Source organism: Janthinobacterium sp. GW460-12-1-14-LB5 (assembly GCF_059423585.1).
On sequence record NZ_JBWKYD010000010.1, the window covers coordinates 111,981 to 169,651 of the forward strand.

General features: G+C 62.2%; 42 protein-coding genes and 1 tRNA gene (2 of these 43 cut by a window edge). 30 read left to right on the forward strand and 13 right to left on the reverse strand.

The window, feature by feature from the left end; genetic code table 11:
* The 4 genes from AC07X6_RS12445 to AC07X6_RS12460 all read right to left on the reverse strand — a co-directional run.
* Positions 1–997, reverse strand: the 5' portion of a protein-coding gene (locus AC07X6_RS12445; RefSeq protein ID WP_494791158.1) for an MFS transporter. Its footprint begins 461 nt before the window's first position; only the first 997 of its 1,458 coding nucleotides appear in the window; its start codon is at positions 995–997; its stop codon lies off the left edge, out of view.
* 122 nt (positions 998–1,119) lie between these two features.
* Positions 1,120–2,448 (reverse strand): hypothetical protein, encoded by a 1,329-nt coding sequence (locus AC07X6_RS12450; RefSeq protein WP_494791159.1) that lies wholly within the window; start codon positions 2,446–2,448, stop codon positions 1,120–1,122.
* 130 nt (positions 2,449–2,578) lie between these two features.
* Positions 2,579–4,708, reverse strand: a complete 2,130-nt coding sequence (locus AC07X6_RS12455) for a T6SS effector phospholipase Tle3 domain-containing protein (protein ID WP_494791160.1) — start codon at positions 4,706–4,708, stop codon at positions 2,579–2,581.
* Positions 4,709–4,851: 143 nt separating this feature from the next.
* Positions 4,852–5,709, reverse strand: coding sequence for an MBL fold metallo-hydrolase (locus AC07X6_RS12460; protein WP_494791161.1), 858 nt, complete (start codon positions 5,707–5,709; stop codon positions 4,852–4,854).
* Positions 5,710–5,886: 177 nt separating this feature from the next.
* Here AC07X6_RS12460 and AC07X6_RS12465 point away from each other — a divergent pair, with 177 nt between their 5' ends.
* The 12 genes from AC07X6_RS12465 to AC07X6_RS12520 all read left to right on the forward strand — a co-directional run bounded on the left by AC07X6_RS12465 (position 5,887) and on the right by AC07X6_RS12520 (position 21,629).
* Positions 5,887–6,123 (forward strand): hypothetical protein, encoded by a 237-nt coding sequence (locus AC07X6_RS12465; protein WP_494791162.1) that lies wholly within the window; start codon positions 5,887–5,889, stop codon positions 6,121–6,123.
* 111 nt (positions 6,124–6,234) lie between these two features.
* Positions 6,235–6,483, forward strand: coding sequence for a hypothetical protein (locus AC07X6_RS12470; RefSeq protein WP_086144807.1), 249 nt, complete (start codon positions 6,235–6,237; stop codon positions 6,481–6,483).
* Between the two features lie 329 nt (positions 6,484–6,812).
* Positions 6,813–7,700 carry a methylisocitrate lyase gene (gene prpB / locus AC07X6_RS12475; protein ID WP_034783951.1) on the forward strand — a complete coding sequence of 296 codons (888 nt, stop codon included), beginning with the start codon at positions 6,813–6,815 and terminating at the stop codon, positions 7,698–7,700.
* A gap of 79 nt (positions 7,701–7,779) precedes the next feature.
* Positions 7,780–8,934, forward strand: coding sequence for a bifunctional 2-methylcitrate synthase/citrate synthase (gene prpC, locus AC07X6_RS12480; RefSeq protein ID WP_494791163.1), 1,155 nt, complete (start codon positions 7,780–7,782; stop codon positions 8,932–8,934).
* An 11-nt stretch (positions 8,935–8,945) separates the two neighbouring features.
* Positions 8,946–11,540, forward strand: a complete 2,595-nt coding sequence (gene acnD, locus AC07X6_RS12485) for a Fe/S-dependent 2-methylisocitrate dehydratase AcnD (RefSeq protein WP_494791164.1) — start codon at positions 8,946–8,948, stop codon at positions 11,538–11,540.
* A 114-nt stretch (positions 11,541–11,654) separates the two neighbouring features.
* Positions 11,655–12,854, forward strand: a complete 1,200-nt coding sequence (gene prpF, locus AC07X6_RS12490) for a 2-methylaconitate cis-trans isomerase PrpF (protein WP_494791165.1) — start codon at positions 11,655–11,657, stop codon at positions 12,852–12,854.
* Positions 12,855–12,998: 144 nt separating this feature from the next.
* Complete coding sequence (locus AC07X6_RS12495) at positions 12,999–14,534, forward strand: MBOAT family O-acyltransferase (protein WP_494791166.1); 1,536 nt, start codon at positions 12,999–13,001, stop codon at positions 14,532–14,534.
* A gap of 12 nt (positions 14,535–14,546) precedes the next feature.
* A complete protein-coding gene (locus AC07X6_RS12500) occupies positions 14,547–15,773 on the forward strand; it encodes a hypothetical protein (protein WP_494791167.1) in 1,227 nt (408 codons plus the stop codon).
* Positions 15,774–15,788: 15 nt separating this feature from the next.
* Positions 15,789–17,723 carry a propionate--CoA ligase gene (locus tag AC07X6_RS12505; protein ID WP_494791168.1) on the forward strand — a complete coding sequence of 645 codons (1,935 nt, stop codon included), beginning with the start codon at positions 15,789–15,791 and terminating at the stop codon, positions 17,721–17,723.
* 234 nt (positions 17,724–17,957) lie between these two features.
* Positions 17,958–18,662, forward strand: a complete 705-nt coding sequence (locus tag AC07X6_RS12510; protein WP_494791169.1) for a M12 family metallopeptidase — start codon at positions 17,958–17,960, stop codon at positions 18,660–18,662.
* Positions 18,663–18,675: 13 nt separating this feature from the next.
* A complete protein-coding gene (locus tag AC07X6_RS12515) occupies positions 18,676–21,066 on the forward strand; it encodes a hypothetical protein (protein ID WP_494791170.1) in 2,391 nt (796 codons plus the stop codon).
* Between the two features lie 29 nt (positions 21,067–21,095).
* A complete protein-coding gene (locus tag AC07X6_RS12520; protein WP_494791171.1) occupies positions 21,096–21,629 on the forward strand; it encodes a hypothetical protein in 534 nt (177 codons plus the stop codon).
* Positions 21,630–21,647: 18 nt separating this feature from the next.
* On the opposite strand, the gene AC07X6_RS12525 is transcribed toward AC07X6_RS12520, so the two are convergent.
* Positions 21,648–22,361 carry a S24 family peptidase gene (locus AC07X6_RS12525; protein WP_230539376.1) on the reverse strand — a complete coding sequence of 238 codons (714 nt, stop codon included), beginning with the start codon at positions 22,359–22,361 and terminating at the stop codon, positions 21,648–21,650.
* Between the two features lie 149 nt (positions 22,362–22,510).
* On the opposite strand from AC07X6_RS12525, the gene AC07X6_RS12530 reads away from it, so the two are divergent.
* The 17 genes from AC07X6_RS12530 to AC07X6_RS12610 all read left to right on the forward strand — a co-directional run bounded on the left by AC07X6_RS12530 (position 22,511) and on the right by AC07X6_RS12610 (position 43,890).
* Positions 22,511–22,924, forward strand: a complete 414-nt coding sequence (locus tag AC07X6_RS12530) for a FeoC-like transcriptional regulator (RefSeq protein WP_230539377.1) — start codon at positions 22,511–22,513, stop codon at positions 22,922–22,924.
* Positions 22,925–22,949: 25 nt separating this feature from the next.
* The gene (locus tag AC07X6_RS12535) at positions 22,950–23,492 is read left to right on the forward strand and encodes a hypothetical protein (RefSeq protein ID WP_494791172.1); all 543 of its coding nucleotides are present in this window, start codon (positions 22,950–22,952) and stop codon (positions 23,490–23,492) included.
* A 331-nt stretch (positions 23,493–23,823) separates the two neighbouring features.
* On the forward strand, positions 23,824–25,029 hold the full coding sequence (locus tag AC07X6_RS12540; RefSeq protein ID WP_494791173.1) for a phage tail tube protein: 1,206 nt from the start codon (positions 23,824–23,826) through the stop codon (positions 25,027–25,029).
* A 75-nt stretch (positions 25,030–25,104) separates the two neighbouring features.
* Positions 25,105–25,557: a hypothetical protein gene (locus AC07X6_RS12545; protein ID WP_230539380.1), complete on the forward strand. Its 453-nt coding sequence runs from the start codon at positions 25,105–25,107 to the stop codon at positions 25,555–25,557.
* Positions 25,558–25,565: 8 nt separating this feature from the next.
* Entirely contained in the window at positions 25,566–25,901 is a 336-nt protein-coding gene (locus AC07X6_RS12550) for a phage tail assembly chaperone (protein ID WP_474291805.1), read from the forward strand.
* Between the two features lie 115 nt (positions 25,902–26,016).
* On the forward strand, positions 26,017–30,588 hold the full coding sequence (locus tag AC07X6_RS12555; RefSeq protein WP_494791174.1) for a tape measure protein: 4,572 nt from the start codon (positions 26,017–26,019) through the stop codon (positions 30,586–30,588).
* Positions 30,585–32,054 carry a hypothetical protein gene (locus tag AC07X6_RS12560; RefSeq protein WP_494791175.1) on the forward strand — a complete coding sequence of 490 codons (1,470 nt, stop codon included), beginning with the start codon at positions 30,585–30,587 and terminating at the stop codon, positions 32,052–32,054. The genes AC07X6_RS12555 and AC07X6_RS12560 overlap by 4 nt, the downstream gene beginning before the upstream one ends.
* On the forward strand, positions 32,051–34,630 hold the full coding sequence (locus AC07X6_RS12565; RefSeq protein ID WP_494791176.1) for a hypothetical protein: 2,580 nt from the start codon (positions 32,051–32,053) through the stop codon (positions 34,628–34,630). Before AC07X6_RS12560 ends, AC07X6_RS12565 begins: the two co-directional genes overlap by 4 nt.
* A complete protein-coding gene (locus AC07X6_RS12570; protein WP_494791177.1) occupies positions 34,630–35,460 on the forward strand; it encodes a hypothetical protein in 831 nt (276 codons plus the stop codon). The genes AC07X6_RS12565 and AC07X6_RS12570 overlap by 1 nt, the downstream gene beginning before the upstream one ends.
* A complete protein-coding gene (locus tag AC07X6_RS12575) occupies positions 35,460–37,343 on the forward strand; it encodes a hypothetical protein (RefSeq protein ID WP_494791178.1) in 1,884 nt (627 codons plus the stop codon). The genes AC07X6_RS12570 and AC07X6_RS12575 overlap by 1 nt, the downstream gene beginning before the upstream one ends.
* A gap of 183 nt (positions 37,344–37,526) precedes the next feature.
* Positions 37,527–38,381: a hypothetical protein gene (locus tag AC07X6_RS12580; protein ID WP_494791179.1), complete on the forward strand. Its 855-nt coding sequence runs from the start codon at positions 37,527–37,529 to the stop codon at positions 38,379–38,381.
* Positions 38,382–40,181, forward strand: coding sequence for a hypothetical protein (locus tag AC07X6_RS12585; protein ID WP_494791180.1), 1,800 nt, complete (start codon positions 38,382–38,384; stop codon positions 40,179–40,181). It begins immediately after the preceding gene.
* A 68-nt stretch (positions 40,182–40,249) separates the two neighbouring features.
* Positions 40,250–40,678, forward strand: a complete 429-nt coding sequence (locus AC07X6_RS12590) for a hypothetical protein (RefSeq protein ID WP_494791181.1) — start codon at positions 40,250–40,252, stop codon at positions 40,676–40,678.
* A gap of 14 nt (positions 40,679–40,692) precedes the next feature.
* Positions 40,693–41,190: a glycoside hydrolase family 19 protein gene (locus AC07X6_RS12595; protein WP_077406084.1), complete on the forward strand. Its 498-nt coding sequence runs from the start codon at positions 40,693–40,695 to the stop codon at positions 41,188–41,190.
* Positions 41,187–41,513, forward strand: coding sequence for a hypothetical protein (locus AC07X6_RS12600; protein ID WP_150130993.1), 327 nt, complete (start codon positions 41,187–41,189; stop codon positions 41,511–41,513). Before AC07X6_RS12595 ends, AC07X6_RS12600 begins: the two co-directional genes overlap by 4 nt.
* 71 nt (positions 41,514–41,584) lie before the next feature.
* On the forward strand, positions 41,585–41,809 hold the full coding sequence (locus AC07X6_RS12605; protein WP_494791182.1) for a hypothetical protein: 225 nt from the start codon (positions 41,585–41,587) through the stop codon (positions 41,807–41,809).
* Positions 41,810–42,390: 581 nt separating this feature from the next.
* The gene (locus tag AC07X6_RS12610) at positions 42,391–43,890 is read left to right on the forward strand and encodes a nucleobase:cation symporter-2 family protein (protein ID WP_494791183.1); all 1,500 of its coding nucleotides are present in this window, start codon (positions 42,391–42,393) and stop codon (positions 43,888–43,890) included.
* A 44-nt stretch (positions 43,891–43,934) separates the two neighbouring features.
* Here the strand turns inward: AC07X6_RS12610 and AC07X6_RS12615 are convergent, their stop codons facing one another.
* The 4 genes from AC07X6_RS12615 to AC07X6_RS12630 all read right to left on the reverse strand — a co-directional run bounded on the left by AC07X6_RS12615 (position 43,935) and on the right by AC07X6_RS12630 (position 51,048).
* Positions 43,935–48,977: a diguanylate cyclase domain-containing protein gene (locus tag AC07X6_RS12615; protein WP_494791184.1), complete on the reverse strand. Its 5,043-nt coding sequence runs from the start codon at positions 48,975–48,977 to the stop codon at positions 43,935–43,937.
* 614 nt (positions 48,978–49,591) lie between these two features.
* Entirely contained in the window at positions 49,592–50,005 is a 414-nt protein-coding gene (locus AC07X6_RS12620; RefSeq protein WP_494791185.1) for a hypothetical protein, read from the reverse strand.
* A 67-nt stretch (positions 50,006–50,072) separates the two neighbouring features.
* The gene (locus AC07X6_RS12625; RefSeq protein WP_494791186.1) at positions 50,073–50,807 is read right to left on the reverse strand and encodes a phage virion morphogenesis protein; all 735 of its coding nucleotides are present in this window, start codon (positions 50,805–50,807) and stop codon (positions 50,073–50,075) included.
* 154 nt (positions 50,808–50,961) lie between these two features.
* Positions 50,962–51,048: transfer RNA gene (locus AC07X6_RS12630), tRNA-Leu, on the reverse strand.
* Between the two features lie 353 nt (positions 51,049–51,401).
* Here AC07X6_RS12630 and AC07X6_RS12635 point away from each other — a divergent pair.
* Positions 51,402–52,154, forward strand: coding sequence for a hypothetical protein (locus AC07X6_RS12635; RefSeq protein ID WP_494791187.1), 753 nt, complete (start codon positions 51,402–51,404; stop codon positions 52,152–52,154).
* Positions 52,155–52,335: 181 nt separating this feature from the next.
* Here the strand turns inward: AC07X6_RS12635 and AC07X6_RS12640 are convergent, their stop codons facing one another.
* The 4 genes from AC07X6_RS12640 to AC07X6_RS12655 form a co-directional block, all read right to left on the reverse strand.
* On the reverse strand, positions 52,336–54,618 hold the full coding sequence (locus AC07X6_RS12640) for a TonB-dependent receptor (protein WP_230539639.1): 2,283 nt from the start codon (positions 54,616–54,618) through the stop codon (positions 52,336–52,338).
* A gap of 438 nt (positions 54,619–55,056) precedes the next feature.
* The gene (locus tag AC07X6_RS12645) at positions 55,057–56,781 is read right to left on the reverse strand and encodes a methyl-accepting chemotaxis protein (protein WP_230539400.1); all 1,725 of its coding nucleotides are present in this window, start codon (positions 56,779–56,781) and stop codon (positions 55,057–55,059) included.
* A gap of 290 nt (positions 56,782–57,071) precedes the next feature.
* The gene (locus tag AC07X6_RS12650) at positions 57,072–57,473 is read right to left on the reverse strand and encodes a nuclear transport factor 2 family protein (protein WP_494791188.1); all 402 of its coding nucleotides are present in this window, start codon (positions 57,471–57,473) and stop codon (positions 57,072–57,074) included.
* Positions 57,473–57,671: the 3' portion of a hypothetical protein gene (locus AC07X6_RS12655; RefSeq protein ID WP_010399127.1), read on the reverse strand. Its footprint extends 14 nt past the window's final position; the window shows 199 of its 213 coding nt (coding positions 15–213); the start codon falls outside the window, past its right edge; its stop codon occupies positions 57,473–57,475. Before AC07X6_RS12655 ends, AC07X6_RS12650 begins: the two co-directional genes overlap by 1 nt.

The window sequence follows — 57,671 nt, forward strand, 5'->3', positions numbered from 1 at the left end:
CGCCGCAGAACGCCGCCACCAGCGGCCCGGCCGCCAGCACCATGCCGGTGACGGCCGTGCCCAGGCCCAGGCCGCGCGCCAGGTAGAAGGGACCGACTACCAGGGTGGACATCATGACCGTCGACACGAGCATGCTGGTCGCCAGGCCGGCGCTGAGCACGGGCGCGCGCAGCATGGCCAGGCGTATCAGCGGCGCCGGCGCCTTCAGCTCAATGCGGACAAACAGGAAGGCGCCCGCGCAGGCGGCCAGCAGCAGCGCCGCGTTGCGCATGCCGAAATGGCCGCGGCCCAGGGTCATGGCCAGCGCATAGGCGGCCAGGGTCAACGCCAGCAGCACGGTGCCGCGGTGGTCGAACACGGGCCGCCTGGCGTGCGCGCCGCGCTGGTCAGCCGGCAGGTAGCGCCAGGCCAGCAGCAGCGCCACGCCGGCCAGCGGCACGTTGACGAGGAAAATGGCTTGCCAGCCGAAATGCGCGATCAGCAGGCCGCCCAGCGCGGGCCCCAGCGTGGTGCCGACGGCCGACATGGTGCCGAGCAGGCCCATGGCGCTGCCCGTCCTGGCCTTGGGCACGATGCTGCCGACGAAGGCCATGGTCAGCGCCATCATGACGGAGGCGCCCAGGCCTTGCAGGGCGCGCGCGGCAACCAGCAGCCACAAGGTGGGCGCCAGGGCGCACAGGATGGAGGCAAGGGCAAACAGCGCGATACCGGCCAGCAGCAGGCGGCGCCGGCCGAGCATGTCGCCGAGGCGGCCCACGCTGACGATCAGCGCGGTGATGGCCAGCAGGTAGGCCAGCACGATCCATTGCACATCCTGGAACGGTGCCTGCAGGGCCCTGGCCATGTCGGGCAAGCCCACGTTGGCGATGCTGGTGCCCAGCGCGGGCAGCAGCATCGCCAGGGACAGGCTGGCAAGCGCGCCGCGCACGGGCGGCCTGGCGCCAGCGGCCTCGGTGGCCTGCTGGCTGGATGGAGCGGTTTTGGATTGTGAAGGCATGGCGTGGCGGATCCTCGAATAGGGTCACCACATGGTACTGAGGGATATGGTATGGCGGAAGACGCATCATTTGCATTTTGTTATTGCGTTTGACGCCATGTGATGCGCGTCGCCTTCGGATTTCAATCTGAGTAGCCCTGCATATCGTCCGCCGCGTCGTGGCGGATGCCCCACCACGGCAGATACGCATGGTGTTCGCCGCGCGCGCGGAACCACGGCTGGTCGTGATTGATGGGGCGCACGATGGCCGGCGGCGAAACCAGCACGCCCGTGACGCTGTCGGGATCGCTGGTGCCCGCCACCAGCACGGGCTGGCCGACGTGGTTGGCATGGGCGATGCCCAGAGCGACATTGGTCAGCGCCGTGCCGGCGCCCATTTCGCCCAGCAGGGCAGGCGTATTGAAGGTCTGCGGCAGGAAGTCGAAGCCCGGCACTTCCAGGCTCAAGGCATGCGCCAGCAGGCCCAGGCTGTCGGAGGACGTGGGCAAGGTCTTGTTGGCGTCGTGGATGACGTAGCCGATGTCTTCTTCCGTCTTGCCGCCCTGGCGCGCCGCTTCGGCAAACACGGCCTGCCACGCCTGCACGGCGCGTGGCGGCTTGTCCTTGCCCGTTTCAAAATCGGCTACCTTGCGCGTGGCCGGATAGCCTATCCACGCCAGCGCCGCCCGCTCCGTTTTGTAATCAGGCCCGGCCAGCACCAGCAGCACCAGGTTTTCATTGATCTGCATGGTTTTCGGCCGGCTCGGCGCATCCCAGTTCAAGACCCATACGGTTTCCTTCGGATGCGCTTCCAGATAGGCCAGCGCCGCTTTCAGGGACACGAAGCCCGCATTGTTGCCACCCAGGGTGATGCGCACGTCGGGTGGCGTGGCGCGGGTCCAGAGGGTGGGGAAGTGAGTGTTGCCGATGCTGAAGGTGTCGGTGATGGTTTGCTGCGTGAATTGATGTACTTCTGCCAAATCGAATTTTCCTTCAGGCAGGGCATATTCCACGCGGATGCCTGCCAGTTCGCGCCAGTTCTGTTTTTTATCCTTGGGATAGACGTGGTAGAAGTAGGTGGGGCTGGAATAATAAATGTCGTGGAAATTGGTCATCAGCTCACGCAGATACTTATGGTGATAACCCTTGAACGTTTCCCTGCCATTGATATCGTGAGCAATGGGGGCGACGGCCTGCAAGGTGCTGAAGCCCCTGGGATCCGTCCTGAGCATATCGTCATTTTCGTTGGGCTTGGCCAATCCCAACGTCCATAGCAGCTGCCACTCGGTGGGATAGTCGAGCCGCTGCAGGGGATTGAGCCACTGCAGGCCCACCACTTGTGCCCGGAAGGGAGCATGGGTCGTGTTTTTTGGGAGATCGTCTTCCTTCTGCACAGGTTGCACGGCGCAGGCCGTCAATAGCGCAAACATGGTGAACGCAGCGAGCATGGGCAGCGCAAGGAACTGTTTCATGAGTTCTCCAGGTGAATGGATAGTCTGGTGACCTGCATAGCTTTGCCAGTTGAGCCAGAGCGCAAGGCAAATGACAATGAAAGATGTGGCGAGCGCCCAGGCCAGTCGCTGGCGTGGCGTGACAATGAACTTACGCACCGTCAGTCCTCAGTGCAAAGTTGGTGGAAGGGTCGGCAGGCCTGGCATTCTGGCGCTCGTCAACGATGCTTTTTGGTTTTCTGGCAGGGCTGTCTTTGTCATTTGCCCATGTAAATAAAGATATATTTTTAAATGTCCCATTGTCGTAGTATTCAAAGAACTCTCCAGACTCGAAAGATGAGCCTTTCAACAGGCTCCAATCCGCCGCGACCCTTAATTCGCGCAACGCCTCCTGCCTGATCGTGCACACCCCCACCGCCACGTCATAGGCCAGCGCCTTCTGCGCATGCTCGGGATTGGTCATGATGGTCGAGTGATCGGTGGCGTGGGTGTCGATGTTGGCGGCCAGGTAGCTCCGGATTTCGTTCTTGCGCCAGGCATTGAATTCTTTGGAAGCCTCCTCCGGCTTGTCCACGGGCGTCTCAGGCTTGCCTTTTTCGGTCCAGCCGTCGCGCCTGGCCTGCATGCGCAGCATGCCGTTCTGTTCGTAGCGCAGCGCCGCTTCGGTCTGCGCGTCGCCCTTGCCCTGGGAACGGTAAGGCGCATATGCCTCATCGGCTTCGGCGGCGCGGTCCTTGTGCAGGGAGTCGGCGGGGGCATCGCAGCCTTCGTCAAATTGTTCGCTCGTATCGGCAAAGCGCTTCGAGCGCGGCAGGAATGCCTCGGGCAGCCTGGGCGCCTTCATCGGCAGCCGCCAGGTCTTGGGCGGCAGGGCGTTGATGCGCGTGCCGGCCGTCCTGGCGAGCACGATGACGATGGGGGCGAAGAGGAAGGTCAGTATCTTGCGGCCGATGCCTTTGCTGGCTCGCATGCCCTTTTTGATCGAGTACTCGGCGACCAGTGAACGCGGGTGCCAGAAATCGAGGCTGTCCGGTGTCAAGGGCTGGCCATTGCGCTGCCAGATGTCGTAATCCTTTTCATTTTCTTGGCCGACAAGGTGGTTTTGCGCAAACACGCGCTGCGTGAAGACGCCTTCACCGCCCGCATCGGCAATTTCCTGTGCTGACATGCCGCGCCAGCCTATGCCCTGCACGGGCGTGGCCGAAATCACCTGGTCGTGCGGATTGAAATACAGGGTAACCCTGCCGTAGGTGGAGCCATGCAAGCCGTAGTCTGCGCGGTCGAACGCGGCCGTATAGCTGTCCTTGCGTTCAGGCTTGCGATTGGCGCTGCACTCGTCGACAAAGGCGGCATCCTGCTGCATTGCCGTGCGGGTGCGCAGGATGTTGAAAAACGCTTTCAAGGTTTGCGTGCGCGCCGCGTACTTTTGCCGGCCCGTATTGCCATGCTCATCCTTCAGATGGCCGCTGACCCAGTTTTCCGTGAAATTGCTATCGAGCAGACTGTAGGGCGGGTTGCATAGCACATAACTGTCGGCCACGGCGGACGGCCCCAGCGTTTCGCCGAGAAAGGCGGCCGCCATGGCCACCATATTGCCCTGGCTATGGCAGACGATGGTGACGGGCGCATCGTGCTGGCACGCCCTGATCGATTGCACCAGACGCGCCAGGCGCCAGGCGGCAAACACAAAATACGGGCGCGGCGGGCAGGCATACACTTGCCGGTCATTCGTCGGGTTCATGTGCTGGATATGCATCCACAGGAACAGTTCCTCCGACAAGCCCTGGCCCCACAGGTCAGGCAGGGCGCTGCAGCCGTTGGCGAACGGCCCGCCACCCCAGTAATTCTTTTCGTTGAGATAGATGCCGTCGCCAAATGCCTGCAACTCTTCGCCGTTGGCCTTGTAGCCCCAGCGAAAGCGGATCACGGGAGAGTTGGCGTCGTCCGCCAGCAGGAAGGTGGTGGCGTTGCGCTTGGGGTTGAGGAAGCCGTCATCCGTCAGTTCGCGTGCGTAAGTGGCGGCCCGCATCTGTCCGGCGGCCGGGCCAGGGATCGCCAGATCCTCGTCGCGGCGTTTCAGGCGGGCATTCAGGCCTTCGCACAGGCCTTGTTCCGCTTGCTCATACCATTCACCGTCGGAATTGACGCCGTGCACAAAGATGATGATGCCGGGACGCGGCAAGCGCGTGACGGCCTGGAGCAGCGCATGGCTGAACAAGGCCGTGCCTTCGGCTTCGGCGAGCAGGATGCAATGCGTATCGAGCGTAGGGTCGGGCGACATGCGGGCGCTCCATCCAGGATGGGAAGGCAGAAACAGCTGCGCCCAAGCAAACTCAGGCAATCTGCACTGTATGCGGAATGCCCGGGGTGGAACTTGCGTGATGTCAAGAAAGAAGGAGCGGCGGGGACGGGTACCCGCAGGGATCAGATCGCGTTCAGCGGTATCTTGAGATAGCGCACGCCGTTGTCTTCCGGCTCGGGCAGCTTGCCCGCGTTGATGTTGACCTGGATGGCGGGCAGGATCAGGGTCGGCATGTCCAGGGTGGCGTCGCGGCCCGTACGCATGGCCACGAATTGCTCTTCCGTGATGCCGTCGCGCAAGTGGATGTTGCTGGCGCGCTGTTCGGCCACCGTCACTTCCCAGCGCGGCGCGCGGCCGTTGGGCGGGTAGTCGTGGCACATGAACAGCCGCGTTTGCGGCGGCAGCGACAATAATCGCTGCACGGAGCGGTACAGCAGGGTAGCGGAACCGCCGGGGAAGTCGCAGCGGGCCGAGCCCACGTCCGGCATGAACAGGGTGTCGCCGACGAAGACGGCGTCGCCGATCTGGTACGCCAGGTCGGCCGGCGTGTGGCCGGGCACGTGCAGGGCGCGCACTTCCAACTTACCAATATGAAACACCTGGTCGGGCGCGAACAGCTGGTCGAACTGCGAGCCGTCGGCTTTGGCGCCGTCCTGGTGATAGACGGCGGCGAAGGCCTGCTGCACCGTCTGGATGGCGGCGCCGATGGCCACGTCGCCGCCCAGTTGCTGCTGCAGGTAGGGCGCGGCGGAAAGATGATCGGCATGCGCGTGGGTTTCCAGCAGCCAGCGGCACTGCAAGCCGTGTTCGCGCACGAAGGCAATGACCTTGTCGGCCGAGCCGGTGGACGTGCGGCCCGCCTTCGGGTCATAGTCGAGCACGGAATCGATGATGGCGCAGTCCTGCCCATCGGCCTCGTAGACAACATAGGTGACGGTGGCGGTGGCCGGGTCGAAGAAGGCTTGGATTTGTGGGGTCATCACGGCGAAAAAGTGCGGTCAGGGAATGGCATTATATCGCCAGAGTTCGCTAAAAAAATGCTGCAAATTGACATTTAACATGCGAAAAACAGATAAGCGGGCGCGCATGTGCCTGTCACAGTCGTGCGCACCCTGGCGCTTGCCGCATGGTAACCTCATTCTTCCAAGGAGGAATTCATGAACGATATACCTGCACGCAGCGAACAGTACCGGGGATTTACGATTTCCGTGACCCCGCAAAAGGATAACGACGATTTATGGGATTTTACCTACCGCCTGCAGCGCGAGGGTGAACCGGAAGCGCAGGCGATCGCGCGCAGCCGCACCCTGGGCGGTTACGCAGCGCCCGAGACCGCTTGCACGGCGGGCCTGGAAGTGGCCAAGACGGAAGTCGATAATCTGCTGCGTCCTTGAGCCAGCGTAAATCGTTTAGCCCGATTGCCTGCCGGCGCGTGAAACACATCGCTGCCGGCAGCGCTTCATGCTACGATTTCCACTATTGAGTCAGTCACCAAGGAGGCACCCATGGATAACAGTTCTAAAATTCACTATAAAGGCTGGGAAATCGTTCCCCTGGCCGTGCCCACCACCGACGGAAAATGGTCGGCCAGTTGCGACATCGAACGCGCCACCGCGGAAGGCCTGGAAGTATTCGAAGGTTCGACCATGCAGTTCGTGCGCGACGACGAGGAGGGCGCCATTGCCGCCGCCTGCGAAGAAGCCGTGCGCCAGATCGACAACATCATCGCCAATCCGCTGGTGCGGCTGGCTTAGCCCCTGAATTTCCAGCAAACCTGCAGCCGGCGCCCGCCGGCTGTTTTTTTATGCGCGCCCCCGGTGGCAGTCTCATATGTTTCATGTTTCAATGTTTCAAATGAAATGATTGAAACATATTTGAAACATCATTGACCTGAATCGTGACATCGCTGTTCCCTGGCGTGACAGCGCGTGCAGCGCCGCTGCGTGGCCATTTCCCTGGTTTTCACTGTGCCGTGGCACATTTTCCGCTCGGACGCATGGTGCTGGCACGGCATTTGCAATACCAATGCTCATAGCCACTCCATGAAACATTCGGGACCATCCGAAACCCATAAGGTGAACACATGACTCAATACTCAGCAGGTGCCGCATTCCGCAAGGCCGTCCAGGAAGAATCTCCGTTGCAAGTCGTCGGCGCCATCAACGCCAACCACGCCTTGCTGGCCAAGCGCGCCGGCTATAAAGCCATCTACCTGTCTGGCGGCGGCGTCGCGGCCGGCTCGCTGGGCTTGCCCGACCTGGGCATTTCCAGCCTGGACGACGTGCTGACCGATATCCGCCGCATCACCGACGTGTGCGACTTGCCGCTGCTGGTCGACGCCGACACGGGCTTCGGTTCGTCCGCCTTCAACGTGGCGCGCACGGTGAAATCGATGATCAAGTTCGGCGCTGCCGGCCTGCACATCGAAGATCAGGTGGGCGCCAAGCGCTGCGGCCACCGTCCGGGCAAGGAAATCGTCAGCAAGGAAGAGATGGTCGACCGCATCAAGGCGGCCGTCGATGCGCGCACGGATCCGAATTTCGTCATCATGGCGCGCACCGATGCGCTGGCCGTCGATGGCCTGGAAGCGGCACTGGAACGCGCCGTCGCCTGCGTCGAGGCGGGAGCCGACATGATCTTCCCGGAAGCCATCACGGACCTGGACATGTACGCCACGTTCGCCAAGGCCGTCAACGTGCCGATTTTGGCCAACATCACGGAATTCGGTTCCACGCCGCTGTTCACCCTGGACGAACTGCGCAGCGCCCACGTGGGCCTGGCCCTGTATCCGCTGTCGGCCTTCCGCGCCATGAACAAGGCGGCGGAAAACGTCTACCAGGCGCTGCGCCGCGATGGCACGCAAAAGAACGTCGTCGACACCATGCAGACGCGCATGGAACTGTATGAATCGATCAACTATCATGATTTTGAACAAAAACTGGACGCGCTGTTCGCCGCGCAAAAGAAATAAGCAGAAATAAGTAAAGAAGCAGGGACCGCATGCAGGTCCCGCAGTGACGCACCCGAGACTATTCAATCTGGAGAACACAATGACCGCACCGCAAGCCGCCACTTTCAAGCCTAAAAAATCCGTCGCCCTGTCCGGCGTCACCGCCGGCAATACGGCGCTGTGCTCGGTCGGCAAGACCGGCAACGATTTGCACTACCGCGGCTATGACATCCTGGACGTGGCCGACAGCTGCGAATTCGAGGAAATCGCCTATCTGCTGGTGCACGGCAAGCTGCCCACAAGCGCGGAACTGAAAGGCTACAAGGCCAAATTGAAGTCGCTGCGCGGCCTGCCGTCGGCCGTCAAGCTGGCGCTGGAAGCGCTGCCGGCCGCCGCCCACCCGATGGACGTGATGCGCACGGGCGTGTCAGTGCTGGGCTGCGCCTTGCCGGAAAAGGACGACCACAACGCGCCGGGCGCGCGCGACATCGCCGACCGCCTGATGGCGTCGTTCGGCTCCATGCTGCTGTACTGGTACCACTACAGTCATAACGGCAAGCGCATCGAGGTGGAAACGGACGACGACTCGATCGGCGGCCACTTCCTGCACCTGCTGCACGGCCAAAAACCGTCGGCGTCGTGGGAAAAAGCCATGCACACGTCGCTGATCCTGTACGCGGAACACGAATTCAACGCTTCGACCTTCACCAGCCGCGTCATCGCCGGCACGGGGTCGGACATTCACTCGGCCATCACGGGCGCCATCGGCGCGCTGCGCGGCCCGAAACACGGCGGCGCCAACGAAGTGGCGCTGGAGATCCAGAAACGCTACGACAACCCCGATGAAGCGGAAGCGGATATCCGCGAGCGCGTCGCCAACAAGGAAGTGGTGATCGGTTTCGGCCACCCCGTCTACACGATTTCCGACCCGCGCAACGTCGTCATCAAGGAAGTGGCGCGCAATCTGTCGCTGGAAGCGGGATCGACCAAGATGTTCGACATCGCCGAGCGCCTGGAATCGGTCATGTGGGAAATCAAGAACATGTTCCCGAACCTGGACTGGTTCTCGGCCGTGTCGTACCACATGATGGGCGTGCCGACGGCGATGTTTACGCCGCTGTTCGTCATTTCGCGCACCTCGGGCTGGGCCGCCCACATCATCGAACAGCGCATCGACAACAAGATCATCCGCCCGAGCGCCAATTACGTGGGCCCGGAAGACCTGGAATTCGTGCCGATCAAGGACCGCAAATAATGAACGCCAACATGAATACCCTGCACCGCAAATCCTTGCCGGGCACTCAGCTAGACTACTTCGACACGCGTGCCGCCGTCGATGCGATCCAGCCAGGCGCCTATGCCACCTTGCCCTACACCTCGCGCGTGCTGGCGGAAAACCTCGTGCGCCGCTGCGACCCGGCCACCCTGAACGCTTCGCTGAGCCAGTTCATCGAACGCCGCCGCGACCTCGATTTCCCCTGGTTTCCCGCGCGCGTCGTCTGCCATGACATCCTGGGCCAGACGGCCCTGGTCGACCTGGCCGGCCTGCGCGACGCCATCGCGGCCCAGGGCGGCGACCCGGCCCTGGTCAACCCCGTCGTGCCCACGCAGCTGGTGGTCGACCATTCGCTGGCCGTCGAATGCGGCGGTTTCGACCCCGACGCCTTCGCCAAGAACCGCGCCATCGAAGACCGCCGCAACGAAGACCGTTTCGACTTCATCGACTGGACGAAAAAAGCGTTCAAGAACGTCGATGTGATTCCACCAGGCAATGGCATCTTGCACCAGATCAATCTTGAGCGCATGTCGCCCGTGATCCAGGTGCAAAATGGTGTAGCCTATCCCGATACGTTGGTGGGCACGGATTCGCACACGCCCATGGTCGACGCGCTGGGCGTGATCGCCATCGGCGTGGGCGGCCTGGAAGCGGAAAGCGTGATGCTGGGCCGCGCCTCGTGGATGCGCCTGCCCGACATCATCGGCGTCAAGCTGACGGGCAAACCACAGCCGGGCATCACGGCGACCGACACCGTGCTGGCGCTGACGGAGTTTTTGCGCAAGCAGAAGGTCGTCTCGTCCTACCTGGAATTCTTTGGCGAAGGCGCGTCGCACCTGACCCTGGGCGACCGCGCCACGATTTCCAACATGGCGCCGGAATTCGGCGCCACGGCCGCCATGTTCTACATCGACGCGCAAACCATCAAGTACCTGAAGCTGACGGGCCGCGACGATGAACTGGTGAAACTGGTGGAGCTGTATGCGAAGGAAACGGGCCTGTGGGCCGACAGCCTGGCCGACGCGCAGTACGAGCGCGTGCTGACGTTTGACTTGTCGTCCGTCGTGCGCAATATCGCCGGGCCGTCGAACCCGCACAACCGCGTGCCGACGTCCGAGCTGGCCGCGCGCGGCATTTCCGGCGTGGTGGAAAACGAGCCGGGCAAGATGCCGGACGGCGCCGTCATCATCGCCGCCATCACCAGCTGCACGAATACGAACAACCCGCGCAACATGATCGCCGCCGGTTTGATCGCGCGCAATGCGAACCGCCTGGGCCTGACGCGTAAACCCTGGGTGAAATCGTCGCTGGCGCCTGGCTCGAAAACCGTGGAACTGTACCTGCAGGAAGCGGGCTTGCTGCCGGAACTCGAAGCATTGGGCTTCGGCGTGGTGGCCTTTGCCTGCACCTCGTGCAACGGCATGTCGGGCGCGCTCGATCCCGTGATCCAGGAAGAAGTGGTGTCGCGCGACCTGTACGCCACGGCGGTCTTGTCGGGCAACCGCAACTTCGACGGCCGCATCCACCCGTACGCGAAGCAGGCTTTTCTCGCCTCGCCGCCGCTGGTGGTGGCCTACGCGATCGCCGGCACCATCCGCTTCGACATCGAGAAGGATGTACTGGGCCATGACGCGGACGGCAAGCCGATTTTGTTAAAGGACATCTGGCCATCCGACGAGGAAATCGACGCCATCGTCGCGTCCAGCGTCAAGCCGGAGCAGTTCCGCAAGGTGTATATCCCGATGTTTGCCGCGCAGGCGGATGACGGCATCAAGGTCAGCCCCCTGTACGACTGGCGTCCGCAGACGACGTATATCCGCCGTCCGCCGTACTGGGAAGGCGCGCTGGCTGGCGCACGCCCATTGAAAGGCATGCGTCCGCTGGCTGTCCTCGGCGACAACATCACCACCGACCACTTGTCGCCATCGAACGCCATCATGCTCGACAGCGCGGCCGGCGAATACCTGGCGAAGATGGGCTTGCCCGAGGAAGACTTCAATTCCTACGCCACGCACCGGGGCGACCACTTGACGGCGCAGCGCGCCACGTTCGCCAACCCGACCCTGAAAAACGAGATGGTCATAGAGGACGGCAAAGTGAAGGCCGGTTCGCTCACGCGCATCGAGCCGGAAGGCACGATTTCGCGCATGTGGGAAGCCATCGAGGTGTACATGGAGCGCAAGCAGCCCTTGATCATCATCGCCGGCGCCGACTATGGCCAGGGCTCTTCGCGCGACTGGGCCGCCAAGGGCGTGCGCCTGGCCGGCGTGGAAGCCATCGTGGCCGAAGGTTTTGAACGCATCCACCGCACCAACCTGGTGGGCATGGGCGTCTTGCCGCTGGAATTCCTCCCTGGCGTGAACCGCAAGACCCTGGGCCTGGACGGCAGCGAAACGTATGATGTCGTGGGCGAACGCACGCCGCGCTCCACCCTGACCTTGTTGATCCATCGCAAGAACGGCGACACGGTCGACGTGCCCGTCACCTGCCGCCTCGATACGGCGGAAGAGGTGTCGATCTACGAGGCGGGAGGCGTTCTTCAACGATTCGCGCAGGATTTCCTCGAATCGTCCAAGGCGGCGTAATGGCGATGTGATCGCGCAATTCACCCCAAAGGCAAGGTCTGGGGTCGGACCCTCAGGGTCCCACCCCGGCATTTCGCCGTTGGGTTTAATCAGCCATTCAACGCAGGAATTTCCATGACCCACGTACCCCAAATCAAAATCCCCGCCACCTACATGCGCGGCGGCACCAGCAAGGGCGTGTTCTTCCGCCTGCAGGATTTGCCCGCCAGCGCGCAAGTGCCGGGCGCCGCGCGCGATGCGCTCCTGCTGCGCGTTATCGGCAGCCCCGACCCCTACGGCAAGCAGATCGACGGCATGGGCGGCGCCACGTCGAGCACCAGCAAGACGGTGATCCTGGCGAAAAGCAGCAAGCCGGAGCACGACGTTGACTACCTGTTCGGCCAGGTTTCCATCGACAAGCCTTTCGTCGACTGGAGCGGCAATTGCGGCAACCTGTCGGCCGCCGTCGGCTCGTTTGCCATTGCCAGCGGCCTGGTGGACGCGGCGCGCGTGCCTGCCGACGGCATCGCCACGGTGCGCATCTGGCAAGCCAATATCGGCAAGACCATCATCGCCCACGTGCCCATGACGCATGGCGAAGTGCAGGAAACGGGCGACTTCGAGCTCGATGGCGTGACCTTTCCGGCCGCCGAAGTGAAACTGGAATTTCTCGACCCGGCCGCGGACGAGGAGGGCGGCGATGCTGGCAGTTCGGCCATGTTCCCTACCGGCAACCTGGTCGACGACCTCGACGTGCCCGGCATCGGCGTGTTGAAAGTCACGATGATCAACGCCGGCATCCCGACGATTTTCGTCGATGCGGACGCCATCGGCTACGCGGGCACGGAACTGCAGGACGCCATCAACGGCGATCCGGTCGCGCTGGCCCGTTTCGAGACCATCCGCGCGCACGGCGCCCTGCGCATGGGTTTGATCTCCCACCTGGATGAAGCGGCGAAGCGCCAGCACACGCCGAAAGTGGCGTTTGTTGCCAAACCGGCCGGCTATGTCTCGTCCAGCGGCAAGCAGGTGGAAGCGGGCGACGTCGACCTGCTGGTGCGCGCCATGTCGATGGGCAAGCTGCACCACGCCATGATGGGCACGGCGGCAGTTGCCATCGGCACGGCAGCGGCCATTCCCGGCACCCTGGTGAACCTGGCGGCGGGCGGCGGTCCCCGCAACGCGGTGCGCTTCGGCCACCCCTCCGGCACCCTGACGGTGGGCGCGCAAGCGCAGCAGGTCGATGGCCAATGGAGCGTCACCAAGGCCATCATGAGCCGCAGCGCGCGCGTGCTGATGGAAGGTGTTGTGCGCATTCCCGGCGACGCGTTTTAAGCTGTCAGGTCAAATGGGCGGATGCGCATGCAGATAAGTTGATATTTCTGCTAGCAAAGAAACTGAACGGCAAGGAAAATGGGGGAGCGTCAGCCGCGATGTACGCGCGGTGGCGGTCTCCCACGCTTCCTGACTGGTGAACCGATGCTATTTAATTCCTACGTCTTCCTGTTTGCCTATCTGCCCATCACGGTGGCCGGATTTTTCATCCTGGGACGGCGCAGCCAGTTATGGGCCGCCGCCTGGCTGGCCGGCGCCTCGCTGCTGTTCTACGGCTGGTGGGATTACCGCTATGTGCCGCTGCTGCTCGGCTCCATCGTCTTCAACTACGGCTGCGCGGGCCGCCTCGGGCCTGGACGCGGCAGGCACCGCAAGGCGCTGTTGACGGCGGCCATCGCCGCCAATCTGGGCCTGCTTGCGTATTACAAGTACGCGGGCTTCTTCGTCGCCAGCGTGGCGCAATTGCTGGCGCAGCCGCTGCCCGCCCTGCATGTGATCCTGCCCATCGGCATTTCGTTTTTCACCTTTACGCAGATCGCCTTCCTGGTCGATACCTACCAGGGCAAGGCGCAGGAAAGCCGCTTTGTCCACTATCTGCTGTTCGTCACGTACTTTCCCCACCTGATCGCCGGCCCCGTATTGCACCACAAGGAAATGATGCCGCAGTTTGCCGACCGGCGCATCTTTCGCCTCTCGGCCAGGAATGTGGCCATCGGCAGTACGATCTTCTTCATCGGCCTGGCGAAAAAAGTCCTGGTCGCCGATAACATCGGTCCGTATGCGGCGCCGCTGTTCGACAACCCTGCCGCGCCCTCGCTGCTGGCCGCCTGGGGCGGCGTATTGGCCTACACCTTCCAGCTGTACTTCGATTTTTCCGGCTATTCGGACATGGCCATCGGCTTGTCGCGCCTGTTCGGCGTGCGCCTGCCCTTGAACTTCGATTCGCCCTATAAAGCGCGCAATATCGCGCAATTCTGGCGCCGCTGGCACATGACACTGTCGCGTTTCCTGCGCGACTACCTGTACATTCCGCTGGGCGGCAACCGCTGCGGACCCGCGCGGCGCTACCTGAACCTGATGGTCACCATGGTGCTGGGCGGCCTGTGGCATGGCGCCGGCTGGAATTTTATCGTCTGGGGAGCGCTGCACAGCGCTTACCTGGCCATCCACAAGGGCTGGAGCACGGTGGCGTGCAAGCTTCACCTGCCGTCCGATACGCGCGTTGGCAACATCCTGGCGACGGTCCTCACTTTCATTGCCGTCTGCGTCGCCTGGGTCTTCTTTCGCGCACCCGACATGGCAACCGCCCTGACAATCATCCAAGGCATGGCGGGCGGCTTTGGCCTGGACTTGCCCGATGCGCTGGCGCCCCATTTACTGCCGCTTCAGCCTGTGCTGGCCGCCATCGGCACGGGCTATTACCTGGGCGGCGGCACGGTGTTCATTGAAAGCTGGACGTGGATAGCGGTGGCAGCGCTGATTACTTTTTCCATGCCGAATACGCAGCAGATCATGCGCCACTTTGATCCGGCGCTGGATTTTCCTGCCGGTGGGCGACACCTGCGGGCCTGGCTCACCTGGCGCGCCTCGCCTGCCTGGGCGGCCGCCATCGCCGTGCTCGCGCTGGCGAGCATGCTGGCCCTGAACCGCCCCGCTGAATTCCTGTATTTTCAATTCTAGAGAGGGCGCATCATGACGGCATCCCCTTTCAAATCCTATCTGGCCGTACTGGCGCTGGTGCTGGCGGGGGGCGCCGTGCTGGTGGGCGTCTTCGTTTTCGTCGTCGACCCTTATGGCCTGTATGGCGTCGTCCGGCGCGATAATTTCAATGCCGTCAAGCCGGGCCTGAGCCGCTACCAGAACCAGATCAAGCAGGAACATGCGCTGCGCAGGCAGCCGCGCTTCATCATCCTCGGCAATTCGCGCGCGGAGATCGGCTTCGATCCGCGCGCCAGCGCCTTGTCGGCGCTGGGCCACGGCTACAATCTGGCGATTCCGGGCACGGGCCTGGCGACGTCCGCCAGCCAGTTTGCGCAACTGCGCCAGGCCGGCGTCCGGCCACGCACGGTCATCGTGGGCGTGGAATTCATCGATTTTCTCAATCCCGCCGTCGCACCGTCCGCACGTCCGGCGCCTGCGGCCGCCGCGCCGGCGCATGGCCGCGCCTTCTGGCGCATCGATGCGCTCTTTTCGCTGGCCTCCGTCAAGGATGCGGTGCAGACGCTGCGCATTCAGCACGACGATGAGGCGGTCACCTTGTCGGCCGATGGCTTCAATCCCATGCTGGAGTACGGCGCCCATGCGCGCCGGGATGGTTACCACAAGATGTTCACGCAGCGGGCGCAGGAAAGCGCCGCCAACTTGCGCCGCAAATCGACGCGGGGCCTTGCCACCGAAGACTTTCAATTGCTGCGCACCTTTTTGCTGGCGATGGCGGCCACCGAGGCCGATATCAAGCTGGTGATCTATCCGTATCACGCGCAAATGCTGGCCATGTTCGAGGCTGCCGGGCTGTGGCCCCTGTTCGAAGTATGGAAAGTACGGCTGGTGCACGAAATTGGCGCGGTCAGGGCGCGCTACCCGGATGCGCATATTTCCCTCACTGATTTCAGCGGCTATGGCGCATACAACTGCGAGCCGATACCCGCCGCCAACGAGCGCGGCACTGCCACGCACTGGTATTGGGAGGCCGGACATTTCAAGAAGGCGCTGGGCGATATCGTATTGCAGCGCGTGATGTCGCCGCAGGATATTGCGCCTGCCGATGGGCAATTTGGCATGCCGCTCGATGACGCCAGCCTCGAGGAAAACCGCGCGCGGATCGCGCAGGAACGCAACAGTTGCGCGGCGGCGCAGCCGGCATTGTTTTCAAGGCAGCTGCTCGCCACACAGCATAGCCACACTGGAGGAAGCAGATGAACAGATAAGCAGAACATGCACGAACAAAAAAACACAAATTGCACGTACACCGGAGGAGACATGAATTTCGCAGCATTTTATCAACGCTCGATCGACACGCCTGACGCTTTCTGGCGCGAGGAAGCGGACAAGATCGACTGGCACACCCCGTTTTCGCAAGTGCTTGATTATTCCCGCCCGCCTTTCGCCAAATGGTTCGTCGGCGGCACCACCAATTTGTGCCATAACGCCGTTGACCGCTGGGTGGACAGCCAGGGCGATGCCGCCGCGCTGATCGCCATTTCCACCGAAACGAACACGGAGCGCAGCTACAGCTTTCGCGAGCTGCAGCGCGAAGTGGAACGCTGCGCCGCCATTTTGCTGTCGCTGGGCGTCGTCAAGGGCGACCGCGTCCTGATCTACATGCCGATGATCGCCGAGGCGGCGTTTGCCATGCTCGCGTGCGCCCGCATCGGCGCCGTGCATTCCGTGGTGTTCGGCGGTTTTGCCGCCAACAGCCTGGCCAGCCGCATCGACGATGCACAGCCCAAGCTGGTGTTTTCCGCCGATGCCGGCTCGCGCAACGGCAAGGCGATCGCCTACAAGCCGCTGCTCGACGAAGCCATCCGCATTGCCGCGCACAAGCCGCGGCAGGTGCTGCTGGTCGACCGCCAGCTGGTGCCGATGGAATTGACGCCGGGCCGCGACGTCGATTACGCGGCCCTGCGCGAGCAGCACCTGGACGCGCAGGTGCCCGTCGCCTGGCTCGAATCGAACGAGCCTTCGTACGTGCTGTACACCTCGGGCACGACGGGCAAGCCGAAGGGCGTGCAGCGCGACGTGGGCGGCTATGCGGTGGCGCTGGCCTCGTCGATGCAGTATAACTTCTGCGGCAAGCCCGGCGAAACCTTCTTTGCCACCTCGGATATCGGCTGGGTGGTGGGCCATTCCTACATCGTGTATGGCCCGCTGATCGCCGGCATGGCCACCATCCTGTACGAGGGCTTGCCGATCTGCCCCGATGCGGGCATCTGGTGGAGCATCGTTGAAAAATACAAGGTCACGCGCATGTTCTCGGCGCCGACGGCCATCCGCGTGCTGCGCAAGCATCCGGTGGAGCTGATGCGCAAATACGACCTGTCCTCCCTGAAGGCGCTGTACCTGGCGGGCGAGCCGCTCGATGAAACCACCTCGCAATGGATCGCCGACGAGCTGAAAGTGGACATCATCGACAACTACTGGCAGACGGAGACGGGCTGGCCGATTTTGTCGGTGGCGAAAGGCGTGGCCGATACGCCGACCCGCCTGGGCAGCCCGGGCCTGGCCATGTACGGCTACCAGGTCAAGCTGCTCAACGAAGCGACGGGCGAGGAGTGCGGCACCAACGAGAAGGGCGTGCTGGTGCTGGAAGGCCCGCTGCCGCCCGGCTGCATGCAGACGGTCTACGGCGACGACGAACGTTTCGTCGACACCTACTGGTCCACCTTCAGCGGCCGGCAAGTGTATTCCACCTTTGACTGGGGCGTGCGCGACGCGGACGGCTACTATTTCATCCTCGGGCGCACGGACGACGTGATCAACGTGGCCGGCCACCGCCTGGGCACGCGCGAGATCGAGGAAAGCATCACCAGCCATCCGAACGTGTCGGAAGTGGCGGTGGTGGGCGTGGAGGACAAGCTCAAAGGCCAGGTGGCGATGGCTTTCGTGATCCTGAAGAATCCGCAGGGTGTCGACAGCATCGAGGCGAAGGCGCTGCTGGAACGCGAAGTGATGGCCGTGGTCGACCGTCAGCTGGGCGCCGTGGCGCGGCCGGCACGCGTGCTGTTTGTGGCGCAGCTGCCGAAGACGCGCTCGGGCAAGCTGCTGCGCCGTTCGATCCAGGCCATCTGCGAAGGACGCAGCCCGGGCGACCTGACGTCGATGGACGATCCGGCATGCTTGCAGCACATTCAAAGCGCACTGGCAGCCTGATCGGCCTGACGGGCCCTCATCACGATGGGCCCGTACCAACGCGCCGGCGATCGATGGTTGCGAAAAAAATATAAATGAACCTTTTTTCATTGGCGTCCGTCTTATGGAAAGGAGATACGGCCGCTGCCTGTCAGGCTTGCACTGCACTGCACTGCACTGCACTGCACTGCACTGCTGTTTTCTCCCTGTTCATACCAGTCCTGATATCCATCCTCACCATGACGGGAGACGACCATGCCGGCGAATAAACAATACTATTGCAGTTGTTTTACGAGCAAAGACATCGACCCCAAGCAGCGCGAGGTGCTTGAGCACCAGACCAAGGGCGTCCTTTTGCGGGACGCGAAATGGCCGGATCGTAGCGTCATCACCATACGTTTTCTTGAGGGCAATGCGGAACTGCAAGAGCGGGTGCGCCAGGTTGCCAATGAATGGGACAAGCTGGCGAATCTGACGTTCTCATTCGTCCAGCACGGCCCTAGCGACGTGCGCATCGCATTCCAGCAGGGGAATGGTTCGTGGTCTTACATGGGCACCATGTGCAGGAGCATACCGGAACCGAAGCCGACGATGAACTTCGGCTGGCTGACGACGGGGTCCAGCGATGAGGAAGTGCGCAGCGTGGTACTGCATGAATTCGGCCATTTGCTCGGCTTGACGCATGAACACATGAACCCCAGGGACGGCGGCATCAAATGGAACCGCGATGCCGTGATCCGCGACCTGAGCGGGCCGCCGAACAACTGGGACATGGATACGATCGAGCGCAACATGTTCCAGAAGTATACGCAGGATCAGGTGGTGGCGACCAAGCTGGATCGTGATTCGATCATGATGTATCCGATCCCGCTGGCGTGGACGGAAGATGGCACCTCGGTCGGCTTCAATTCCCGCTTGTCCGAGCAGGACAAGAAATTCATCAGGGATACCTACCGATAAGCGAGGGGGATATATGCCGGACCATGCGATATTAATCGGCATTGGCGACTATCCGGGATTGGGCGAGGATGAACAACCGGCCAGGCTGCTCGGCCCCGTTAACGATGTCGATGCCATCAAGGAGTGGTTGCTGGATCCGCAAGGCGGCGCCTTTGCCGATGACAGCACGATCCACGTCATTATTTCCGATGCCGCGGCGGCCGTGGCCGGCAAGCCCCGGCCCACGGGCTCCGAACTGGAGGCGGTGCTGGCGCGGATCGCCGACCTTGCCGAAGCCAACCGGCTAGCTGGCAAGAGCATGCAGGTGGGGGAGCGTCTGTACCTGTTCATGACGGGCCATGGTTTTTCGAGCCGGCGCAACAGTGCCTGCCTGTTTACCGCCGATGCCACGCCGCGCATGAATGCCCATATCCACGCCACCGGTTGGCTCAACTGGCTGCAGGACAGCGCACTGTTTCGTGAATTCGTGCTGTGGATGGACTGCTGCATGGATCGCATGGCGCTCGAGCCGGTGCGCGATCCGCTGTTGAACGTGATTAATGCCGGCATCCCGCCGCGGGCCAACTTTGTGGCTTTTGCCGCGCAGCGGCCGTTGAAGGCGGTCGAAAGGCTCATGCCGGCCGATGGCAAGGTGCACGGGGTGTTTACCTGGGCCTTGCTGCAAGGCTTGCGCGGGGCGGCGGCCGACCATAACGGCCGGGTCACGGGGCGCAGCCTGGCCGACTGGGTGCGCAATGCCCAGTCGGCCCTGATGACGGAGGACCAACGCGCCAGCAGCGAGGTCGCGCTGGAACCTGAAATCCTGCAGGAGGACCGCGCGCTGGTTTTCGCCCGCGGCATCGCACCATTGCGCTATCGCGTGGCGTTCGAATTCGCGCCTGAGGCGCTTGGCCATGCCGCCTGGCTGTGGAGCGGCGTGCCGCCTGTCGCGCAGCAGTTCACCGTCGATGGAACGGAGCAGTTGCTGGCGCCGGGACTTTACTTGCTGCAGGTACCGGCCCTGGGCTTGTCGCAGGGCTTTGAAGTGCTGTGCGACATGCGGGTTCAGGTACAGGAAACGGGGCCTGAGGTCGAGATGCCCGCAGTGGAGGAAATCTTCCGCCTCAAGGTCGATCCGGGGAACCTGACCACGGAGATCTTTGTCATCGATCAGCGCCTGTCGCTGGTTGACAGCCAGCCAGGGAGCTTGGCGGTGTCATTGCCGTTCGGCTTGTTCAAGATCAAGATGCGCTCCGGCCGCGCCATCAGCCAGCGCGTCATCATGCTCGATCGCGACAATATATCGATCGATGCCGCCAGCGTCACGCTTCCGCCATCGGCGGTAGTCCCCTTGCCTGGAGCAACATCCTCGCTGCCGGCGCATACCGAAGCCCGAATGCGGGCGCTCGAGGTGGCCAGCAGGCAGGCGGTCGATGCGGGCAACGGAGTGCTGCTGCTCATGGTGCGCGCCTATGCTGGCGGAAATGCCAAGTTGATGCACAGCGAACCGTGGCACGGTGTATCCGTCGTCGATGCCGACGGCACCACCGTTTTCGATTGCGCGCGCGATGCGGCATTGCAGCGCGACGCCGATCCGTATGCCGTGGGCAGCAGGGAGCTGGTGCCTGGTCCGTATTTCCTGCGCCAGACGTTGAAGGATGGCACCGTACTGGAACAGAGTTTGATTATCCGCAAGGGATGGCGGCTGGAAGTGTACCTGTTGCGCCGAGGTACCCCCGGCACGGACAAGCTATCCGTGCGGCCGCGTGTGTCGCTGATGATGCACAGGGTCGTAACGGGCGCTCCGTTGGATTATGGCAGCGATCAACTGGCCGAGAACGCCCGTCTGGCGCTTGCCGACGAGCGGCGCATACTCAGTGATGGTCTGGAAGACCTGTTGCTGCAAAATGCAGACAATCCTATCCTCGGCCTCATAGGCGCCCACCTGTTGCTGCTGGAGTTCGAGCGCGACCGGTATCGTCCCATGGGCAAACTCGATCCTGTCGTGCAATCGTTACTGCCTCTGCTCGGATCCACGCACCCTGACTGGGTGGCGCTGGCCCTGCAGTGCCCCGACATCAGGGTGCCGCAGGATGTGGCGCTCGATGGGCCGCCCCTGTTCGCGCGCAGCTGGCCCTTGCTGGTGCGGGCTGCGCAAGGTGGACGTATCAACCTTCCTTCCGCCATGTGGAGCCGGGTACAGGCGCTTGCCCCCTTGCCACCGTTTATGGCGTGGGCTATCGATGCGGATATCCGGAATGCCGTAAGCGCTACCTTGCGCAAGGCCCTCGCTTCGCCTGCGCCTGTCGTCCCTGCCATGGCCATGGCGCCGCCTGCGCAGGCCGATCCCTGGCAGATGAAGGCGCGGCAATTGCAGCTGCCGCCATCCGCGCTGGAACTGCTGGTACCCGCGCCGCTGCCATGACGCCTGGCCGCCTTGCGCTGGGGCAGCATTTGACATTGACCTTTCAGCGTTTCCGTTATCCGCCGACGGGTTTGGTTGAGCAACCTCCCGCCAGTCTCGGTGCGCTGCCAATCGGGCGCAATGCGGCAGGTGCATGGCTGCTGCCGCTGGCGGACGAAGAGTGTTTCTGGATCGGGATGGCCGAGAACCGGGCGGTGGTGCCATCGATGCTGGCGGTAATGGCCGAGCTGGGGGACGCAACACGGGTTGATGCAGTATCGGGCCAGCCATGGGATGGGGGCAGTCCTGGCGAGCTGGCCTTGCCTGGCGTCCTGTGGCTTGCCGGCATACGCCAGCAGGGCGCTACGCCCGTATGGAAAGTATTCGGCCATAAATACTCCGGACCCGCAGCAGCGTCCTGCGTTTCCTTGACGTTCAGGCTGCGTACCTGTCCTCCTGGCGAGGACGATATTGCCGTGCGCATCGATATCGTCGATTACGTCAGCTTCGCCCATGCCACCGGCGTTGCGGCGCCCCTGCCGATGGACGATGCCGCCGCCTACAAGGGATGGCGCTTGCCCTGAGATGCGCGTCGCGCCTGTTCAGATCCGGTCGCTTTCCTTGCGCACGACCCGGCCGACGATCAGGCATTCATTGCCACGGCATAGCTTGCGGTGGTATTTGCGCTGGTCCGGGTTGTCCGACGTCAGCCACCACTCGCCGATATCGCGCGCCATGCGCTTGACCACCGGCTCGCCTTCGTAATTGATGGCAAACACGATGCCGTCGGCCGGCCGGTTGTCGGCCGTATTGATGATCACCACGTCGTCCTCGTACAGGGCCGGCTCCATGCTCTCGCCCTTGACCTTGATCGCCACCAGTTTTTCTGGGTGGTAGCCATTGCGCTCGACCCAGCTGCGCGGCACGCTGATGGTGCTGCCGTCGTGCGTTTCCGGTTCGATGGCAAAGCCCGTGATCCCGGCCGACAGGCGCAATTTGACCTTGCGAATCGGGTAGAAGCGCTCGTCCTCGCCATCTTCCACGACCACAGGCTGCACGCCGGCCAGCGCGCGTGCGGCCAGCGCCGCCTGGTCGGGCGCCGCGCCCTGGTCGAAATACATGCTGTCCAGTTGCAGGTCCGCTTCCAGCTTGCGCGCGATTTTTTCGCTGAAGGCGCGTCCCTCGCGGTAGGTGGGCGAGAGGATTTGCGAGATGCGCGCCTCGCTCCAGCCGCTGACGTCGGAAATCTTCTTGCGTGTGTTGTCGTAGTGTTCGCGGATCAGGGCCAGCAGGCGGTCGCGTCTGTATTGATACATATTCATCTCCACATTAAACCTGAAATTTACCGTTTGATAAATTACCAAATGCTTGACTTTAACATTAGCGATTGATAAAGTCCACTCGTTGCCTGTCGCAAACGTACTACAGCGTTTACCGGTGGGCGACACCACGGGAGGTCAGGCAGATGTTGAACAGCAGTCAGTCGGTTGAAAGCAGGGCGGTGCCGCGGCAGGGGCGCCAGTTACAGGGACGCAGCAAGAAGTCGCAGCTGCATATCGCCCGCATCGCACAGTACATTCGCGAGCAGGGCCAGGCCAGCGCGGCGCAATTGTCCGCCTTGCTGGGACTCGATGCGGGCACCATGAGCCGCTATTTGCGCCACATGTGCGGCATGGGACAGATTCACCTGGCGCAGCGCCATTGCACGGAGCCGGGGCGCCAGCGGCCCGCCCTGTATGCGCTGGGCGAGCAGGACGACGAGGTCGACGGCTGGGCCGCACTGCCGCCGCAGGTGCGCCGCACGGCCAGCTGGCCACGCGGTGCGGCGCGCCGCGATCCGCTGGTGGCGGCCCTGTTCGGACCGGCGCAGGAAAATTAAGACCAGAATCAACGAGGAGAAAATCATGGGATTTGCAGAAAAATTCATCGCATCGCTGTCGTCGCAGAACCTGCGCGACGATGCCGTCCACCACGACCTGGACGTGATCGCGGCCGCCGCGCTGGCCGGCGACATGGGCGCCTTGCTGTGCCGCGTCAAATACGCGGACGGCACCGTCAGCCGCTTGTTCGAAGGCAATGCGGGCAACCTGGCGCAGCTGCTGCGCGCCTGGACGGCGGCCGTGACGCAGAAGGGCCGCGCGCGGCGCTGGGTCAAGGCGCATACGGCCTGGGATGCGCAGGCAGCCAATACCCTGTACCGCCGCGTGGCCGAAGCCTCGCTCGCGCATTGGCTCGACAGCAAATGCAAGGTATGCCATGGTACGGGCGTCGTCGCCGCCATGCAGGCCGGCGCGCCCGTTGTCTGCAAGGCTTGCCACGGCGCCGGCGAAGCGGCCATCAGCTGCTCCGGCGGTTTCGAGCTCGAACGCATCAAGGACATGGTCAGCGAGCTGGAAAGCATTTTTCAGTCGCACGGCGCCCGCGCCATGCGCCGCCTGGGTCACTGAAAAGTTTTTTGCAATATGCCTGGCCCTGAAAAAAATGCCCCTACAATAGAGTCTCGATCACGCAGCAACAGCAACACCGGCAACACCGCAGGACCACATGCTTCTCCACTCGTAATAGACGCGCTTTCGGCGCGACACCGATAGGGGAAATCAGCGCAGCGAACGGCCTTCATGGCCCCCTTCGCCCATTCCGTCCGGCACGGCCTCGCGCCATCCGGACGCCAGCCCGGCGCCGCGCCGCGCGGGCTTTCTATTTTCCCGATACTTGGCAGTTCCACCCCTCAAGACCACAGCTGTGGTCTTTTTTTTCATCCCACGAAAGGTATTACTTATGGCATCGACAGCAAACGGCATCGACAGCTTGATCGTTATCAGCAAACAAAGCGCCGAAGGCAGCAAGGCCGCCGCCGGCGGCGGCCAGATTTATCCCCGCGTCACGGCCACCTTCGACACGGAAGCGGACAAATACGCCAGCGCCGAAATCGACGCCAGCCAGCAGCAGGGCGATACCCGCCTCGGTAACTTCCGTACTACGGGTGCCATCAAGGCCGAAGCGGCGTGCGGCACCTATGCGCCGCTGATGGCAGCGCTGCTGCGCCGCGACTTCACGGCCGGCGGCGTCGCTGCCGCGCAAACCACCATCGCTGCCGCCGCCTCCGGCCTGACGCGCAGCGCCGGTTCCTGGCTGGCGGAAGGTTTCCGCGCCGGCAGCGTGGTGCGCATCACCGGCATGACGGCGCCGGCCGCCGCCAACAACGCGAAGAACTTTTTTGTGACTTCGGTGACGGCCACCAATCTGAATGGCCAGTTCATGGACGGATCGGCCATGGTCGTCAAGGCGGCCGGCGACTCGGTCGGCGTGGCGGCCGTGGGCAAGCGCAGCTTCACCCCCTTGAGCGGCCACACCACCGACTGGTTCACGGCCGAAGTGCAGGACCCGAAGATCGGCGTGCACCGCAGTTTCGTCGACCAGCTGGTCAGCAAGATGGATATCGCCGTGCAGCCGAATGGCATCACCAGCCTGGACTTTACCCTGATGGGCAAGGCGGAAGGCCCGACCACGGCCGTGCCGCATTTCACCGCGCCGCTGGCCGCGCCTGGCACCGGCAAGTTCTCGGGCGCCACGGCCATGCTGTCGGTAAACGGCATCCCGTCGCAGATCTGCACCGGCATGTCCGTCTCGCTCGATGGCCAGGTCAAGGTCGATCCGGTGATCGGCTCGAAGTACGCCACGGCCGCCTCGCGCGGCAAGGTGATGGGCTCGGGCCAGTTCACGGTGCTGCTGCAGGACGCCACCTACCTCGACTACTTCAAGTCCGAGACGGAAATCCCGCTGGCCTACGCCATGGCGTCGGGCACGGCGCCAACCGCCGACGTGCTGGCGCTGGCCATGGGCCGCATCAAGATCACCTCGGCCAAGATCGACGACGGCGAGAAAAACAAGATCGTCACCTGCGCCTTCGACGTCCTGCGCTACAAGGGCACCGATGCGCAGCATGAAGCGACCACCTTGAGCATCCAGGACAGCGCGCTGTAAGTAACTGGCGCCTGCACCGGGGCCGCCGTGATGGCGGCCTTTTACTTTTTACCTTTATCAAGAAAGAAAATACACATGAACAACGCACAAATGATCGCCTCGGCTGGTTTTGATATCTCCCTGCTGAATGACGGTAGCAAGCCCGTGGACCAGGTACACCTGGTGTCGGTCTTGTTCGACGAAGACGGTGCGCACAAGGCGGGCTTTGACATCGTCAGCAAAAATTCCGACCAGTACCGTGCCGTGATCCGCGAAACGTCGGTGGTGGCGATCAAGCGCTCGGTGCAAAAAAGCAAGCAGATCGACGCGAAGACCGACGAAGGCGCGGCGGAATTGTATGACCTGGCGGAAAACCGCAACATGAAGATCGCCATCGCTGTGGTGGTGGGCATGCCTGGTTTCGTCGACAAGGGCGTGCCGGTACAACCTTCCCCGGCTTTGCTGAAGGCGATTTTTGAAAAAATGCCGTCCTGGCAGGAAAAAGTGCTGGCTGCGCTCGAGGCGGACGGCAATTTTTTGACGGTCTAGCCACCGCCTTGCTGCTCTTTGCCGACGAACAGTTTGAGCGTTCGGCAAAGGCGGCCGATGGCAATGCGAAAGGCGAGCACCTGGATGCCGCGAAGCGCCATCCACTTTACCGGGAGCCGCAGGCTCCCGTTCGCGCGCAACTGCCGTTTGAACTGGCGCATGTGTGGCAGTTTTTTGTGCAGATGAGCCGCAAGCGGCAGAACGGCATGGCGGTCAATCCCTTGAGCAGCCTGGATATCCTGGCATGGCAACTGCGGCATCGTATCCGTCTGACGGTATGGGAAGAGGAACTGGTCGATCAGCTCGACGCAGCGTATATCTCCCATCAAAACAGTTCGCTTTAGCCCTGGTTTTGCCCTGATTTTTACAGCAGAGGTGACACGGAAAACACAACAGCCGTCGCGAAGGTGGCCTCGATTGCACAGTCACCTTTGCGGTGGCTTTTTTTATGGGTAAATTATGACCGTTGAAATTGAAACATTACAGATACGCATCGATACGCTCAATGTGCGCATCGCGGCAGATGACCTGGAACGCATGCGCGAGGCCAGCGAGCGGGCTGCCAAGTCGACGTTTAAACTCGAAGATGTCACGAAAAAATACACGGAGGTACTCTCCAACCTGGGTATTTCCAACAGTATTGGCCAGATCGTCAAACTGTCTGATGAATATACGAAACTGACAGCGCAATTGCGCATGTCGACCAGTTCCACGCAGGAATATGGCGAGGCGTACGACAATGTCAAGCGCATTGCCGCCTCGGGGCAGACAGACCTTGCCGCTACGGCGGGATTGTATGCCCAAATGAACGATGCGACCAAGAAATTGGGCATCAGCCAGGCCGAAGTGGCCGGCATCACCGAGGCCCTCAATCTGGGCGTCAAGGTCAGCGGCGCCTCCGCGGCCGATTCCACTACCGCCGTCAAGGGGCTGTCCGATGCCTTCGCCGATGGTGCCCTGAGCAGCCAGCAATTTAACGCCATCAGCCAGGCCGCCCCCGAAGTCATGGCGGCCATGGCCGCTGGCCTGGGCGTGTCGAAGGAAGCGTTCGCCGGGCTTGCTGGCGCAGGATTGATCACTGCCGACGTGATGGCCGTCGCGCTGCCGAACGCGCTGGGCGAGTTGCGCAAGGAAGCTGTGCAGTTCGAAACTATCGGTGGCAGCTTTACCGTCTTGAGCAACAACGTCATGGAATTCACGGCGAGACAGGCGGAGTCGACCGGCGCCGTGCGCCTGATGACGAGCGGCCTCGAATTTCTGTCGAATAACCTGACCCTGGTCGTTGGCGTGCTGGAAACGCTGACCACCGCGAAATTTGGCGCCTGGGCTGCCGGCGTCGTCGTGGCTACGTATAGCAAGGTCACGGCCAACCGGGCCTTGCTTGCATCCACCCTGGCGGCGGCGAATGCCGACGTGACGGCGACCGCCGCCACCTCGGTACTGGCGACCGCGCGCGTGGCTGAATTGCAAGCGACGATACGCGCCAGCCAGGCCGACGTGGCGCTGGCGTTGACCACCAATGGACTGATCCCGGCCCAGGCCCGCGCTGCAGTTGCCGCCGAGGCCCATGCGGCTGCATTGGTGGCGCAAACGACTGCAACGCGCGCAGCATCCGTGGCTGCTGGGGTGCTGAAGGGAGCCTTGGCATTCATGGGCGGTTATATCGGCTTGCTGGTGACTGTCGTAGGATTAGGTGTTACTGCCTGGAATATGTGGGGGAATTCATCGAAGGACAATGCGGAGAAGGCCGTAGAGCCCATGCGCAAAAGTACCAAAGATATCATTGCTGAACTCGACAAGCAGATGGTTCAGCTGGCAAAGCGCAATGAGCTGGCAAAGCTGGGCGTGTCCGGGCAGGGATTGGATACCCCGGCTGGCGCGCGCATGATAGAGATATCGACGGAAATGGAGGCGGTGCGCAATCGCACGGGGAAATACAAGTCCCTGGACAAGGCCGGGTTGGACAGCAGCCTGGCAAGGCTCCAGAGTGAGTTCGATGAGCTGCGCGGCAAGCTGAAGCAGCTTGAGGAGCAAGGCGCGGAGGGCAAACCGAAGAATGGACCGGCTACACGCGTGCCGATGCCTCCCGCTCCGCCAACGCCTTTCGAATCCATGATGGATGACATGCGTGGTAAAGCCCGCGACCTGAAGCGCGAGGCCGAAGGTTATGCCGAGCTGAATGAGGCACAACAGTTCGATTATCGGTTGAAAGAAATCCTGGCGGATCGGACGAGCAAAGTGACCGCGTCGCAGCAGGCGGGGTTCGACGTCAGGCGCAAGGTGATACAGGCCCATCTCGACGAGATCGAGGTGGACAAGATGGCCAGGGCAGCGGCGGAGCTGGCGCTGGCAGACGCGAAAGCGCTGTCCGATACACGGACGCAAGCCGTTGCCGATGCCGTCAAGGAGGCCGAAGCTGGCGAAAAGCTGGTAGCGGTGTATGGCATGAGCAAAGCCGCCATCGCGCAAAACGAAATGGCGCTGCTGAAGGAACAGCGCGCGGCGTTGGCGGTGGGCAAGGAAAATGCGGCCCAGATCGAGTATTTGAATGCTCTGATCGATGCCAAGCAGCGCAGCATGACGGCGACGGAAGAACTGGCCGCCAAGGAAGCGTCTGCCGCTGCGGCCAAGAAGGCCTCCGATGATTGGGCTGCCAGTGCCAAGGACATTGAAAAATCGCTGACTGACGCCTTCATGAATGGCTTCGAAGGCGGCAAGAACCTGGCGACGATGTTCAAGGACAAGTTGAAGAGCATGTTCAACAACCTCGTGCTGCAACCGATCATGTCGCCCATCGCGGCCGGCTTTGCCTCGTTCCTGAATCCGGGCGCGGCGCAAGCGCAGGGTAGCGTGGCCAACGGCGGCGGTATCCAGTCGCTCCTGAGTTCGGCGAAGGGCATCTACGATTCACTGTCGACGGGGCTGTCCGGCATCGGCAACTCGGTGGCTGACGGCGTACAGCGCGCTATCAACACGTTGCAAGGTTCTTCCTATTCTCCGTTTGTCAGCGCCAACGGTTCGTTCGCCACCGGCGTGGGCGCCGCGGCAAGCGTCGCCGCCGGCGTCATGGGCGGCGTGTATGGCGGCAAGATGATTTCAGGAGAATATGGCCGCAATGGCATCGTCAATGCTGGCACGGCGATCGGGGCTGTCGTTGGCAGCGTTTTCCCGGTGATAGGTACTGCCGTGGGCGCGCTGGTGGGTGGCCTGCTGGGCGGAGCAGCGAACCGTCTGTTCGGCATGGGCGAGAAAAAGGTCAGCAGCGCCGGCATTTCCGGCAGTCTCGGTGCCGATGGCTTTACGGGAGAGAGTTATTCGAACTGGACCCAGAAAGGCGGCCTTTTCCGCAAGAATAAAAAAGGTACCGACCGCTCTGAAGTCGATGCCGAGCTGGCGGCATCGCTTGGCGATACGTATGCGCAGATGAAGGCGGTGACGGGCGCCTTCGCCAGCACATTGGGCGTCAACACGGATAGCCTGGCCACACGCACGCAGTCGCTCAATATCGTCATGACCAAGGATGACGCCGCGAACCAGAAAGCGATTGCCGATTTCTTTACCGGCGTCGGTGATGCGATGGCAAAGGAACTGGTGCCATCGCTGTCGCAACTGAGCATGAAAGGCGAATCGGCGAGCGCTGCGCTGCAGCGCCTGGCAGGCCACTACGCTGTCGTCGATGTCGTGCTGGCTACCATGGGCAGCACCTCGCAGCAGGCATTCGGCGCCGTTGGCGTGGCGTCCCTGGCGGCACGCGAGCAGTTGGTCAAGGCCGCTGGCGGCGTGGAAGCACTGGGTAATCGCAGCGCGTTCTTTGCCGAAAACTACCTGACCGAAGCCGAGCGCCTGGCGCCCGTGCAAAAACACGTGACGGAACAGATGGCCGCCCTGGGCTATGCCAGCGTGACCACGCGCGCGCAGTTCAAGGACACGGTCTTGCAACTGGTCAATTCTGGCGCATTGGCCACCAAGACGGGCGCCGAGCAGTATGCGGGCTTGATGGCATTGGCTGATGCGTTTGCGAAGACGCATGCGGCGACGGAAGACCTGACCAAATCGGAGCAGGGTATCGCCGACGAGCGCAAGGGCATCCAGGAAAAGCTCGACCAGATGACGATGACTTCGGCGCAATTGCGTGTCCGCGAGCGTACTTTGGTCGATGCTTCCAACCGGGCGCTATATGACCAGCTGCAGGCGCGGCAAGACATCGCCAGCGCCTACGAGACGGAATCCTCCGCCCTCAAATCCACCATCGACCACCTGAAGTCGTTTGGCGACGGCATCCGCTCATTCAAGGATTCCCTGTTGCTGGGCAGCCTGTCGACCTTGACGCCGATGCAGAAGATGGTAGAGGCGCAGCGCCAGTATGAAGAGACGCTAGCCAAGGCGAAGACGGGCGATGCGGCGGCGCAGTCGGCGCTGACAGGTACGGCCACCGCGTATTTGACGGCGAGCCAGGTCGTGAACGCTGCAAGTGCGAGCTATGCCGCCGATGCGGCCAGGGTCCAGGCCGAGCTGGCAGCGCTGGCGGCGCTCACCGGCACACAGTTGAATGATGCGCAAAAGCAGCTGACGGCACTCGATACGCAAGTGGGGCAGTTGATTAACCTGAACAAAACGGCGGTAGGTATCGAGCAAGCGGTCGATGCGCTGGGTGCGGCGTTGAGGGCAGGTGGGCAGGCCGATATCACAGGCGGCATGCGGTTTGCGCCTGCTGCCGGCATGTCTGCCGTCGCTTCTTTCGGAGAGGCAGCGGTGGAAGCGCCGGCAGTCTTCGACCCCGTGCGCTATTCCTCGGCGGCGAACGTCGGCTCCGACGTCCTCGTCGCCGAAATCCGCGGCCTGCGCGAGGACAATCAGGCCATGCGCGTGGAGCTGGAAGGCTTGCGCGCCGACCAGCGGGCGCAAACGGGCGCCACCATCCAGGCCACCTTTGAATCGAATGCCAACGCCGCCAGGACGGTGGTCGATGGCGTGGACAAATCGTCCCGGGCATCCGCCTGGGCCAATGCAGTGAAAGGAGAATACGCATGACCTATGCGCAATTTCAGGATTGGCTGCAAAGCTCGTCGGCCATCCGCATGGTGCTGATCGAGGCGCAGGTGAATGTGGCCGGCAGCGAGGTGACGCGTTATATCGCTTCGCGGCCCTACGTCACCGGGCCGCGCGAAGTGCCAGCGAATACCGCGTACCAGCCGCTGGCCAAGGGCGGTCTGGCCTTCACGGAACAGGTCAGCCTGTCCGGCGAGGCGGGGCTGTCGGGCGGCGATATCGAACTCGATAACGCCGACGGCGCTCTGGATGGCTGGCTGGGCGACGTCTGGATGAACCGGCCAATCAAGGCCTGGGCCGGCGATCCATCCTGGCCGCGGGCCGACTTCCAGCTGGTCTTCGACGGCATCATCGCCGACGTGGCCAGTGCTGGGCGCGAGTCGGTTAACCTGGTGCTGCGTGACAAGCTGCAGCGCCTGAATACGCCGATCTCCGAAGCCAAGCTGGGTGGCAGCACGCCGAACAAGGACGCCATCCTGCCGATACCGTTCGGCGAGTGCCACAACGTGACGCCCTTGCTGACTGATCCGGCCACCCTGGAATACGGCTTTCTCGGCGCGGTCGAATCGACGTTCGAGGTGCGCACGAACGGCAAGCCGATCGCCGTGGCCTTGAATGACCAGGCGGGGCGCTTCAACCTGACGACCGATCCGTTTTCCACCACGATCACGGCCAGCGTGCAAGGCGACAAGGGCGGCGGGTATGCGCCGCGCATTGCCCCGCTGGTGCAGCGCATCGCCACCGCCTACGGCAAGGCGGCCGACCGTTTTACCCCGGACGACCTGGACCTGGCCAACCTGGCCGCCTTCGATGTGGCCCACCGGCAGCCGGTGGGGTTGTATGTTGCGGACCGCACGAACCAGGCGCAGGCCATCCAGCAACTTGCGGCCAGCGTGGGCGCCCAAGCGATCATGTCGCGCACCGGCCAGCTGCGCCTGGTGCAGATCGCGCTGCCGGCCGCCGGCGTGCCGGTGGCGATCGGCCCGGAGCAGATGCGCGAACGCTCGCTGCGTTCCGCGCAGCGCTTGCCGGTGACGGCCGCCGTGAAGATCGGCTTCGATCGAAACTGGACGCCGCAGGCTGGCCTGACGACGAGCATTCCGCCCGCGCATGCCGATCTGTATGCGACGGAATGGCTGACGGAGACCGTGGTGGACGAGGCGGTGCGCGCACGCTATCGCCTGAGCGACGACCCGGCGCAGATCGAGACCTGCCTCAAGACGCGGGCCGACGCCCGTGCGGAAGCGCAGCGGCGTCTGGAATTGAACAAGGTGCCGCGCACCATTTACGAATTCGATGGGGAACCCGAGATGATGATGCTGGAACTGGGACAGCCCGTGCAACTGCGCGCTGAACGCTTTGGCTTGCAGGATGGCGCACCGGGCGTGGTGGTGCTGCTGTCGCGCTTCTGGTTGACGGGCCGGGTGACGGTGGGGGTGCTCGTATGAGTGCGATTGTGGGGGAGCGCGACAGGCTGCTGCAGGCAACGGCAGAGCGTTTCAGTACCGTTGCCGATGGCAAGGCGATCCTGATGTCCGCCAGCACGCCCGTTTTTCGTGTCAATAGCGCCGGCGAAGGAGCACCCGACTCGATCGCCATTACCGCCAAGCCGGTCAATGTGGTGGGCGATATCGTGTTTTCCGTATCCGCCGGCACGGCGTTGCGGGTGAACGGCAACGTGGCCACGGTCGATTTTGCCAGCATGACTACCGATACGGCGCTGGTGCAGGCACGTATCCGTGAATTCGGCGTCGATTACCTCGCCAATTACATGATCAGCAAGGTCTTCGACGGCGCCGCCGGCGAGACGGGCCTGGCGGGATTGAACACGGGCCAGGCCTTCGCCTACAAGCGTGCCGCCGCCGCGCCCGGTGATTCACCGGGCGACGTAATCTTTACCTTTAGTACCGCCGCGATCACGACTCCGACCGGCAACGACCTGGCCAATGGCTGGTCGAAAAATATCCCGGCCGGCACGGCTCCGCTGTACGTGCGCGTGGCCGCCGCCAGCTCGCGCAATGCCACGGACAACATCGCCGCCAATGAGTGGACGGGGGCGGTGCAGCTGGCCAAGGACGGCGCCGATGGCTTGAACGTGATTTCTGTGCCCATCTACCAGCGTGGCGCGACCAATATTGCGCCGCCGCTGCCCACGGCCGTCTGCACGTTTACGTTTGCCACCGGCAAATTGGCGGGGCTGAACAACGGCTGGTCAACCCAGGTACCGTCAGCGGGCGGCGCCTATCTGTTCATGTCCGGTGCCACGGCCGTTTCAAGCGCGGCGACCGATGACATTGCCCCAGGCGAATGGGCCGCCGCTGCGCGCCTGGCCGCCGACGGCGCTACGGGGCAGCGCGGCACCGTGACGGTAGCGGCGCCCGGTTACTCGGCCTGGTCGGATGCGTCGGCTGTCTATGAGATCGGCAAGGCAGGCTATGGGGCGCCGGTCAACCGCGACGTCGTCACCTTGTACGACACGACGCATGCGGTGACGAAGTATTTTGAGAACGGCGCATGGCTGGTGCTGGGTACGGTGCTGAACGGCAATCTGCTGGTCAATGGCTCTGTGGCCACCCAAGCGCTGGCGGCAGATTCCGTTACAGCAGAAAAGATTGATGCGCGCGGCCTGAGCATCAAGGATTCAACCGGCAAGATTATTCTCAGCGCCGGTACGCCATTGACGTCCAACTATCTGAATGCAGGCATAGGCGCGGGGAATCTGATCAGCAATTCCGGCCCATACCCTGGTACTGCAGGGGACTTCGGCGTGGAGTATTCCTTCGCCCCGGGGCTAACCGCCGTCATTGCGAGTCCCGAGCTCTACCAGCCGACCGGCGCCGGTGGAGTCTACATGCGGTGCCCCGGGATCGTTCCAGTAGACGCTGTGGCTATTATGACCCCGAGACGGGCTGGCGCATTCCGAAAATTTCCTGTGATTTCTGGCGTGCGCTACGAATTCAGCATCTACATGACTACCCACCGTTGCAAGGGGGCGGCAAACATCGCATTTTACGATGGCGCGGGCGCGTATATAACTGAGATGGCTGGGAGTGTTGTGGACAGCGTGTCGTCCACAGGTCCCCTGAGCGCATGGCCAAGGTCCGTGGTATTCGCCGCGGCGCCGGCAGGGGCCGCTTACGCATCTGTGCGTGGCGTGCTTGTTGGCAAGGGAGAAGTCGATGCCTACCTTTTTACTTCATCGTGGTATTTCGGCGTGGCGATGGCCGCGCAGACGGTGCCGTCAGCTTGGGCGGATGGCCCAGGGGCAGGTTTCGGCGACAATATTTACGGCCAGATCACGCCGTCCACATCCCCGACTTACATCGCCAACGCGGCCATCGTTAATGCGCAGATTGGTGGCGATATTTATAGCAGCAATTGGAGTGGAAGTGGTAGCAAGACGGGATGGTGCCTGGATCGAAATGGAAATTTGCACGCGAATAGTGGCACTTTCCGTGGTGAACTGCTTGGTGCTTCTGGCACTTTTTCCGGGAAGTTGACGGCAGACACCATTATTGCCGGACGTGGTCAAAACAAAAATAATACGACGTTTATCGATTTTAACGCTACGGGCAGTATGCCGTTTATCTATGCTGGCTCGGGAGCAGTGAGTATCACCGCCGATGGTGAAGGTACTTTTGCCCGCAGACTCCTGTCACCACCGAATTTGGTGCGTCGTGGAATGACGCCCATTTCCCCAGGGCTAGTTGGATGGACTGGTGAAGAATATCGCCCCTTTACCGTTTACATCGATACCGGGAAAGCATTCGATATTGCATGGCATGAGGCTCCGTCGGACACTTTTTTGGCCACCGCGACGATTTCAAAGGGTGATTCGAGCCCGAACGGTGGCTGCAATGGTTATTGCGAAGCGTCTGTTGTTGTTGGTGATGGCCTCAAAAGTGCTAGTGCCTCCCTCCTGCCAATTGATAATCAGATATACATTCGATTTACCTGGACCCCGGTTAGTGGCAATGGCTACATTATCCCAACTGAGATCACCTGGAAGCTGGTGAAAATCTAATGAAAAATCTACGCATTATTTATGACAACGCCACCGACCGCGCAATGTTGATCGCATCGAGCCAGGCCGGCACCTTGGGTCCGACCAATCTGCAGCGAGAGGGAAAGTCTCTGGTCTTGCGCTCAATCGGCACGGTGCAGAGCATCACGGTAACCTGGCCGGCACCAGAAATTGTCGGTGGCGTGGCCTTGCCGTTTTGCAACCTGACTCCTGGGGCGACCATCCGCGTGCGCGGCTACATCGAGCCTGGCCACACTACGCCAGCATTCGATAGTGGCCTCATGCCAGCGTGCGAGTATGCGCGGCTGGGCATGTGGGACTGGGGCGCATTGCCGCTGGGCTTGAATGCCTACAGTTACGGCGGCGGTACCTACGCCCGCTGCTGGTTTCAGATGCGCAGCATCAGGAAGCTGGTGATCGACCTGGCCGACCCCGACAATCCTGCCGGCTACATCGAGGCCGCACGCCTGGTGGCTGGCCCTTACTGGAGTCCCGAGCAGAACGTGTCGTATGGCGCCGGTATCACGCCAATCGATACCAGCAGCCAGTACCGCAATGGCGCCGGCGAACAGAAGGTGGAGCGGGGCGTGATGTACCGCAAGCTGTCGCTGGCGCTCGATCACATGACGTCACTGGACCGTGCCGAGCTGTGGCGCATCGTGCGCGGCAACGGCCTGTCGCGTCCGCTTTTTGTCAGCCTGTATCCGGATAGCGACGATGTCGAGCTGGAGCAGGCGCACCAGGTGTATGGGCGGTTGGCCAATTTGGCCGCCATCACCACGCCATCTTTCCAGGCATATGCCACCAACATCGAAATCGAGGAACTGTAATGGGTGATTTTTTTTACTATGGTCAGAAGGATACGATCCAGCGCTTGAATGAGCTGGCTGGACGGGGTGTCGTGGTGGCGTCGTATGCGCCAGCTGTGGGGCGGTCGCCGCTTGGTGGGCCGAATGGTTATATGGATGCAGCGTGGATTGATACTGCAACGCCAATTAAGACACAGCTTCCAATTAGTGTTGGTATGGGAATGGCGAACAAATATGGATACAACTACCTGCAAGGTGGTCAAGGTCAGCGCCTGTATAAAATCGCAACCTTGGAGCCTACGGTTTCCAGCACGTATTCGTCGCTGCGTATTGATGCAATGGTGGGGGGGTGGGGCGCTTATGATTTGACAGCCATGACTATCATCATTGGTAGTCGTGTCGCTACGGCAGCTGAAGGTGTGAACGTTGAGTGGTCGTCCAGCCGCTTCATCCCGGTTAATGTACGATTCTTGGCGTACTTGGAATCAGATGGCAAAGTCTCGGTATACCTGTTTTTTTTGGCAGGTGGTTTTGCTCAGGCATCGTTTCAATTGATGGGAATGCAGATCGCTACCTATACCAGTCCAGTTGCGGTGGACACAGTGACTGGCACGCCAGTATGGGATAGTTCCGCAAGCCCATCGGAGCCTTTGTATCGCTCCCCTCGTTCGCGTGGTATGGGTAACGCCCCAACCACTCTGCAAGGTACGAGCTTTGACAGCATTGTCGAAGTGCGTGCGCAAGACGGTAACACGTCTTCAGTGTCGTACCTTGCAGGCGCGCCAAAAGCGCACTCAATGGTAGCTAAACAAGAGGCAGAAGCCCTTCGTATTGGTGTATCCGGCAATTCGGGTATCTCATATGCCGGTTTTTTCAATGCTGTGGTATCCGTAGGTGAAAATGCCAGCCCATTCGCATTGGGATACAAACTGGCGCTTAAGGCTCGTGATGTGGGTTCGGGGAACTTCACCCCAACACTGTTTTCCATTACTGGCAATGGCATGGTTTATGTTCCTTTGCTCAAGGCAGGAAGTAGCGACCCTTCTCTACTGCGACATAACATCTGCCGTGGGACAGGGCAAGGAGCAGAGATTATATATTTTGGCGTTGATAACGCCCCCGCGCCAAGTGTAGGTATTTTAGCCTCTGAAGGGGTAGGAAGTTGGTCGGCACCGGTAGCGGTACTATATGTAGGCAAGAACTCCACGACAGGTCGCAGCGTATCAGCCGGAGGTACCGTCAATACGTCTGGCAATGACTATGCTGAGTATATTTTCAAAAGCCCAACCTGCGGTATCGTTTCCCCCGGTCAAATAGTCGGCATTACCGCCGACAATAAAGTCACGGACCAGTGGGCCGATGCTGTCATGTTCTCGATCAAATCGACGGCGCCCTCGTTTGTCGGTGGTGATTCCTGGGCGAATGACATAGGGCAGCGACCATCGCCCCAGGCAGGGCCAGCGCCGACCCAACCCCGGCGCCGCGAAGACCTGCTCACGCAGCAGCCCGTGCCCGGTATCAACCCACCGGTATTCGAAGACGTGATAACGGAAACCGGCGACACCGATGACGAGTGGGCGGAAAAGCAGGCCACCTACACCGCCGCACTGGCCGCCCATAACATTGCCGTGCAGAAGGATGCCGAAGCCATGGCCTCCTTCGACGCGGCGCTGGAAGTCGAGCGCCAGAAGGTCGACCGCATCGCCATCGCCGGCCGCGTGCCGGTGAACGTGCTGGGCGCACAGCCTGGCGACTACATCGTGCCGGTGCAGGACGACACCGGCATCAAAGGCATCGCCGTGCACGAGGACGATCTCAGCATGAAGCAGTACCTGCATGCAGTCGGCCGCGTGATCTCGATCGAACCCGATGGCCGGGCTTATGTGATGGTCAAGTCCGTGTGACCAGGCAGTAATCCCTCCCAAACCCGCTTCGGCGGGTTTTTTTATTTCCTCCACCAGTATCGAAATGGTCGAGGTGATGCTGTCGAAGCGGCGCTGGGAATTTGCCGCCACCGAGCCTATCTGCGCTGCCACTGGGTTTATTTCACCAATCACTTACCTCATTCAGGAAGGGGCATTGCTGCCATGAGCAATCTTCGCATCATCCACGACAACGCCGCTGACCGCGCGGTGCTGGCTGCATCAAGCCAAACCGGCGAACTGGGTCCGGCCAACCTGCAGCGCGACAGCAAGAATGCCGTGCTGCGCGCCAGCGGCACTGCACAGACCATCATCGCCACCTGGCCAACGCAGGAGTCCATCGCCTGCGTGGCGCTGATCTCCACCAACATGACCAGCAGCGCGCGCATGCGCGTGCGCGGCTATGCCCAGCCGGGCGACGCAGTGCCGGTATTCGACACAGGCAGCATCTTCCCGTGCCCGGCTGCCGTGCATGGCTCCTATCCCTGGGGCGTGCTGCCGCTCGGCTGGAACGCCTATCAGTGGGGCGGCGTGAACACTTGGCCGTGCGGCGGCGGCTCCGACGGCGTGACATGGTTCGCCCCTGTACGCGTGCGCCAGATAGTGATCGACGTATCTGCGCGACAAAGCCCGGAAGGCTACCTGGAAATCTCGCGTCTGGTGGTGGGCAATTACTGGTCACCGCAATACAACGCCGAGTATGGCGCCCAGTTGCAGACGCAGGATAGCAGTGAAAATTACCGCACGGGTGCAGGCAACCTGAAAACTGCGCTGGGCACGAGCAGCGACAAGCTGAGCATCAATCTGACGCACCTGACATCGATGGACCGTGCGCGCTTCATGCGTATCCTGCGCGAGAACGGCAAGGGCAAGGCGATGCTGTTCAGTTTGTTCCCGGAAAACCCGGATCCGTTGCTGGAGCAGGATTACATGCTGTATGGCAAAGCCAGCAACAGCGACGCGGTAACTACGCCGTACTTTGACACTTATTCTGCACCACTACAAATTGAAGGAATTTAAATGGCTGACAAATTTTATGATGGTATGCCCAACGTCAACGAGAAATTGAATGAGATGGATCGGGCGTTTGCGGCGGGACCGTACAACGCGTTGCCTTTAACTGGCGGCACTATGTCAGGACCGATCACGACGCCGAGCTTCATTACGATGGCGGTGCGTGGTCCTGGTCAGCAACAGAATGTTGGTCTAAGCAATGGCTGGTGGCGTATTGCCAAGTTTAATGTTGCTGCCTTGAGCGGTGAAGCCACCATCCGGATTTCCGGCGCGACTTCGTATTCATCCTACGAAGGTTCCTCCAATGGCATCGAAACGGTGATTTTGTTGCGCTGTGATAATGATGGCAAGATTCGTGGCTCTTGGTACAGTATTGGCGATGGCAAGCATGCCGATATCCAGGGAGTAAAGATAGGCAGCGATGGCGTCATCTATGTGGGCGCGGTGCAGTTTTCCACGCTGTCCTGCTATATCGATTCAAATATGTGGTTTCAGCAAAAACTGGAATTCCTTGGTACCGAGCTGCCCAAGGATTCGTGGGATGCCATCGCCGTGTATGCGCTGAGCGTTGGCGGCGCACCAGCCATGACAGTAAGGCCGGGAGCCGTCGAATTGCAGACTAATTCGACGTTGAATGGTCCTAAAACCATTCATGTAGGTCTACGCGGCGGACAGCAAAGTAGCCTGTTGGTGCCAAACGGCGGCAATCCATTGTTGCCCAACACATATTACGAAGTGGGCGCGCTGGGTGTCGGCGGCATAGCCGGCGCTGCGTTTCCCGGTCGCTTCCTCTGGTCAACTTCCGCAGGAAGCGGTAGCCTTTACTATCAAGGCTACAAGATGAATCTGCGGGCCTATGACGAAAACAGCGGGAATCTCTCCGCACCCTTGCTGGGCGTTACCGGCACGGGCCAGGTGGCGTGGCCGGGCAATATGCGGTGCGGCCCCGCTTCCACGGGCGCGGCGGCGCGTGATCTCCATACGATTTACAAGGATACGACACCGGCGGGGGAGATACTGTACGTGGGCCGCACTGGCGAACCGGCGACGGCCACCCTGGCGGTACTGGCTGGCGCCGGTACCGCATCATGGGCAGGGAGCACCGCCGTGCTGTATGTGGGCCTCCAGACCACCGGCCGCAGCATCAATGCCGCTGGCACGATCAATGCCAGTGGCGCCGACTATGCCGAATACATGTTGAAGTCTCCTGCATGCGGCATCGTCGCGGCAGGACAGGTGATCGGCATCGGCGCGGACGGCAAGCTTACCGATCGCTGGGCCGACGCCATCTCGTTTGCCGTGAAATCTACCGATCCTTGCATGGTGGGCGGCGACAAATGGTCGCAGCGGCTCGGTTCCCGTCCGCCATCTGTGACGCGTGTACCCGATAGCGTCGAATCGCAGCTGGTCAGCGAGGCGCAACCGGCTGTCGAAGCCGTCTACGATGGCTTGACCCTGCTCACGCCAGCGATTCCCGCCAAGGCTGCCGTATACCGCGAGGTACCGCTGGCAGGCGATACGGATGAAGAGTGGGCTGTTCGGCAGGCTCCAGGGCTTGCCTTCGATGCCGCACTCGAAGCGCTGCGCCAGACGGTTGACCGCATCGCTTTCGCCGGTCAGGTGCCATGCAACGTCCTGGGAGCCACTTCCGGACAGTTCATCGTGCCGGTGCAGCAAGGCGAGGGCATTGCGGGCATTGCCATCAATGAGGAGGATATGACGCTCCAGCAATACATGCGTGCCATCGGCAAGGTCATCGCCATCGAAGATGATGGACGCGCCCGTGTCATTGTGAAAGTGGCATAAAGACTGCGCTTGCAACATCCCAACCCGCCTCGGCGGGTTTTTTCATTTCCACCACCTGAAAGGCAATCATGGCCCTCGAAACCACCGCCGCCGGCGGCGCATTGATCAAACTGTTTGGCGTGCCCGTGCTGGCCGGCGCCGCCGCCACGTCGCTGGGCTTCATGTTCATGTGGCCCCAGTCCACCAAGGAGGCATTCATTCGTTTCTGTTCCAGCATCATCATTTCCACCTTTCTCGGTCCCTTGCTCGTGGCCGCCGTGCTGTCGTGGTGGCCCAGCCTGTTCGACAGCGCGAAGACCGTGGCGGCCCTGTATGGCGGCGACCCGGCCACGGGGTTTTTGTTCATCGCCGCGCCGCTGATGGTGGCGGCTGGCTTGCCCGCCTGGTGGGTGCTGGGCGCCTGCGTGCGCTGGTTCGACAAGCGGCGCGGCAAGGATATCGGCGAACTGGCGGCCGATGCGGCCGCTGCCGTCAAGGATGTGCGGGGCCTGCTGTGACAGGCGCGCAATTGATGCAGATCATGCCGTTGGCTGGCCGCCGCGCTATGCTGTTCCTGGCGCCCTTGAATGCGGCGATGGCAGAATTCGGTATTGATACGCCGCTGCGTCAAGCGGCGTTCCTGGCACAGGTGGGCCACGAATCGGGACAGTTGCGCTATGTGCGCGAGCTGGCCAGCGGCGCGGCTTATGAGGGGAGGGCGGATCTGGGCAATGTGATTGCCGGCGACGGCGTGCGCTTCAAGGGGCGCGGCTTGCTGCAGGTGACGGGGCGCGCCAATTATGCGGCGTGCGGCGTGTCGCTGGGTCTGGACTTACTGGCGGCGCCGCAGTTGCTGGAGCAAACGATTTTCGCGTGTCGCTCGGCGGGCTGGTTTTGGCAATCGCGCGGCTTGAACCGCCTGGCCGATGCGGGCGACCAGGAACGGGTGACGCGCCGCATCAACGGCGGCGTGAACGGTCTGGCCGAGCGCTTGGTCATATTCGCGGCAGCGCGCAAGGTGCTGACGTGAAGCCGTCGTTGAGCATCCTGGCCATGCTGCTGTTGCTGGGGGCAGCCGTGTTTTGCGCCCAGCGCTGGGGCCGCGAAGCCGGTCGCGCCGCGTGTGCGGCGCAAGTGCAGGAGGTGCAGGGCCTGTTGCGGCGCCAGACCCAGGCGCTGAGTGCGATGCGGGAAGAGGCCGCACGCCGGTCGGCGCGGGCCCGGCAGGCATTGGCCACGGCGCAGGCCGGGCAGGCAGGCGCCCAGGCGGCAGCGGCGCGCATCCTGGCATTGCAGCCAGGTGACGACGCTTGCCGCGCGGCCGAGGCGCTGATCGCCAGCGAAATGCCATGAGGCCGCAGTGTGAGAGTAGGGGATGGCTGGCAAGGAGGCGGAGTATCAAGTGTGCCGGCAAGGTATTGCTGGTGAGTGTATTGACCGGCTGTGCGGCATGGGTGCCCGCATCGAAGGTGGAAACTTGGCCGGTGAGCGCGCCCTGCATCGCCGCGCTCCCGGCCGCTCCCGCCTTGCCGGCTGTGCCATCCCACGGCATCTTCGAGCAAGTGCAAGCCCTGCTGGCGCGCGAGCAATTGCGTGCCGCCCATGTGCGCCAGCTGGAATCGCTGCTTGAGGCCTGCTCTGATGGCTAGGAGTCTATCCCGGTAGGGAGCGTCTTCTGCTGGCAGCGCATCAGGAGCGAGAACAAGGCGTGAGGGGACGCGTGGCGAGCCACGCCATGACTATCAACACAGTCCTCACTTCCGAGAGGCGCCAGCAGGGGGGTATGCATCTACTGGGATAGGCTCCAAGCACCAGTCGCCAGGTTCCAGCTTCAGACTCCAACTTCAACTCCAACTTCAACTCCAACTCCAACTCCAACTCCAACTCCAACTCCAACTCCAACTCCAACTCCAACTCCAACTCCTGCCATCAGCCATCAGCGGCCGGTCAGCCCCGCCGCCTTGTGCCGCCTTCTGGTGCAGGCGGCTGGCAGCCTGCGAGAAAACGGTGCATCCACCGTCAAATTGCCTGATCTCTGGCGATTTTCGGCACGATTCTTGTATACAATCCACCTGGCACGATGCGTGCATGGCATGCCTTGGTCATCCCATCCAAGGAGCTTCGCATGCCTCATCCGCCGCCAGTGTGTTCCTGTCGTCCCGTTTCTCTCTTGCTTTTCCCTTTCACCTGCGCCCATCCGGGCCGCGGTAACCCAGGAAATGGAGCGTAAATGGCCACTCCCCGTCTGAAATCCATCCACCGCAGCGTGCCCGGCGCAACGCCTGCCGCACCGTCCCCCGTCGATGAAATCCTGCCAGCCGGCAAACTGTTCACCCTGGGCTTGCAGCACGTGCTCGTCATGTATGCGGGCGCCATCGCCGTGCCGCTGATCGTCGGCCGCGCCCTCAAGCTGCCGCCCGAGCAGCTGGCGGCATTGATCAGTGCCGACCTGTTCTGTTGCGGCCTGGTGACCCTGATCCAGTCTTTGGGCATCGGCAAGTACTTCGGCATCCGCCTGCCAGTGATGATGGGCGTCACCTTTGCCGCCGTCAGTCCCATGCTGGCCATGGCGAACAATCCCGCCCTGGGCATCACCGGCATCTTTGGCGCCGTGATCGGCGCCGGCGTCGTCTCCATGCTGATCGCGCCCTTCATCAGCCGCCTGCTGGTTCTGTTTCCGCCCGTGGTTACGGGCAGCATCATTGCCGTGATCGGCGTGTCGCTGATGCGCGTGGGCGTGAACTGGGCCATGGGCGGGCCGCCCGCCATGGCGCAAATCGCCGATCCCGCCTTCCTCAAGATGGCCGCTGCCGCCACGGCGGCCGGCTTGCCCGCGCCAGCCGGCCCCGTGCCCCTGATCGCCAACCCCGGCTACGGCGCGCTGGATAACATGGGCATCGCCTTCTTCGTGCTGGCCGTCATCTTGCTGGTCGCCAAGTATGGCCGCGGTTTCCTGTCGAATATCGCCGTGTTGATCGGCATCATCGCCGGCACGGCCCTGTCGTTTGCGCTGGGCAAGGCCGATTTCGCCAAGGTGGCCGGCGCCAAGGCCTTTGCCATCGTCACGCCATTCCAGTTCGGCATGCCGACCTTCGACCTGGTTGCCATCGTCACCATGAGTTTGGTGATGATCGTCGTCATGATCGAGTCCCTGGGCATGTTTTTGGCGCTGGGAGAGATGACGGACAAGCGCGTCACGCAGGCCGACATCAGCCGCGGCTTGCGCGTCGATGGCCTGGGCACCCTGATCGGCGGCATCTTCAATACCTTTCCGTACACCTCGTTCTCGCAAAACGTGGGCCTGGTGGGCGTGACGGGCGTGCGCAGCCGCTGGGTCTGCGTGGCGGCCGGCCTCATCCTGCTGGTGATGGGCGTGATTCCGAAGATTGCGCAGACGGCCGAAGCCGTGCCGGCGTTCGTGCTGGGCGGGGCAGGGCTGGTGATGTTCGGCATGGTCGCCGCCACCGGCATCCGCATCCTGGCCGGCGTCGACTACAAGAGCAACCGCAACAACCTGTTCATTGTCGCCCTGGCTATCGGCTTCGGCATGCTGCCGCTGGTGGCGGAACAATATGCGCAGCACATGCCCAAGGCCCTGTCGCCGTTGTTGCACAGCGGCATCCTGCTGGCCGCCATCGTCGCCGTGCTGCTCAATCTGTTCTTCAACGGCCTGGCGTCGCAGGAAAGGGCGCGGGAGCAGGCGCGCGACAACAGTCATGGCAGCGAGTAAGGTGCCGCCCTGTGCCCTGATAAATGGCACGCGCCGCATGCCGGTCAGCCAGGCGGCAGAGTCCTCAGCACCACGCAATTGCGCCCCGCATCCTTGGCCTGGTACAGCGCGGCATCGGCCAGGCGCAACAGGGTGTCCGGATCGGCGGCGCCCGGTGGCGGCTGGACCGCGATGCCGACGCTGATCGTCACATGCTGCGCTTCCGCGCTTGCGTGGGCGATGCCCAGGGCTTCGATGGCGCGCCGCAGCGCTTCGCCGGTCTGGCGCGCTTCGTCCGCGCCGGTGTTCGGCAGCACGATCGAAAACTCTTCGCCGCCGTAGCGCGCCGTCAGGTCGCCCGCGCGCCGCATGCCGGCCGCCAGCGCCTGCGCGACCCGGACCAGGCAGGCGTCGCCGGCCTGGTGGCCGTGACGGTCGTTGTAGCGCTTGAAGTAGTCGACATCGAGCATGATGACGGCAAGCGGCTGGCTGACGCGCGTGGCGCGCGCACATTCGGTGCGCAGCACGTCGTCGAAATGGCGCCGGTTCGCAAGGCCCGTCAGGCCGTCGGTGATGGACAGGGTCGCCAGCTTGCGGTTGGCGTCCTCCAGCTGTTCCGTGCGTTCGGCAACGCGCCGCTCCAGGCTGTCATGCAGCCTGGCGCTGGAGATCGAGATCATCGCCTGTGCGCCGAGCATGCGCAGGAACGCCACGCGTTCTTCCGTGAACGAGGCGTCGGCCAGCCGGTTCTCGAAGTACAGGATGCCGCCGATCTGGCCGCCGTGCCGGATCGGCAGGCACATGACGGCGCGCGGCTGCTGCAATTGCACGTAGGGGTCGGCGGCAAAGCGCGAGACGGCCATGATGGAGTCCTCGATCACCTCGGTGCCAGTGCGGATGACGTAGCGCAGCAGCGACAGCGGGAACTGCGGGTCGCTGGCGGCGTTCAGGTCGAGCTGGCGCGACTGCAGCACGGTGGTCACATCGCCATCGATATTGGCCTCCAGCTGGTAGCTGCCTTCGGCGAGCAGCAGCAGGCGCGCTACCTGTCCGCCGGCGTTTTCGCAGACGATGGAAATGAGGCGCGTCAGCACGTTGCGCAGGCCGACTTCGTTCGACAGGATTTGTGCCGCCTTCAGCAGCGACACCAGGTCGAGCGCGGAACTGCCGTGCGTGTGGGAGACTGAATGCGGCTGGGTGCTGCGGCCGTCCATCCTGGACAGCAGCGCAGCGTGGCGCGCCCGCAGCTGCGCCACCTTGCCCTCCGCGCCCCACTGGCCGTAGCGCGCGATGGCGTCGCGGATGAAGACGGCCGCCACGCGCGGCTGTCCCTGGTCATGCCAGCATTCGCCGCACAGCTCATTGCCCAGCGCTTGCACGTTGACGTAGCCTGCCAGGCCGGCCGCGTCGATCGCCTGCTGGTAGCAGCGCGTGGCCAACTGCAGGTCTTGCCGGTAGCGTGCCATCTCGGCCATCACCAGCAGATGTTTGGCAGCGCTATTGTCCGAGCCCTGCCTGGCCCACTCGGCCAGATTGCCCTGCAGCGTGCCGATCACGGCCAGTACATCGCCCGCATCGGGACGCGCGGGAGCGCGCCGCAAGGCGCGGATCAGGATCAGTGCGGCGTAGAAGCTGGACTCGGCAACCTTGGCCTGGCCGCGCATGATCTGGGTGACGATGCCGAGCTGGCCGGCCAGCAGCTCGGCGTCGGCGCCGTCGAACAGATAGGCGTTGCGTATCTTCCCTTGCAAGAAGTAGGCGCGGTACAGCTGCGAGCCGCCATACCGATCGAGGAAGCGCGTCTCGCTGAAGCCAGCATCGTCGTAGCTGTCGTGACGGGGCAGGAGGCCCATCAGGCACTTGATCGGCTGGACCGCGGCGGCGACGCAGCAATCGGCCATCGCCTGCTGGCCGTTGGCGCGCATCAGCGCCAGGTCGTGCTCGATGTCGTGCATCAGGTGCGGCAGGTAGTCGCCGAGGATGATACGGTCGGTGGCGCGCACGGCCGCCACCACGCCGACCTGGACGAAATCGGCGATTTCCAGCGCCCAGCCAAACGCCTCTTCGTACAGGGCGTCGGAGCTGCGCAGCGGCTGCGTCCAGTGGTTGCTGAGCGCGCCGAACATCAGGCCCGTGAGCGTGCGCGTCTGCAGGTTGTCGCGGCGCCTGGCCAGCGCCATCGCCATCGCGCCGAAGGCGTAGCCGCGCGCGACGTCGCCGTCGTACAGAACCAGCATCAGCGCGTAGCCGACATAGGCGACGGCGCTGAAATCGCTGTTCCCCCGCTGCATGGACAGCCGCGTCATCGACACCACCATCAGCGCGCTGAGATCCTGCTGGCCGGCGTAGTAGCTGGCCATCCACAGACCCTGCATCATCTGCATCGCGGCCACCGCGTCCGGCTCGCACATGTCGTCGGCCGCCAGCAAGGTCTCGGGCGCATGCGCGCCAGGCAGCCGCCCGATGTCGGCGAGAATGTCCGCGAAGCGCGCCTTCATGTGCGCCACCTCGTGCGGAATGTCGATGTTCAGCTGCGCCAGGCCGTCGCGCTGCACGGCGATGGCGTCAAGCAGGCGGCCCTGCAATTGATACTGGTGCGCCTGGATGGCGATGCAGCGCAGCTGCGGCAGCGGGCTCAGGGCGCGGGCGCGCACCAGCGGGTAGATCGCCTCCGCGGCATCGAACTGGCCGCACAGGTAGGCCGCTTCGGCAGCACCGAGCTGCAGGTCGAGCCAGAGCCCGGCGTGGACTTCCCACGCCTGTGGCGGCAGCAGGCCGAGACCGATCCGCATGTGCTCCAGGGTGGACTGGAACGCGGCGGAACGTCGTGCCTTGACGCCGGCCTGCAGATTGAGCGTTGCCAGCCGCAGGCGCCCGCCCGCATCGTTGATCAGCGCGCGGCCGGCGTTGAACTGCTCGACGATCTCGAACAGCGACTCGTCCTGACGCTCCGGCGTCGCATGCCGCAGTAGCAGGCGGCCGATGAGCAGATGGTTGGCCGCGCGCGCGCCGTCATCGGCGACCAGATAGGCGGCCTGCTGCACCCGGTCGTGCAGGAAGCGGTAAGCGACGCCGCTGTTGGCCGCATCGGTGTCGCCATTGACGTACTTGTAGCGTTCGTCGAGCGGCTGGATCAATCCTGCCCTGAGCGCCGGCCACAGGTCTTGCTGCGTTTGCCGGGGCGTGCGCTCCGTTGCCAGCGCGAGCGTGTCGAGCGTGAAGCGGTTGCCGCAGGAAGCGGCCAGTTGCAGCAGGTGCTGCGTGACGCCGGGCAGGCGGCGGATTTTCTCCAGCAGCACTTCGACCACGTTATCGGTATATTTGGCCTGTTGTATCGCGGGCAAGTCCCAGTCCCAGCAATCGCCCTCGGCCCGGTAGCGCAGATGGCCCGTTTCATTGAGCGCAACGAGGAACTGGTTGAGGAAAAAGGGATTGCCGGCCGTCTTGCGGTAGCAAATGCTGGTCAGCGGCGCGCAGTCGGGGGCCGCCACGCGCACGGTGGCCGAGACCATTTGCGCCACCTGCGGCTCGCTCAGCGCACCCAGAGACAGTGTCGACAGGCGTACCTCGCGCGCGAGCAGCTTGTCGCGCAGCGCGATGAGCGGATGCGCGGGGCCCACTTCGTTGTCGCGGTACGCGCCGATGAACAGCAGGCAGCTCTTGTCGCACGAGACCATCAGCAGTTCGATCATCCGCAGCGTGGCCGCATCGGCCCATTGCAGGTCGTCGAGGAACAGCACCAGCGGATGCCCGGCAGAGGCGAATACTTCGACGAAGCGGGGGAAGAGGCGGTCCAGGCGCAGCTGGGCCTGTGCCGGCGCCGACGCGGGCGTCGTGTCGATGGGGCTGGCGATCAAGGCCAGCTGGGGAATCAGTTCGACGATCACGCCCATGCCATTGCCCAGGGCCGCGTGCAGTTTGGCGGACCACTGGCGCAGCGTTTCCTCGGGCTGGCCCAGCAGCTGGTGCACCAGCCCCTGGAAGGCCTGGATCAGCGGGGCATACGGCATGTCGCGCTGGAGCTGGTCAAATTTGCCGGACAGGAAACAGCCGCGCCGGGCGATGATGGGCTTTTGCACTTCGTTGACGACTGCCGACTTGCCGATGCCGGAATGGCCGGCCACCAGCAGCATCTCGCACCTGCCCGCGGTGCTGCGTTCAAACGCCGCCAGCAGCATGGCGATGGCATCCTCGCGCCCATGCAGCGTTTGCGGCACGAGGAAGCGGCCGTTGTGGTCGGACAGCTTGAGCGCCTGGGCCGGCTTTTTCGCGCGGCATGCTTCGAGGTCGCTGCGCAGGCCCTGCAAGCTCTGGTAGCGCTGATCGGCATTTTTTTCCAGCAACCGCTGGATGATCGGCAGCAGCTGGCCCTGCAAGCTTGCCAGCGCCGGGTGCGACCAGTCCGGACTGCGCGCAATGTGGCAATGCACGAGTTCCATCTCGTCGCCTGTCTCGAACGGCGCCTGGCCGGCCAGCAATTCGTAGAAGGTGGCGCCCAGTGCATAGAAATCGGCGCGCCAATCGACCCGCCGGTTCATGCGCCCCGTCTGTTCCGGCGCCATGTAGCGCAGCGTGCCTTCCAGCGTCTGGAGATTGACGATGCCATGGCTTTCGTACGGTAGTTCACAGGCGATGCCGAAATCGATCAGCTGCAGCAGGCGCCGCTCGCCATTCCACACCAGGTTGGAGGGATTGATATCCTTGTGAATCACGCCCTGACGATGGACGGCCTCCAGCGCCGCGCACAGTTGCAGCGCGATGTCGAAAAAGTCGTCCAGCGCCAACACGGGCTGCGACGGCGTCCTGCACGCCGCCAGCTGCGTGCGCAGCACCTGGTCGAGCGCCTGGCCGCCGCTATCTTCCACGATCATCGTCCAGTGCCCGCCGTGCAGCTGCAGCGCCAGCGGATGCGCCACGCCAGGATGGCGGCAGCGGCGCGCGATCGCATATTCGCGCTTGAATTGCGCCAGTTGCTGAAAAGAGGGGAACTGCTGATTGGGTTTCTTGACGACCAGCGCCGTGCCATCTGCTGCCCTGGCGCGGTAAACCCGTGAGCGGGCACCGCTGTGCAGCTGTTTGATGATCTCGTGGTCGAAAAGGGAGCGCATGGGCTGGGCTAGCGGTACACAGACGGTTGCGGGAGCCTTGAGGCGCACATTTCGGGGTATTGCTTGGTTGTAAGTATTATATCAGGAGGGGGCTTGGGGGAAGGGAGGTGCGATGGGCGTTGTTGTAAAAATGCCAGCGAGGCTGGCCTTCCCGAATGCCGAAAACGAGCGCGCTGACAATCGCGGCAAAGTCGAACTAGCGCAGGTGGTGGCGTGCATGCCATCATGGCAACGCAGCGCCCGGCTGTTCGCTGCCCGCTTTGATGCCGCCGTGCTGGTGCTTGCCCAGGGTGATGGCGCTGGCCAGACCAGGTGCGCGTGCTGCCGGCGCGTGGTGTTGCCCAGTTCAGCCATTCGGTGGTGAGGGACGGCCCCAGTCGCACGCGCGCCTTGGCCCCTTTCACCTCGGCAATGGTGCCCAGGCGGATCAGGTTTTGCAGCAAGCGGAGGAGGTCGGACAGGTCGGCGTTCATGCAGTGCATGTTGCCGAAGTCCGCGTGTGGATGCACGCGGGGGCGGGTTGATATAGAGCTTAATGACTATGAGGTCGGAAGGTTAGGGCAACATTCGCCAGTTGAAATTTTCGATGAGTAGTTGCAGTTAAAGTGCCAAATCTAAAAAGTTACAAGGACACATTCTCTGTCACTGCTTTCATAAAACCTGATCTCATATTCCCTGGATGGGTAGTTCTCTGCCTGGACTTCAATAGCGACCATCGGCCGTTCATGTCCTGGCAATGAGTTTGCCGCATCGGAGACGGCGGAAACAGACACAAGGCGAGGAGATTGAATTTTCCCCCAAGATTTGACTGCTGCCAGACCAATCACATTCTCGTGGGATGAGGCCATGCAAACAAGGTTGTTCCAAGTATTGGCGTCATCTTGCTGATAGGCATCAATTAACCGGTAGGCGTTTGCCAAGAGTTTTTCTGTTCCTGGCGGTGTGGTTGCATGCATACTGATGGGTGGCTTGTTGCTCACACATCCGCAACACAACGTGGCGAGTAAAATGACGATATTTTTTTTCATTGTTGGGTACTAACGATAACTGTAAATGTGGCTGCGTTTGGCCGGTACCGGCCAATATCACGCGACTCTAACTCATTTGATAACTAATGTCAGTTGAAGTTTGCATTGAAGCATCTTGGTTTTTTTCCATGTGACGCAGCAGCGATTCGCGGATCAACGTTCGATCCGGTTCACTCAAGCCCAGAAACGGCCGCTCCGGGTACTTACAGACGGCCCCTTTTGGGGTAACGCGGACTGGCTGGCCAAACTGATGCACTTGCACCACGCGCGCCACCCAGCCAAAAAAGCCGACTTCGATCTGGTCGCCGCCCGCCTGCGCTTTCAGGTCTTTAGCGGTACGGATTTTGGCAAACATGGCCGCCTTCTGCCGCTTGATGCGCCCATTCTTGCCCTTGAATTCCTTGCGCCGCTTGCGCGCCGGATAGGCCGCGCCATCCGGCCCCTGCTGTTGCTGTGCCTTGATACGCTGCGCCTGGCTGCGGCGCAGGTCGATGGCCACTTTGCGATTGATGGCGCGGCGCTGGGACGCAGCTTGGTCAGCAGGTCGTCGCTCACGGCCTCGCCTCGGGCGTGCGCCATTCGGCCAGCAGCGTCTTGCCGTCGTACCTGTTTCAGATTCGTCCGCGTAGGCCGGCATGTGCTGTATCTCGGCCAGGTGCTCGGTCAGATCCAGCTTGATGGAAAGGTCGACCGTTTCATGGTTATTAAAATCCACTTCGAAGACGATGCTGTGCTTGTGCCTTTTCTTGTTGGTCATCAGGTCGAACTGGTGACCTCTCAGCCAGGCGAGCAGGGGCACCATGATGGCGTCGCACGCACTATCACGGCGTAAATCTGGCGTAATCGCTACAGGTTCTTGTCGGATTTACTCTGAATAAGGGGAAATGTCGGGACGTAAAAAAGCCACTAAACCGTTGGGTTTAATGGCTTTTTTTATGTTTCTGAATTCTGTGCGCTGGTGCCCGGAGCCGGAATCGAACCGGCACGCCCTTACAGGCGGGAGATTTTAAGTCTCCAGTGTCTACCAGTTTCACCATCCGGGCAGCGCGGCGAGATTCTAGCACAGGTGATGCTCATTGCACCATCTTGAACTCCCCCAGTCCGAATAGGTGCCCGGATCGCGCATGGGCCAGTGCAGGATTGCCGCGCTGGCATCCCTGTGTGGCAGGCGTCGCGCGCAGCCGCTGTCCTGATGGATTCGCCGGAATCCTGTCTGGCCTAACTCATTGTTTTTCTTTCATTTTTTGCTCCCGCTGCTTCCAGCGCCAGGGGCTATTTGGCGTTGTCCATTGAAAGGAGGTGTGTCGACGCGTACGTGATCAGGTGCGCGAGGTTGTTGTTCATTTGAAGTCGTTTTTTGTCTGGCAATCTGTATTTCACTTAAAAGAGGAACACCATGACTCGTTCAGTAAAAGAATTGATGGAAAATACCCGTTCGCCGCAGGCGAATCAGACCTTGCAGTCCTATCTCAACGGTGGTGGGAATTTTGTGTATGGCAGTGGCTACAATTTGTATCAACGCGGCAGCACGGTGAATGGCTTGATACAGTCGGGTACGATCTACATCGATGAAAGCGGCATCGCCCTCGCTGCCGCCAAGCGCGGCGTGCCGGTCGATCAGCTCCTGACGGAGGTGTATATCCATGAATTGGGGCATTTCGTGTATCGCCGCGATGACGCTGTGCCGGTTGCTCCGGAGGCGAAGGAAAACTGGTGCTATGAGCGCGAAGGGGAAGCGGCAGTATTTGGTTTTCAGGTTGCCATGGAAGCGCATCAGCAAGGTATTCCACTCAGCGTAGCAGGCACCGATTCCAATCCTGACCTGTATGCCACCATGTTGGCGATACATTACAGCCTGAGCACGCTCGACCCTAGGTCCAAGCAGTATCTCGCGGCGATGATTGCGGCGGCGGGACGCGAATTTGCCAAAGATCCGAAGTACAGCGAGTACTGCAAAGGTCTTGCCAAAACTCAGTTGGGCGCTCCGCCGCCTTACCAGATACCTGGCGCATATGGTGCAGGTGGCAACGGCAACGGCAACGGCGGCGGCGGCGGTGGTGGCATCGGCGGCAGTGGCGGCAGCGGCCCCAATCCCGGCGGTACTGTCACGGTGCCCAAGACTCCCAACGTCGAGATGCTCCCTGGCTAAGAGCCTGTCCCGGTAGTGAACGTCTTCTGCTGGCGTCCTCACTTTTGACGGGCGCCAGCAGCGGATGTATTCATCTGCCGGGACAGGCTTCAGTTAGTTGGTCGCTGCACAAGAAAGCCGTCCGGTGGATGCCGGACGGCTTTGCCATGCGAAGGCGGATGCCGCTACAAGCTGGAAGCCATCAAAACACCGCCTTGAACTGCACCCCATACGTGCGCGGTTCGTTGATGATGCCCGTCAGGTTGTCGAAATCGATGGCGCCCAGCGACTGGATCTGGTTGGTGATGTTGCGGCCATACGCGGAGAGTTCGTATTTGTCCCATTTGTAGCCGACGCGCAAGCCGCCTTCCAGCAGTTCCTTGGCCTTGTATTCCTTCGCTTCATACAGGAAGAAGTTGTAGCTGGTGCGGTAGGCCCAGTCCGTGTAGGCGTAGAACTCGCCGTTGGCGAGGGGAATGCTGTATTTCAGGGTGAAATTGGTCTGCCATTCCGGCGCGCGCGGCAGCGGGTTGCCGTCGATGTAGGCCGTGCCTTTGAACGGGCCCAGCGGGTCGGTGACGGTGCAGCCGCTGGCCGGGTTGTTTTGCGCGTTGCCGCAGCTTTGCACGAACAGCTTCTTGTCCTGGATTTCCGTGTGGTTGTAGCTGCCGCCCAGGGTCATGCTGAGCGAGTCGCTGAGGTTCGCCTGGAAGTCCAGCTCCACACCGCGGCCCGTGGCCTTGTCGGCGTTGATCAGCTGGTTCATGTTGACGGCGCCGCTGCCGGCCGTCAGCTGCTTGTCCTTCACGCGGTACTGGAACACGGCCAGGCTCAGGCGCGCGCGCTTGTCGAACAGGTCTTGCTTGATGCCCGCCTCGACGGACAGCGCTTTCTCGGCGCCCGCAAACGAGGGGCGGTCGGCCAGGCCGTTCAGGCGGCCCTGCATCGACGGCGCGCGGTAGCCGGTGGCGATGCGCGCGTAGGCATTCGTTGCCGGCGTGAGCACATAGGTGCCGCTCAAGTCCCAGCTGACGTTGTGCGAGGTGTCGTGCAAGTCGAAGGGACCGGCCGTGGTCGCTTCCACGCGCTTGGCCGAGAAATCCTTCTTGTCGCTCGTGTAGCGCAGGCCGGCGCGCAGTTTCAGGGCGTCCGAGACCGTGTAGTTGAGCGAGCCGAAGGCCGCGTACGACTTCGAGCTCTGGTTTTGCGTGGCGTAATTCGGGCTTTGCGGGTTGCCGGGCGCCAGGCTGTTGAAGCCGAAGCTGTCGATCTGGATATCTTCCTTGAAGTAGAACAGGCCGCCTATCCATTGCAGCGGGCCGCGGGCAGACGATTCGGCGCGGAATTCCTGCGAAATCTGCTTGTGGTTGGGGATCGCGTCGGCCGTTTCCACGACGAAAGGAATGAAGCCGGGGCCCATCGGCGGCGCGTACACGGCGCCATAGCCGCCGTCGACGTCGGCGCGGCTGTAGAAATCGAGTTTTTCGTAGCCGGTGATCGAATGCAGGGTGACGCCGGGCAAGTCCCATTTCAGGCGCATGCTGCCGCCCTTGGTTTTCAGGTGCTGGCGGTTGATGCCGTCGGTGGGGTAGTTGTCATAATCAAAGCCGTCGACCAGGTCGTTGGTGCCCTGCTTCAGGATATTGGCGCGGAACAGGGTGGCCGTGCCGTCGAGATTGCGCGCATGCACGTTGAACAGGGCCGTGAAGTCGCGCGTGGGCTTGACCAGCACCTGCAGGCGGGCAGCGCTGTCTTCATAGCCTTCGAAGTCGCGCGTGCCGGTGGGGCGCGGGTTGTGCACGCGGTCGTCGCGGCGCTGCGTCTGGCCGGAAAAGCGCAGGGCGACCGTGTCGCTGACGGGCACGTTGTAGGCGCCTTCCAGGTTTTTCATGCCATCCTTGCCGAAACCGCCGCTCAGGTAGCCTTCCGTCTTGAAGACGGGCTTGGCGGAATCGAACTTGATCACGCCGGCCGGCGAGTTGCGGCCGAACAGGGTGCCTTGCGGGCCGCGCAGCACTTCGACCTGATCGACGTCAAACACGGGAAAACCTTTCAACATGGCGTTTTCCTGCACCACGTCATCCATCACCAGGCCCACCGGCTGCGAGGCGTTCAGGTCGAAGTCGGTATTGCCCAGGCCGCGAATGTAGAAGCGGGGGAAGGTGCGGCCGTAATCCGATTCGACGGACACGCTGGGCGAGCGGCTGTTGAGGAAGCGGATGTCGGCGCCGCCGGCCGTCAGGGTGTCGAGCTTGTCGCCCTTCAGGGTGGCGATGGACATGGGTACGTCCTTGATGTTTTCCGCGCGCCGCTGGGCAGTCACGATCACCGTTTCCAGCTGGCCAGGGCCGGCCTGCGCCGCTGGTGCGGCCGGCGCCGGCACGCTGTCCTGCGCCAATGCCTGCAGGGGAAAGGCGGCAGCGATTGCCACGGCTATCAGGGTGTGGCGTATGGTGCTGGCGTGTGTGCTGGCATGCGGTGTCATCATGAAACGGCTCCTGTCGGTCAAGGTTGTTCGAAAGGTCCAGGCAGGCGCAAGTCCGCTAGACGAAAAATCATGCTAGCACGGAAAGTTTTGGTATTCATGCCATTTTCCAGGCCAGACTATTTATATGCGTTTCGACTCAATACGTGAATAAAATCGTATTTGTCGTCAATTTCGGGCGGGTGCATAGTGGAGTGCCGGCAGGCCTGCGCGGGCGCAAATGGGGCGGGACATGGTGATGGGGTTTCCTGCGGCCGCGCAAAAAAGCCGCGTGCATTCTGTCGTAGTGCCGGGCTCGGAACGCAGGAAATACAACAGTTGCCGCGGATTTTTGCTGTGAGGGCTTGTTGTTGCAACGCGACAGGGGGAGACCGGCTGTGGCTCTCCCCCTGTGCGTGTGACGCGGGGCATGCGTAGCCGCATGCCCGATCTGCTCAATTAAAACTCTTCCCAGTCGCCGGCCGTCACGGCTTCCGCCTGCACCGCGCGCTGTTTCGCGGGCGCGGCCTGGCGCTTCACGGGGCTGCTGGCGGGTGCCGGTACCAGGCGCAGCGGTTTGTGGCTGGCGCGCACTGGCGCTGGGGCGGGTGCCGCGACCTGGCCGTCGTGCGTCTTGAAGATGCTCACGGTTTGCACCAGGTGGCTGGCCTGGTCGCGCAGCGATTCGGCCGCCGCCGCCGCTTCTTCCACCAGCGAGGCGTTTTGCTGCGTGACGCTGTCCATCTGCGCCACCGCCTGATTGATCTGCTCGATCCCGGTGGACTGTTCCTGGCTGGCCATCGTGATGTCAGCGATGATGTTGCTGACGCGGGCGACACTGGCGACCACTTCCGACATAGTCGTGCCCGCCTGTGCCGCCAGCCTGGCGCCCGCGTCGACGCGGCTGACGGAGTCGTCGATCAGGGTCTTGATTTCCTTGGCCGCGCTGGCGCTGCGCTGCGCCAGGCCGCGCACTTCGGTCGCCACGACGGCGAAGCCGCGGCCCTGTTCGCCGGCACGCGCCGCTTCCACGGCGGCATTCAGGGCCAGGATGTTGGTCTGGAAGGCGATGCCGTCGATGACGCTGATGATGTCGACAATCTTGCGCGACGATTCGCTGATCAGGTCCATGGTGCCCATCACTTGCCCCACCACGGCGCCGCCCTTGCTGGCGACGTCCGATGCGGTCGTGGCCAGCAGATTGGCTTCGCGGGCATTTTCCGCATTCTTGCGCACGGTGCTGGTGAGTTCTTCCATCGAGGAAGCGGTTTCTTCCAGTGAACTGGCTTGTTGTTCCGTGCGCAGCGACAGGTCGCTGTTGCCGGTAGAAATTTCCGCGGCGGCAAGGGCAACCGTGTCGGAATCCTGGCGCACGGACGAGACTACCGAGGTCAGCGACACTTGCATGCGCTGCAGGGCCGACAGCACGCTGGCCGTATCGTTTGGCGCAACGATAAGTTTGCCTGTCAGGTCGCCAGCGGCCAGCAGGCTGACGGCGTCGCACAGCTGCTTCGGTTCGGCGCCCAGCGCCTTGAGCAGGCTGCGCGTGATGAGCCAGCCCGCCAGGGCCGCCAGCACGATGGAGAGCAAGCTGGCGCCGATGAGGATATTTCTGTTGAGAATGTATTCTTCGTTATCTTGCTGCAGGATGAGGGCGGAACGCTGGTCCGTCAGGGCGAAATACTCATCGCTGGCGGCAACGAGGGCGGCCAGCAACGGACGGCATTCCTCGTTCATCTTGGCAATGGCTTGTTCGTTTTTCTTTTGCAGCGCCAGGTCCACGATGGCCAGTGCCACGGGGGCATAGCGTTTTTCGATGCCGTCGATCTTGTTGATGACGCCGCGCACATCGTCCGATACCTCGGGCTGCTGTGCCAGCTGCAGCAGATGCTGCATGTTCTTGACGACATCGGCGTGGGCCTGCAAGACGTGTTTGCGTTCGATCTCCAGGTCTTCCGGCTTGGTGACGAGCACGAGGTTCCTGGCCGCCACGGCACGCATGTCGATCGCGTCACGCACGCGGTGCGCCGTATTGGCGCGGGCGGTGATGCCGTTGACATACTGGTCAAAACTGGCGTTGAAGTTGGAAAGGTTCCGCACGGACAGGATCGATATGCCGATGAGGAAAAAGACCAGCAGGCCGAAAGCCAGAGTGAGCTGGGTGCGAACGGTGAATTTATCCATGATGTCTCTCCCAAGATACGTGTTGACGATTAGAAAGGGGGCTTGCGTGGGCAGGTGGCAAGCGGGCCGTACCTACGCAGTGCTTCTCTATCCAGAACACGGATTCGTGGTGTGAGGATCGTTTTACTTAAAAACCGATTTCAATAATTTATTTGTTTTATTTATTAAAATCATTGTGGCACAGAAAATTCAGTAAATCAATGAGATTTTGCGTGCCAAAAAACAACTTTTCGGCATGGATGGCTGCTCCGGGCGCTGCTTGAGCGGCCCGGAAAGCGTCTGGAGGGGGATCAGCCGGGAACGGGCGTACCCTGGTGGAAAAGCATTTGCCAGCGGCCGTCGCGCCATTTCCACAGCGAACTGCGCAAGCTGGCGCTGGCGGGCAGGGCGCCGCAGGCGTGCCGCAGCGAGCGGTAGGTAACCAGCGCAACATCGTCGGCCAGCAAGCGGGCTTGAAAATCGTGGATGCTGCGTGGGCAAAAGTCTTCTGCTGGCAAGTCCGCCAGGGTTGCCGCACGCGTCCAGAGATTGCCCGAGCTGCCGAATTCGACGAACTCGTCGGCCAGCAGGGCCGCCAGCCTGGCGCTGTCGGCGCGCACCGCCTGGCTTTGCAGCGCCGCTTCCAGCGCCTGCAGGTGCGCCGCCAGGCTGTCCTGCGTATTATCCTGCGCGTCGGCCATTGCCAAGGTCATCAGATGGGAAACGCGCCCGCGCCCGATACATTCAGGCAGGCGACCTTGTCGCTGGAAAAATACTTGATTTGTCCCAGGCCGATGGCGTAGCAGCCGTCGCTGAGCGGGGAAATCGGGCCGGTAAGTTTTTCACCGCTGATCAAGGTCACCACCCAGGGCGTGGTGGCCGGTTTGCCTGCGTGGGCCAGTGCGTGTTGT

Excerpts from the sequence above, each read along its gene's own strand:
- AC07X6_RS12515 (WP_494791170.1), top strand. The coding sequence starts at position 18,676 with ATGCCGGACCATGCGATATTAATCGGCATTGGCGACTATCCGGGATTG.
- AC07X6_RS12540 (WP_494791173.1), top strand. The coding sequence starts at position 23,824 with ATGGCATCGACAGCAAACGGCATCGACAGCTTGATCGTTATCAGCAAA.
- prpC (WP_494791163.1), top strand. The coding sequence starts at position 7,780 with ATGACCGCACCGCAAGCCGCCACTTTCAAGCCTAAAAAATCCGTCGCC.
- AC07X6_RS12510 (WP_494791169.1), top strand. The coding sequence starts at position 17,958 with ATGCCGGCGAATAAACAATACTATTGCAGTTGTTTTACGAGCAAAGAC.
- AC07X6_RS12555 (WP_494791174.1), top strand. The coding sequence starts at position 26,017 with ATGACCGTTGAAATTGAAACATTACAGATACGCATCGATACGCTCAAT.
- AC07X6_RS12615 (WP_494791184.1), bottom strand. The coding sequence starts at position 48,977 with ATGCGCTCCCTTTTCGACCACGAGATCATCAAACAGCTGCACAGCGGT.
- AC07X6_RS12455 (WP_494791160.1), bottom strand. The coding sequence starts at position 4,708 with ATGTCGCCCGACCCTACGCTCGATACGCATTGCATCCTGCTCGCCGAA.
- AC07X6_RS12465 (WP_494791162.1), top strand. The coding sequence starts at position 5,887 with ATGAACGATATACCTGCACGCAGCGAACAGTACCGGGGATTTACGATT.
- prpB (WP_034783951.1), top strand. The coding sequence starts at position 6,813 with ATGACTCAATACTCAGCAGGTGCCGCATTCCGCAAGGCCGTCCAGGAA.
- AC07X6_RS12610 (WP_494791183.1), top strand. The coding sequence starts at position 42,391 with ATGGCCACTCCCCGTCTGAAATCCATCCACCGCAGCGTGCCCGGCGCA.
- AC07X6_RS12640 (WP_230539639.1), bottom strand. The coding sequence starts at position 54,618 with ATGACACCGCATGCCAGCACACACGCCAGCACCATACGCCACACCCTG.
- AC07X6_RS12535 (WP_494791172.1), top strand. The coding sequence starts at position 22,950 with ATGGGATTTGCAGAAAAATTCATCGCATCGCTGTCGTCGCAGAACCTG.
- prpF (WP_494791165.1), top strand. The coding sequence starts at position 11,655 with ATGACCCACGTACCCCAAATCAAAATCCCCGCCACCTACATGCGCGGC.
- acnD (WP_494791164.1), top strand. The coding sequence starts at position 8,946 with ATGAATACCCTGCACCGCAAATCCTTGCCGGGCACTCAGCTAGACTAC.
- AC07X6_RS12590 (WP_494791181.1), top strand. The coding sequence starts at position 40,250 with ATGGCCCTCGAAACCACCGCCGCCGGCGGCGCATTGATCAAACTGTTT.
- AC07X6_RS12450 (WP_494791159.1), bottom strand. The coding sequence starts at position 2,448 with ATGAAACAGTTCCTTGCGCTGCCCATGCTCGCTGCGTTCACCATGTTT.
- AC07X6_RS12650 (WP_494791188.1), bottom strand. The coding sequence starts at position 57,473 with ATGACCTTGGCAATGGCCGACGCGCAGGATAATACGCAGGACAGCCTG.
- AC07X6_RS12495 (WP_494791166.1), top strand. The coding sequence starts at position 12,999 with ATGCTATTTAATTCCTACGTCTTCCTGTTTGCCTATCTGCCCATCACG.
- AC07X6_RS12635 (WP_494791187.1), top strand. The coding sequence starts at position 51,402 with ATGACTCGTTCAGTAAAAGAATTGATGGAAAATACCCGTTCGCCGCAG.
- AC07X6_RS12500 (WP_494791167.1), top strand. The coding sequence starts at position 14,547 with ATGACGGCATCCCCTTTCAAATCCTATCTGGCCGTACTGGCGCTGGTG.
- AC07X6_RS12470 (WP_086144807.1), top strand. The coding sequence starts at position 6,235 with ATGGATAACAGTTCTAAAATTCACTATAAAGGCTGGGAAATCGTTCCC.
- AC07X6_RS12545 (WP_230539380.1), top strand. The coding sequence starts at position 25,105 with ATGAACAACGCACAAATGATCGCCTCGGCTGGTTTTGATATCTCCCTG.
- AC07X6_RS12505 (WP_494791168.1), top strand. The coding sequence starts at position 15,789 with ATGCACGAACAAAAAAACACAAATTGCACGTACACCGGAGGAGACATG.
- AC07X6_RS12560 (WP_494791175.1), top strand. The coding sequence starts at position 30,585 with ATGACCTATGCGCAATTTCAGGATTGGCTGCAAAGCTCGTCGGCCATC.
- AC07X6_RS12620 (WP_494791185.1), bottom strand. The coding sequence starts at position 50,005 with ATGAAAAAAAATATCGTCATTTTACTCGCCACGTTGTGTTGCGGATGT.
- AC07X6_RS12525 (WP_230539376.1), bottom strand. The coding sequence starts at position 22,361 with ATGTATCAATACAGACGCGACCGCCTGCTGGCCCTGATCCGCGAACAC.
- AC07X6_RS12575 (WP_494791178.1), top strand. The coding sequence starts at position 35,460 with ATGGGTGATTTTTTTTACTATGGTCAGAAGGATACGATCCAGCGCTTG.
- AC07X6_RS12565 (WP_494791176.1), top strand. The coding sequence starts at position 32,051 with ATGAGTGCGATTGTGGGGGAGCGCGACAGGCTGCTGCAGGCAACGGCA.
- AC07X6_RS12530 (WP_230539377.1), top strand. The coding sequence starts at position 22,511 with ATGTTGAACAGCAGTCAGTCGGTTGAAAGCAGGGCGGTGCCGCGGCAG.
- AC07X6_RS12645 (WP_230539400.1), bottom strand. The coding sequence starts at position 56,781 with ATGGATAAATTCACCGTTCGCACCCAGCTCACTCTGGCTTTCGGCCTG.
- AC07X6_RS12570 (WP_494791177.1), top strand. The coding sequence starts at position 34,630 with ATGAAAAATCTACGCATTATTTATGACAACGCCACCGACCGCGCAATG.
- AC07X6_RS12625 (WP_494791186.1), bottom strand. The coding sequence starts at position 50,807 with ATGGTGCCCCTGCTCGCCTGGCTGAGAGGTCACCAGTTCGACCTGATG.
- AC07X6_RS12585 (WP_494791180.1), top strand. The coding sequence starts at position 38,382 with ATGGCTGACAAATTTTATGATGGTATGCCCAACGTCAACGAGAAATTG.
- AC07X6_RS12460 (WP_494791161.1), bottom strand. The coding sequence starts at position 5,709 with ATGACCCCACAAATCCAAGCCTTCTTCGACCCGGCCACCGCCACCGTC.
- AC07X6_RS12580 (WP_494791179.1), top strand. The coding sequence starts at position 37,527 with ATGAGCAATCTTCGCATCATCCACGACAACGCCGCTGACCGCGCGGTG.
- AC07X6_RS12595 (WP_077406084.1), top strand. The coding sequence starts at position 40,693 with ATGCAGATCATGCCGTTGGCTGGCCGCCGCGCTATGCTGTTCCTGGCG.